Raw genomic sequence first — 57,671 nt, 5'->3', positions numbered from 1 at the left:
CGGCAATGGCGACATCCTCAAACAGCTCGCCACCCTGCACGCCAGCCATTACACGCCGGTCACCGCCAAACTGATCCCGACTGGCGAACTGGCACCCGTGGCCGGCACGCCGATGGACTTCAGCAAGCCGACCGCGATCGGCACGCACATCAAGGCTGATCATCCGCAGTTGAAATTCGCTGAGCCGAAACAGGGTGGGTTCGATTTCAACTGGGCGCTGGATACCAAGGGCGATATCGGCAAAGTTGCGACTGAGGTGAGTGACCCGCAGTCCGGTCGCGTGCTGCAGTTGTTCACCACGGAGCCGGGTGTGCAGTTCTATACCAGCAACTTCCTCGACGGCACCGTCAAGGGCAAGGGTGGCAAGGTGTATCCGCACTGGGGCGCGTTTACTCTGGAGACTCAGCATTATCCGGATTCACCGAATCAGCCGGACTTCCCGAGTACACGGCTTGATCCGGGGCAGACTTACAGCCACAGCGTGGTGTTGAAGTTCTCCGCGAAATAACCTCCAACGCTGATCGTTCCCACGCTCCGCGTCCCTTCGCGAACTGGAACGCGGAGCGTCCCTTGAGGCATTCCATTGTTGCGCGTGGGAACGATCAATCACCAAGGAGATTACAGACCCACACGCTCCAATCCCTGACGCATGCCTTGATCCGCCTGCTCGCACCATTGCTTCAGCGTCAGACTCGGCGGCAGATTGGCCTCCAGGGTTTTGTATTGACCATCGTCCAATACTTCACCCTTGCGACCATGGGCCTCGTTCTTATCGCCGTCGCTCTTGTCCATCTGCCCTGGAATACCAGCAACAAACGCCACCATTTTATTGGCGTTCGCAGTGCTTTCAGCTTTCAGGAAACCTTTGTCGACGCAATGGTTAATCAACCCGGACATGTTGCGCCCAGTGTCGTACATCCCTTTCAACGTAGCGGCGTCCGGTCCTTCTGCGTGAGCAACATTGACGGTGCCGAGAGCGGCGGTCAGTGCGAGGATCAAAGCGGTGTTCTTCATGTTTATTCCTTTAATGGATGAAGCCAGGTTGTTTACTTGCAGTATTCCTGAGGGCGAACGAAGAGCTCACCCTCGCGGATTCAACTGACCACCGCTCCTTTCGGGCCACTGGCAATCAGCGCGGCCCCGCAGGCGGTTTTCATGCCGTCCAGCGCGATGGGCGTTCCATCGACGGTGTAAGTGCTGCTGCCTTCGGCAATTGGAAAAATGCCTTTGCACAGAGGACAACTGACTTTGTGGCCAACCCCTGCGATGGGCTTGCCGTTGAGGTCAGTCTGGGAAAAGGCTTCGAGGACTTTGCCACCGTGAGTGGTGGAGTCGCCCAAGCGAATGGCGTCTTTCATGTTGTCATTCCTTCGACTACGAGGGTTGACTGCAGCCTCGATCAATTTCGCGTCTTTCGACCACCAATGGCAGAGAGTTTTATCAGAGGCAGGTTGCGTTTAATCAACCTTCAAAAACGTGGCCTGCCCCTGATATATTTCATAAATTTTTAGAGATTAAAAAGTGGCTATTCGGCTGCAATTTGACCGAGAGTCAACCTACACGCGGAAGGCCTCATTTAAGCCAACCTCTTCATCCTCGTCCCCATCTTCAAGACACCTGAAATTTCTTCCATTGAGTGCTTTTTTAAGTAGGGCGTACAGTTCTGCTGATTGGAAATTCACTTGGAGCCACAGGGATTCATCATCCCCATAAATGAGACGAGTATCGTAAGCCCCACTGCTATTCAACGAGTGATCCTTCAAATAAAGATCACCGTCGCCCGAGCGAACACAAGCACTACTAGCTTTAACAATGTCGATGACATGCTGAGCTGTAGAGTTGTCGTCAAACACCAATTTGTATTCATAACTCATGATCCGTGTGGTCTCCCTCGGACAGCTGGTAAATCGGCAGGATTACGAATGCCAATGTGAGTTTTATTAGGATCGGTGGAAACTTTACCCTCATCATCCAGTTGATGATTGGACGGATCCTGTTTATGGATGTGTGCATTGTTGCCAGATTTGTGAGGGCAGGCATTCAAGTTTCCGTACTTGTGAACCCTGACCTCTGAACCGTCTGCATGCTTCCAGGTTTCGTTAACCCCATTGTCTTTGGTTTTCGAAAATCCGGCGCTGTTCAACGTTCTACCGGCGCGAGGAATACTCGTACCTTTCATCCGAGGTAGATCAGAAGAGGCGGAAAGGCCAAGTGGATCAATCCACTCCAGCGGGTTAGGTACGTAATGATAAAGGTTCAGTCCACCAGCCAGCCCAATCGGGTCCTGTGAAATGAAACGCCCTACCTCAGAATCGTAGTATCGGTAGCGATTGTAATGCAGCCCCGTCTCATGATCGTGATACTGCCCCTGGAACCGTATCGGGTTCATCACGCCATGCTGCTGCGCCCACTCCGAACGCTGCTCCGTCACCTGTCCCCACGCCTTGTACTGCGCGGTCCAGGCCATGTTGCCGTGCGAGTCCGTCAATTCCTGCGGTGTGCCGAGGTGATCATATTGGTACCAGGCCAACGCATCAAACGGTAAAGCCGTTGACTTGTGATTCCACACTGGATCTTCATCAAGGCTGTATTCACCGCTGTAATCCGGCAGCCCAATCAGATCAATTGGCGCATGCCGTACAGCCTGGGCCACAGGGACAAAAGTGCCCGGTTCGAAGACGTAGTGCACCGTGCGGCCGGGTTCGCCATCGCTCTGTGCCGGACTGCTTTCCCAGGCGAGGTTGTCACCATCCCAACCGTAAAGCGTGAGCCCGCAGCCAAGTTCGCGTTGTTTGCGGGCGTGTTCGTTTCTGTTCCAGAGGGAACCTGCTTCCGGGCGCTGTTTGTAATGCGCGCGGGAATTTTTGTGCAGGCGGCGTCCCAGTGCGTCGTAGGCGAAATCAACGCTGAGGCGCGGGTCTTCGAAATGCACCAGTCGATCAAACAGATCCCAACGCAGGTCGCTGCGTTGGCCGTTGTGCCAGCGCTGGATCTGGTTGCCGCGTTCGTCGTAGTCGAAGTGGGTGCCGGCGTATTCGCGCAGCAGGTTGTCGACCAGTTTGCTGCGCGGTGGGGTCAGGTCCAGTGGGCGGCGAATCTCTGTCGCCTTGTCGTCGAGCAGGTTGCCAGCCGGGTCGAAGGCGAAGGTTTCCACGCCTTGACGCGTTGCGGCGCTGAGCAGTCGGCCGACCGGATCGTAGCGATAGGCGAGCGGGCCGCGGCGGCTGTCATTGATGTCGGTCAGTTGGCCGGCGGCGTCGTAGCTGTACTCGCGTTTGAGCAGGGTGGATTTGTCGTCGCTGCGTCCCAGCAACTGTTCCTGCAAACGACCGGCCGGGTCCCAGCTCTGGGTTTGCAGCAGGTGGTTGCCTTGATGGCGGGCGACTTCGCGGTGCAGGTCGTCGCGTTCGTAGCCGATCAGTTCGTGTTCATCGAGGCGCAGGCCGAGCAAATGGCCGCTGCCGTAAGTCAACCAGCTGACGCGGTGGCCGTCGGGGCGCACGCTGGCGACTCGTTGGTTGAGCACGTCGTACTCGTGCTGCCAGATCGCGACGGTGGGCTTTTCCAGGCCGAGATAATGCTGGTGCTCGCGCAGCAGATTGCCGGCCGGGTCATGGAACCATTGCAGGCGGCTGTCGGCGTTGTCGGCCAGCACCAGATTGCCGTTGCCATCGTAGGCAAAGGTTTCGCTTTGCGACTGCTCGCCCAGGGTGGCGCGACGCTCGGTCAAACGGCCCATCGGGTCGAAGCTCAAAGAGATGACGCGTTGGCCATTGATCGATTGCGCGAGGCGGCCGGTGAGTGGGTCGTACTGATAGCGCGTGCTGCGGCCGTCGAAACCGCGTTCCTCGAGCAGACGACCGACCGGGTCGTAGTGGAAGTGCGCTCGTTGTTCGTTTTCGTTTTCCAAAGCCGTTAACCGTCCGAGACGGTCCCAGCGATAGCGCAGGGTTTGCTCGGCGGCATCGACACGCTCGGCGATCAAACCGGCGGCGCTGTAGCTCCACGTGGTGCAACGATCAAGTCCATCAACGTGCGCCAACAACCGACTTTCGGCGTCGCGCTCAAAGCGCTCTTCGGTCTTGTCCGGGTGCTTGATCAGCACCGGTTGGCCGGCCTTGTATTGGTATTCGGTGGCGTTGCCGGCAGCGTCGGTGAAGCAGATCATCTGCCCCAGTTCGTTGTACTCCCACGCGCTGGTTTTGCCCGAGCAATCGACGTACTCGACCAGTTGTCCGGCGTCGTTGTAGTCGAGGGTTTTTTCGTTGCCGTTGGCGTCCTTGATCGCGGTGGGCTGGCCGGATTTGTTGTAGGCGTATTCGGTTTTGTTGCCCAGCGGATCGAGCGCTTCGACCAAGTTGCCTTGGTCGTCATAGGCGCGCTGCCACTGACCGCCCTCGGCGTCGCTGATCTTGATCAGCAGATCCTGATCATCGTAGGCGTAATGCATCACCGTGTGATCGGCGCGGATGTGTTCGAGCAGGTTGCTGCGTTCATCGTAGCTGTAGCGATCGGTGCTGCCGTCGGCATTGACGCGGCGCACGATATTTTTCGCCTCGTCGCGGAAGAACCATTCCGAACGCTCGTCGGCGTAACGGATGCGGTAGGTGTAGCCAAGGATGTCGTAGTAGTGCCAGGTCTCGTTGCCGAGGGCATCGGTGACGTAGGTCAGACGAATGTTCTCGTCCCACTCCAGGCGCGTGTCGAAGCTACCGTCATCGGCCCATTCGCGCACGGCTTTGGCCTTGGCGCTTGAACCGTTCCACTGCAGGTTCAAGCCGCGCCCGGTGCGGTCGGTGTAGCGGGTGATCAGGTGGTGCTGGAACTGATACGCCCAGACGGCGCCGTTCTCGTCCTGCGCCTGAATCAGGTCGCCACAGGTGTCGTACTGATAGGCGCAGAGCTGGCGCAGTGGTTCGCCGTCAACGATCTGCCAAAGGCCGATAAACCGGCCGTGATCGTCGATCATCGTGCCGAGGTGCAAATGGACTTTGGTGAAGTCGTTTTCCTGATAGGTGATCAGATCCGAGAGCAGCGAGTGTTCGCCGTGACGATGTTCGTAATGCAGCATCATCCCGGCGCCGTTGCGCAGTGAGATATTGCTCAGCACATAGCGCTGGCCACGGCGGACGTAGGTTTCCTTGCGTTCGAAACCACGGCACAGCAGCAACTGATCTTCGCTGTTGCGGACCAGGGTGATGTTTTCGATGGCGTCGTAGTGGAACAGGCCGACTTTTGGCAACGGATAACTGTGGTCGCGGCCGTCAGCGCCGTAGAACGTCAGGCCATCGTCCATGCAGTCGAAACGCGTGGTGAATTCGCTGATCCAGCGAGCGCCGAGTTCGCTATGATCGTAGGCATCGAGGCGCGAGTTGTAGGTGCGCGTCCATTCGATCGGGAAGGGGCCGGGCAGGCTGAAATCGGTATGGCTGAGGCTTTCAGAGCCTATGGCGAAATTGATACTGCGCCCCGTGCTGGCGCAGGCGCAGTTTTTTTTCGGCTCGGGTGCGTGAGTCGCCGAAGCCTGTTGGCCGTTAGAGGCCAACTGCCCCTCGGATGCCGTACGCTTCGCCTGACCGGTCTTGTCCGGGTGGACCGCGGCGTTCTGCCCATGGGCATTGCGCTTGCGCCACAAGGTCACGGCACTGGAGAGGATCAGCAGCAACCAGCCGATCGAGTTCTGCACCGACTCATCGTCGAGCTTGCTCAACTGCGTACGCAGCTCCGGGCCCATGGCGCGCAGTTTTTTGGTTTCGTCAGAAACGGTTTTTTTGAAGTCATCGGGGACAAGGTTTTGCGCCACGCTGTTGGCCAGGCCTTTGCCTGCCGACTTCAGGGCGCTGTTGGCAGCCCCAAAAACATTGCTGAATGACGCCAGCGGATCATTCTTGAATTGATCGGCTGCGGCGCTCGCCTGGGCGCTGGCTGCATTCAGATCACCTTTGGCATCCAGATTGCCGAACGCCACCGCTTCGATGCCTATTGCAATCTGATCAATGATTTCTTCGCCGAGCTTGCCAGCGTCCGCCAAAATGCCCGGTAACTTGCCTTTGGCTTGCTCAACAAAATCATCAAGCGTGCCGATAATCGAGGCGTTCAGGTGGCCGACCAGCACCTCGATCACGGAAGTGCTGAGCAACACCTTGCTGCTGGCCCTCATTTCCTGACGCACCAGAAACAGCGTCGGGCGCAGGGTCATCCGCGCCGCGGCCATCGACGGCGGCAACGGCAAGACGCCGATCAGGTTGATGCCAAGACTGGCCCAAGCGAGCAAGTCGCGTTGCTTGGCGTTCGACAGGGTGACGATGTCACCCAGCGCATCGACTAGCGCCATGATGTTGCCCACCACCGGCAGGAAGCCGGCGTAGTTCTTGATTCGATCAAGCGTGACCACGCCATCCGTAGCCGATTGCAGCCACGCATCAAAGGTTGCCGCACTGCTGGCGACGTCCTGAATGTCGATGGCATTGAGTGGAACGATGGCAACTTGAGGTTCACGTTTTACAGCAGCTACTTCAGTGGTCATGACAGCATCTCACCCGCCAACAGGCCTGGGGTTTTCAAGGAAGGTTTTGGAAGCGTTGGCGCGGGAAGAGTCGGTAGCTGTCCGCCCTTGCTCGCGGCGCCGAGGATGCTCGACGCACTCGGCAACGCCGCACTCGCCAGTTTCGGCAACCCGGCCACCCCGCCCTGCGCCAAGCCTTTCACCTGCTGCGCCGTTTGCATCGCACCTTGCGCGGTCTGCATCGCACTCATCCCTGTTTGCGCCATGTCCTTACCCTTCTCCAACATCTCCCAGCTCTTGCTCGGCAACACCTGCGCGACCATCGCCTGCACCTGACTCGGCACCTCTTCGGCCCCCGGCGGATTCAACGGCCACTCCGGTTTGCCGATGTAACTGCCATCGCTCCAGGTGTCCGCCGGATCCTTGCCGAACAGCACACGTGCCGGCCCCGGTGCAGCGCCGGCGACGCTGGCAAAACCCTTGCCGTCGAGCTTGCCCTTGATGCTTTTGCCCAGCGCATCGATGACTTCGTAATCGCCTTCCTTGATGCCCTGACGCCCGGCGTATTGGTTGAACAATTCAAGGTTGCCCTTGCCCGGTTTCGGTGGTTCCGGGAACACCCCGGCGAGACTTTTCGCGCCGGTGTAGGCGAAGTTCGCCGCGTGCGCGGTGTAAGGGCCGCTAGTGGCGTGGGTGATGCCGCCGGCGTTGTAGGTGGTGGCGCTGCCGCCGCCCTGGATCACCAGTTCGGTTTTCGCGGTGATGGTGATGCGGTCGGCGTTGGCGGTGATGTTGAGTTTGGCCAGCAGGTTGATGCTGTCCTTCAGTGCGCGCACGTCGATGTCGCCGGAGGCGGCGACCAGCCGCCAGCCCATGCTCTGCACGAACAGGCGCATGCCACGACTGGCGCTGGCCAGCAGGCGTTTGCCGATCGACAGACTGGTGTGGCCGGTGCTGCTCAGCGCCAGGTGTTCGCCGGTGGCGATGTGACTGGAGCGCGGTGTGGTCAGGGCGATGCCGGCGGGACTCGCCAATACCAGATGCGGTTCGGTGAATTCGGGGAATTCGTTGGCGGTAAGGTTCGCCGGACCACTGCCGAGCACGCCTTGATGCTGGGCGTGCAGTGCTTTGGCGACGTCGTCCTGATCGCCCGCCTCTTGGGCCTGAAGCTCTTTGGCTTGAACGGCGAATCCGTCCTGCTGATCGCTGGCCGTGGCGAGGCGTTCAGCGGTTTCCGGCAGGTCCTTGTGGTGTTTCGATTCGTTCGGCCGTGGCTCGGTGGTGATGAGCAGACCGGCCGCCGCACGCACCGCACCGTGGCGATCGGTTCTCAACTCAAACCCTTCGCCACGCGGCTGACCACCGCTTGGGCGTGGATGCGTCAGGTAACCGAGGTTGATCGCACTCGCGCCGTGATCACTGCGCAGCGCGATGCTGATCTCGCTGGTGGTGTCGTCGATGCGCAGTTCGTTGGCGCGGCTGCCCTTGTATTCCTTGCTCTTGACCGTGGCCAGGGTCTTGAAATCCGGGAGTTTGTACGGCGGCAGATTGGCGCCGTGGTACAGGCAACCAGTGATCAGCGGCTGATCGGGATCGCCTTCCAGGAAGGTGATCAACACCTCCATGCCGACCCGTGGAATGTTGATCGAACCAAAAGTCTCGGCTGCCCAGCTCGACGCGACGCGCATCCAGCAACTGGTCATGTCGTCGTGCTTGCCTTCGCGATCCCAGAAGAACTGCACCTTCACCCGGCCGTACTGGTCGCAGTAGATCTCTTCGCCCTCGGGGCCGCAGACCACCGCACTTTGCGTGCCGAGAACTTTCGGTTTCGGGTGATCGAGCGGCGGACGGTACGGCACGTCCCACGGGATCGCGCTGAAGCGGTTGCGATAGCCCTGGTGAAAATCGTCCTTGAGGTCGGTGGTGTCGCTGGTCACCGACTCTTCCAGCACCTGCGGTTGCTTGCCTTCGTGGAAGATTTCGGTGAGCAGCCAGAGATCGTTCCACGTCGGGTTGGCGTGCTCGGTCAGGGCGAGGAAATGCCCGCTGACGAGGATCGGCTGATCGCTGTTGCCCTCGGCCAGACGGTAGTCGCTGCGATGGCGTTCCAAGGCGCGATTGGCCAGGTGTTTACCACGCTCGCGATCAACGAAACGGCCCGGGTAATCGTAGTCCTCAAGGTCCGGCTGGGCGCTGCTTTTGGCGTCGCTTTCCAGCTCGATCTTCGGTTTGACGAAGTCGTAATCGCGACGCGTGGTGCGACTGGTGCGCGTGGCCAGACGCAGGCCGAAACGCTTGACCACCGGTTTGTCGGCGACCAGTCCGGAATCTTGCTGATAGGCCACGGGCGCGAGTTTCGGGAACACCGTCTGGTCATCGCCGAAGGTCAGTTTGTGGCCACTCGACGTGTGCTGGAAGTGGTAGTGAATGCCCTCCTCCTCGCACAGGCGCTGGATGAAATCCAGGTCCGACTCGTCGTACTGCACGCAGTAAATGCGCTCGGGATAAATCGCGCTGAGCTGGAAGTGGTAATCGCTGGCGAGGATGCCGTGTTCTTCCAGGACCTGGCTGATGATCTGCTGCACGGTCATCTGCTGGAAAATGCGCTGATTGACCCGGTGCGCGAGGTACGCCAGTTGCGGGCGCAGGGAGATCTTGTAACGAGTCAGGCGTTTGCCCGCCTCGCCCTGAGCGATGCTGTAGACCAGCCCGTGAATGCCGCTGCCGCTCGGCGACAACTGCAGAAACGCCAGTTTGTGCAGCACGCTTTCGAGGTTGATCGAAGCCTTTTCGCTGACCAGTTCCAGCTCGAATTCGAACGGCGTGTTGAGGGCCTCGCGACCGGTGAACGACAGCACTTGAAAGTCGCTGTCGATGCCATCGACGGTCAGATTGAAATGAGGCTGGTTGGCCGGTGAGAACATCCCTTGTTCCTCGCGCAGTGCTGCGACGCGCAACAGCCCTCAAGGGGCTATTGGCAAAAAATTCTTTAGAAGTGAATCCGCCCCGACCAGTTATGCCGATCAGGGCGGTACAACCATCAGCCGTAATTAAACGACTGGAGCACGCCAGTCATCGGAACCCGAAGTACCGGAAACTTCGTGGGTCCAGGTGATTTTGCGGTAGGTGAACTGCACTTCTTCCAGGTGGGTGAAGTGCGCGTTGCCTGGGTCCTGGCAGTTGTGCATTTTGTTGTTGATGGCGACGATGATCGCGTCTTCCAGTTTGGTGGTGTAGTAGTGCTCTTGGGTGCCTTGAGCCGAAGTACGGTACCACTGGATAACGATTTCGCTCATGCGTTCGCCGGAGGTCAGCGCCGCTTGCAGCAGCGGCGAAGCCTTGTCGTAGACCTTGGTGATGACCACTGGCTTGTGCACGCGCTGACCGGTTGGCTGACCGGATTGCGGGTCACGCGGGATGATCACGTCGTGGGTGAAAGCCTGCACCATGACCTGGTCTTCGTGGCCTTCCTGAAAGGTGTTGCCAACGGAGTCAGCGGTGAATGCGCCTGCAGTGATCAGGCCTTGTTTTTCGCCGGTAACCGACATGTACGCTGGTGTTGCCATGGGGTGCTCTCCTTGCTTGAAAGACATACCTCTCAGGCACCATTGCCTGAAAAGGATGGCTATGCGCCATCAAACTTCATGCCAGCTTTTATGCAACCCATACAGATCAAGGCCCCGAGCTCATCGACTGATCTTTTCCTGTGATCAAGCCAATGAAAAACAAGGGAAAGTGCGCAACTTCTTGCGCAGTGGTGTGCAAGAAGTTGCGCACTTAGCTGGAGGCCATGAGCTACGCGGTCTGCAGAGCCTTGCCCGGGTGGAAACAGGCAAGGCACTGCGCAACTTCTTGCGCACTTGTACGTGGATGGATAAAGAAGAGCGCCAGATCAAAAGATCGCAGCCTTCGGCAGCTCCTACATGGGAAACCGCTACCCATAAGGAAAGCGCTGCCGAAGGCCGCGATCTCTTTGCTTATTGAACCCCTGAGCTATCCTGCTGCCCACTAAAAGGTATCGACACATTCAGCAAGGAGGTTTGCATGCGTACCCTCGAATTGGCCGGCGTCCAGGTTCCGGTGATTGGCCAAGGCACCTGGCGCATGGGTGAAGATCGCTCGGCGCACAAGCGTGAAGTGGCGGCGCTGCGCACGGGGATCGAGCTGGGCATGACCCTGATCGACACGGCGGAAATGTACGCCGAGGGCGGTGCCGAAAGCTTGGTTGGCGAGGCCATCGCCGGCCTGCGCGATCAGGTGTTTCTGGTGAGCAAGGTCTACCCGCACAACGCCAGCCGCAAGGGCATCCCGCAAGCTTGCGAGCGCAGTTTGCGCCGGCTCGACACCGACTACATCGACCTCTATCTGTTGCACTGGCGCGGCCAGTATCCGCTGGAGGAAACCGTCGAGGCCTTCGAACGCCTGCGCGAGGATGGCAAGATCGGCCGTTGGGGTGTGTCGAACTTCGATGTTGACGATCTCGAAGAACTCTCAAGCTCGGCCTGCGCGACCAATCAGGTGCTTTACAACCTCGAGGAGCGCGGCATCGAGTTCGATCTGCTGCCGTGGTGCCAACACCAGCGCATGCCGCTGATGGCCTACTGTCCGATTGGCCAGGGCGGTGCCCTGCTCGCCGAGCCGGTGTTGAAAGACATTGCCGCTCGTCACGGCGTAACGCCCGCACAGGTTTCGCTGGCGTGGATTCTGCGTCAGGATGGTGTGATTGCGATTCCCAAGGCTGTGCGACCGGAGCACGTGCAACTCAATGCACAAGCCGCGCAACTGCAACTGGAGGCCGGGGATCTGGCGGCGCTGGACCAGGTTTTTAAAGCGCCACAACGCAAGCAGCGGCTGGCCATGGTCTGAGCCAGCGGCTGGCGAGGGCTTCGCGATGAGAAGCACTGATCAGTACGACCCGTTCAACCTGCAACGCTTTGTCCAGGCCCAGGACCCGGTGTTCGAGCGCGTGCAACGCGAACTCGATGAGGGCCGCAAACGCAGCCACTGGATGTGGTTTGTCTTTCCGCAGTTCGCCGGCCTGGGCGGCAGTGAAATGTCCCGGCGCTACGCCATCGGTTCGGCCGAGGAAGCCCGGGCTTATCTGGCTCACGAACTGCTCGGCGCACGCCTGCGGACTTGCACGCAGTTAGTGCTGAAGGTGCAACAGCGTTCGATTGCGGAGATTTTCGGCCATCCCGATGACCTGAAATTCCATTCCTCAATGACTCTGTTCGCCCAGTTTGCCGCTGAAGACAGCGTGTTCAATCAGGCGCTGGAACGCTACTTCCACGGCATTCTCGACGAATGGACGCTGCAACTGCTCGACTCAAAACAGGCCCAGTTGCCCCCCGATCAGGGTTGAGAAATCGTCGTCGACAAACGGCAGAATCGCGTCCGCCACCGGTTGCAGTTGCCGGGTGATGTAGTGGTCGTAGTCGATCGCGGCGCGGCGCACTTCCAGCGGTTCGGGACCTGCCAGGGTGATGACATAGCTGATCCAGCCGCCATTCTGGTACTGCCGCGGGCGCCCGTGCTGGGCGTTGTAGTCGTCGGCCAGCCGCGCCGCACGCACGTGGGGCGGGACGTTGCGCTCGTAATCGTCGAGAGTGCGGCGCAGGCGCTTGCGGTAGACCAGGCGATCATCGAATTCACCGGCGAGGGTTTTGCGCACGTAGTCACGCACGTAATCCTGATACGGCTTGCGCTGGAAGATCCGCTCGTAGAGTTCCTGCTGGAATTGCCGGGCCAGCAGCGACCAGTCGGTGCGCACGGTTTCCAGGCCTTTGTAAACCATTTCATCGCTGCCATCAGCGCGGGTGACGAGGCCGGCATAACGTTTTTTGCTGCCCTCCTCGGCACCGCGAATGGTCGGCATCAGAAAGCGTTTGTAGTGAATTTCGAATTGCAGTTCGAGCGCGCTTTCCAGACCATATTCATCGCGCACATGCGCGCGCCACCAGTCGTTGACGTGTTTGACCAGCGCATGACCGATGTTCGCCGCTTCTTCCTGTCCGTGCGGGCGACGCAGCCAGACAAACGTTGAATCGGTGTCGCCATAGATCACCGCGTGGCCCTGCTCTTCGATCAGCTTGCGCGTGCGCAGCATGATCTCGTGACCGCGCAGGGTGATCGATGAGGCCAGCCGCGTATCGAAGAAGCGGCAGCCGCTGGAGCCGAGCACGCCGTAGAAGGCGTTCATGATGATTTTCAGCGCTTGCGACAACGGTGCGTTGTGCTCGCGCTTGGCGGTCTCACGACCTTCGGCCACCCGCGAAACGATTGACGGCAGACAATGCCGGGTACGCGAGAACCGCGCACCTCGGAAGCCCGGCACGGAGTCGCTATCGTCCGGGTGTTGCAAGCCTTCGATCAGGCCGACCGGGTCGATCAGAAAGGTGCGAATGATCGATGGATAAAGGCTCTTGTAATCGAGCACCAGCACCGACTCATACAGGCCCGGTTGCGAGTCCATGACAAACCCGCCGGGGCTGGCCTGCGGCGGATTGGTGCCGAGATTCGGCGCGACAAAACCCTGTCGGTGCATCAACGGCATATACAAATGCGTGAACGCTGCTACCGAGCCACCGCTTCTGTCCGCCGGCAGTCCGGTGACACTGGCGCGCTCGAGCAGAAAGGTCAGCAACTCGGTCTTGGCGAAGATCCGCGTGACCAGTTCGCAGTCCTTGAGGTTGTACTTGGCCAGCGCCGGTTTGTCCTCGGCGAACATGCGGTTGATCTCGTCCATGCGCTGGTACGGGTTGTCGATCGACTTGCCTTCGCCGAGCAGAGTCTGGGCAACGTTTTCCAGACTGAACGACGGGAAGCTCCAGGTCGCTGAACGCAGGGACTCGATACCGTCGATGATCAGCCGCCCCGCTGCGGAGGCGAAGTAGTGATTGCGGCTGCCGTGTTCGCGCCATTGCATCTCTTCGCCGCCACGGCCGATCTTCAGCGGCACGCCGAGGCGCCGCGCGTGCTCGTGGAGGATGCGCAAATCGAACTGTACGACGTTCCAGCCGATGATCGCGTCGGGGTCGTGACGGGCGAACCAGTCGTTGAGTTTCTTCAGAATGACCGTGCGCGAGTCGCAGTATTCAAGATCAAAGTCGACGATGCTGGCGTCGCCGTTCGGCGCACCGAGCATGTACACCTGACGTTCGCCGCACCCTTCGAGGGCAATCGAATACAACTCGCCGGTTTCGGTGGTTTCGATGTCGAGCGAGACAAGGCGCAGCTTCGGTCGGTAATCGGGGTCAGGTTTGAGCTTTGCGTTGAGCAATAAGCCGTCGGCATCGGGCGTGCCGCTGAACCGCACCGGTGCGGTGATGAAGCGCTCCATCAGATAGCGCTCCGGCGGGCGCACGTCGGCTTCGTAGACGTCGACCCCGTTGCGGTTGAGCGCGGTTTCCAGGCGCATCAACTGGCCGTGTTGCTGACAATACAGACCGAGTACCGGGCGATGTTCGAAATCCTGCAGGGCCAGCGGGCGCAGTTCGACGTTCTTTTCGTCGTGCAGCAGACGTTCGGCAGCCTCGCGCTGCTCGGCAGGAACAAAGGCCACCGACGGCTGATGCGGCAGGCGCACACGGCGCGGCCCGGCGTCGGTCGCCAGCCAGAACTCGACTTCGGTTCCGGCCGGCGTATCGCGCCAATGCCGGGTCAGGACGAAGCCCTGCGGTAAATCCACCACTGCAACCTCAGGAATTGAATCAGAAGGGCATTCTACGCGGCATTGCCTGGGATGACCCTGGCGATAAATCGCCGTCAGCCACGGAAAAAACCGGCAAATGACGTTTTTTGCGTGTTATCTGCCGCTTTGCCACCTTGCCCTGCGCGCTTGCGTCTACGATGCTTGGAGAACAACGACAACACCTGAGTAACCGCCATGAAGACCGTCGCCCAACTGCTCAAGCTCAAAGATCAGAAAAATCAGGAAGTGCACCAGATCAAACCTGATCACATGGTGCTCGAAGCGCTGATGAAGATGGCCGAGAAAAACGTCGGCGCCTTGCTGGTGGTCGAAGACGAAAAAGTGGTCGGCATCATCAGCGAACGCGACTACGCGCGCAAACTGGTACTGCATGGCCGCTCATCCGTGGGCACGCCGGTGCGCGACATCATGGTGGCGAACGTGATCACCGTCGACACCCACCAAACCGTCGACACTTGCCTGGGCATCATGTCGGACAAACGCCTGCGCCACTTGCCGGTGGTAGAGAACGGCAAGTTGATCGGCCTGCTGTCGATCGGTGACCTGGTCAAGGAAGCGATTGCCGAACAGGCGGAGTTGATCAAGCAGTTGGAGCAGTACATTCGCGGGGAATAAATCCCGAAGACACCACCGCCCCCTGTAGGAGTGAGCCTGCTCGCGATAGCGTTCTGTCTGCCACCTTATTTGTAGGTGACAGACCGCTATCGCGAGCAGGCTCACTCCTACATTTGAATCTGCGGTGTGTTCAGGACGGCCAATGCCGGGCAAACACCGGTGCCAGCACCGGATGCCGGTCAATTCGCTGCAACCACGCATAAAACCCCGGCCGCGTCTGGCGCAAATGCTCGCGGCTGCCCGCCCAGCGCGTCACCACCGCCGCCAGCACATCCAGCGCCCCCGGGGTTTCGTCATCCAGATACAGCTCGGCAGAAAACTGGTCGGCAAATACCTCCCAACTCCAGTGCAAACGCTCACGCGCGCCGGCCACCAGATTCTGTCGCGAGGCTTCGTCGGGCATCAGCAGCCAGCGCTCTGGATAATCGATGACGCCGATCGCTGCGTAGCAATTGCTGACGATGTAGACCAGACCGCGAATGGCCTGATCGCGATCATCCGCCTTGGCTGGCAGCAGGCCGGACTTGGGAAACGTCAGGCCCAGATGAATCAGGATCGCCGCACTCTCGGTGAGAGCGCTGCCGTCGGGCAGTTGCAAGGTCGGTATCTGCTTGAGTGGATTGAGCTGGGCCAGTGCCTCGGCGGCTTCGGTGCTGGCTTCGATATCAATGAAACGGTAAGCGATCTGGCACAGTTCCAGCGCCGCTTCGATGGCGGCTGCGCCTGAATTTCTGTGCCCGTAGAGCTGGTACATATCCAATCCCCCCGAAAAGACCATTGCCACAGGGTAGATGGCTGTAGCGTGGGTGTAGAAAAAATCTGCCTGTGTATCGGTTTTGGCACGGTTTTCCCATGCACTCGCGACTTGCGAATTCAAACCTCGCAAAACAGCGCTGGCGGTGCCCATCCCGCACCAAGAGCAATCATCGAACGCTATCCGCGTTCTTGTAAGGTGCGATACCGAACCAAAAGTTCGCGTATCCGAGCTGGCAACAAGGAGTTCACCGCGTGAATCTTCAAACGCTCTGCCGCATCACAGCCTCTTTGCATTTATCCGTTCGCCGCCGAGTTCATCCGAACAGTCCCGGCTGCCTTCTCACTTACTTTATTACCTGACACCTCGACAGCGCACTGCGTTCGGCAATGAGTTATTGGCCGACGGCAGCGTGCTATTTATTTTTTAAATAAGACTCGGGCAGTTATTGCACAACCGCAGTGTGCATTGAACGACAGCAGGATTGTCGAACAATAACTTTCAGTGCCATTGCAAGTGCACCAAAACTGCTCCACGGACTTGCACTATTCAATACTTCAAACAGTGATTTCATTTAAACAACAACAAGGAACATACCCCGTGAGCCGCTAAAACATTGACCCGCACCAATTCAGTCCGCCGCGCACCAGCAAGTGCCCTGGCCGCCAGCTGCGTAGCCGCTCTATCCCGCTAACCCGCGTGATATGGCGCACAGCCTGACTCGCCTGTGAAAAAGCTCCCTCAACCGGAGTAACGGCATTCTGCGCGCCATGGAAAAACCACGACAAGGGTAAAACTTATATAAATGCGACATGGGTAACACTCATGAAATACGCACTCTACATTTCAGCAACATGTGGCACAGCGGTTGCTATGTGTAACAAGCATGAGACACCGACAGTGCGCTCACGTAATAGAAGAACAACCAGGGAATGGCTAATGAACACTCGAAGTCGATGACGCCAAGCCAGTAAGTTTGCACAAGCCTTGTTAACCGGATAGTTCAACTATCGGCTTCTGCACACCTTGAAAGTTACACCCACCCACTCGAATATCCCCTGGATGTTCGGACGGCACCTTATTGCCCTTCATCAACCCGAGGGAGCTTTAATGAACGATGCGGTAAAGCACAGAACCCTGCCGGGGCCGTTGCGGGAAGCGCCAATTCCGCCGCCACCGGGCAGGCCGGCGTTTAAAGCCAATACCTCGCAACCCGGTGGTCTGAATAAACAGCAGATGGTGTTGCTGGTGGCGGTGTCAGCGCTGATACATGGCGGCGCCTGGTGGTTTCTCCAGCAATCGAAAACACAGCCATTGCCAACGCCGCCGCAGATTCCGGAAATGACCGTCGAGCTGACCAGCCCGACCCCACCGGCACCGCCCACTCCGGAACCGCCACCGCCGCCCCCTCCGCCACCACCGCCGGAACCTGAACAACCGGTAGAAGACGAGGACGCGGTCAAGCCACCGCCGAAACCGGTGGAGAAGCCCAAGCCGATCGAAAAACCAAAACCGGTCGAGAAGCCGAAACCGGTGAAAAAGGTCGAGCCGCCGAAAGCTCCACCGGCCCCGGCACAACCGGCTGCACCCGCTGCCCCGGCCACCCCGAGCGCACCGCCGGCCCCTGCCGCCGCGCCGGGTCCGGTCAAGGAATCGGCAGCGATTTCCGGTCTCGCCAGCCTCGGCAACCCGCCGCCGGAATACCCGTCGCTGGCCCTGCGGCGCAACTGGGAAGGCAGCGTGGTGCTGCGCATTCAGGTGCTGGCCAATGGTCGCGCCGGCTCGGTGACGGTGACCAAATCCAGCGGCAAACCGCAACTGGATGACGCGGCTGTTGCCGCCGTGAAGAACTGGAAATTTATTCCGGCCAAACGCGGTGACACGCCGATCGACGGCTTCGCCACCCAGACCATCGATTTCAAATTGCCGCAATAACCGAACGCTCAATCAACGCACAACCGAATAACGCAAGCGAGGTATCACCATGAACGATTTGTCTTCGATGATTGTCCCCGGCGTGCTCTGGGGTCTGGTGCTGTTTTCCGTGGTCAGCTGGGCGATCCTGCTGGTCAAGTCGGCGCAGTACCTGCGGCAGAAAGCGCAGAACAAACAGTTCACCAAAGCCTTCTGGGGCGCGCCGGATCTGCTCACTGCCGCCGAACACGCCAGCCAGTATCCGGGCTCGCTGGCGCGCATTGCCAGCAGCGGTTTCGAAGCGCTGCTGGTGGAAGACTCGCCGCGCACCACGCAACAACTGGCACACACCATCAACCGCTCGGATCGCCTGGAACGCAACCTGCGCCAGCAGATCCAGAAGGAACGCCGCTCGCTGGAAAACGGCCAGGCGATCCTCGCCAGTATCGGCAGCACCGCGCCGTTCATTGGCCTGTTCGGCACCGTGTGGGGAATCATGGAAGCGCTGAAAAGTATCGGCGAAACCGGCTCGGCCAGCCTTGAAGCGGTGGCTGGGCCGATCGGTCACGCGCTGATCGCCACCGGCGTGGGTATCGCCGTCGCGGTGCCGGCGGTGCTGATTTACAACTTCTTCCTGCGTCGTCTGAAACTCGCTTCGGCGGACATGGATGACTTCGCCCACGACTTCGACGCCCTCGCCTCGCGCAGTGCGTTTTCCATCAGCCGTCAGGCCATCGCCAGCAAAACCACAGCCGCCGTGCGGGAGGCCAGCTGATGTCGTTCTCCACTCAAGACAGCGATGAAGTACTCAGCGAAATGAACGTCACGCCGCTGGTCGACGTGATGCTGGTGCTGCTGGTGGTGTTCATCGTCACCGCGCCGCTGATGACCAACGCGATCAAAGTGAATCTGCCGAAAACCGACGCCGTCGCCCCCGCCGAAAAGAAAGACCCGGTGGTGGTCAGCGTCGATCAGGACGGCAAGTTCTATCTGGCCAAGACCGAGCTGGCACCGGAATCGCTGGAAGCCAGCCTCAAGGAGGTCAAGGCCAAGGACGCCGAAGTACGCGTGCAGTTGCAGGCCGACTCCGCCGTCAATTACGGCCAGGTGGCGAAAGCCATGGCGTCGATCGAACGCTCGGGCATCACCAAGATTTCGGTGATGACCACCCACTGAGTGCGGTGGCGGCCGGGTCTTGAGAGACGCGCCCGCCACCGCCCGCTGAATCCTGTCGCAATCAGCCGACCGAAAAACGCCACGCGTTTTCGGAGGGGATCGGCTTGCTTGAAGAAAGTGGTTTTCCGCACGCGGTATCACCGATAGCGGAGCAATGAGGGGCTCACAAGGCCAATTCGATAACGTCTAAAAAGTCGGAAATAACCATGCTGATGAACACTCCACGCTTCACGCTCAAACCCTTGGTGGCAACGATTTCTCGCCACCGTTTTGTTCCGTTGTATCTGGTGGCCATGGGGATGGGCGCCGGGACTGTGCAGGCGGCCGAGGACGACAACGCTTCGGTCCCGGCAGCTGCGGCGGTGGTTGCGCCGACCACGCAACTGCAACGGGTCGAAGTGACGGGCTCGGCGATTCGCCGGGTCGATGCGGAAACGGCGGTGCCGATCACCATTCTCAAGGCCGATGAACTGCGCAAACAGGGCGTGACCACCACCGCCGAACTGGTGCAGCGCATCACCGGCAGCCAGTCGATCAACAACAGCGCAGGCTCAGTCGGCGCAGCCACTGGCGGCGCCTCGTTCGCCGACATGCGCGGCATCGGCGCGAACAAGACGCTGGTGCTGCTCAACGGTCGACGTCTGGCCAACAACGCCTTGTCCGGCACCAACTCGGCCGGCGGCGCGGTGGATCTGAACATGATCCCGTTTGCCGCCATCGAACGCGTGGAAGTGTTGCGTGACGGCGCGTCGGCGCTGTACGGCACTGACGCCATCGGCGGTGTGATCAACTTCATCACCAAGAAATCCCTGACCGACGGCCAGTTGACCCTCGGCGGCGAAACCCCGACCCACAGCGGCGGCGGCCAAACCAAAGACATGAGCGCCAGTTGGGGCTACGGCGACCTGGAAGAGGACCGCTTCAACGTGCTCGGCGTGTTCAACTACAACAAGCAGCAGAACCTCGACGCCAACGATCGCTCGTTCGCCACCGACTACGCCCCCGGTCGCGGCCTCGATCAGACCTCCGGCACCGCGTTTCCCGGCAACTACAGCCAGAACGGCAACGCCACTAACCCGTTGGCCAACAGCAATTGCAACGGGCCGAACCTGATCGCCCGCGACGGCTTGTGCCGCTTCAGCACCCGCGAATACATCGATCTGGTGCCGCAGACCGAAAAAACCTCGTTCTTCGGCAAGACCACCGGCAAGCTCGGCGACGATCACAACGTCAATCTCGAATACTTCTGGTCGCGCAACAACAACGCCACGGCGATCGGCCCTGCGCCACTGACCGGCCTGAGCCTCGATTCTTCGTCGCCCTACTATCCAGGCAACGGCATCACCCCGGCGCCAACCGATTTCGCCCTCGACCCGACCCAACCGGTGGACGTCAACTGGCGTGAAACCGCTGCCGGCCCGCGGGAATCGAAAGACCAGAACACCAGCCAGCGCTTCCTGCTCAGTTTCGATGGTCTGGTCGCCGGCTGGGATTACAACGTCGGCGCCTCGTACAACCAGAACAAAATCGTCTCCAGCGTCACCAGCGGTTTTGTCAGCGATCAGGCGATGATCAATGGTCTGGCCAGCGGTCTGCTCAACCCGTTCGGCCCGCAATCCGCTGCCGGTCAGCAGTACATCGACGATGCGGCGTACCACGGCGCCTATTCCACTGCTGTGGGTCGTGTAGCCGGTTTCGATGGTCGTATCAGTCGTGAAATCGGCGACTGGTTCGGCGCCGGCCCGTCCGGTCTGGCGCTGGGCGGCGAGTACCGCAAGGAGAAATTCCATCAGGACTTCGAGTCGTTCGCCGGCGACATTCAGAGCCTCGGTATCGACCCGGCCGGCAGCGTTGAAGGCGACCGCAGCGTCAAAGCCGCCTACGCGGAAATCAACGTGCCGGTGCTCGACAGCCTCGAACTGTCCGCCGCCGTGCGTCACGACAAATACAGCGACTTCGGCAGCACCACCAACCCGAAATACTCGTTCCGTTATCAGCCGTTGAAAGAGCTGGTGGTGCGTGGCGCCTACAGTGAAGGTTTCCGTGCGCCGTCGCTGTACGAGCTGTATTCGCCGCGCAGCATCACCTTCACTCAGGGCTACTACAACGACCCGGTGCTGTGTACCGGCGGCGTGGTGCAACCGGGCGGCAACGGCGGCCGCGATTGCGGTCAGCAGTTCCTCAACCAGATTGGCGGCAACGAAGATCTGGCCCCGGAGAAGGCACGTAACGTGACCCTCGGCTTCGTCTATCAGCCGATCAACAACCTCTCGGTAGGTCTGGATTTCTGGTGGATTCACATTTCCAACCAGATCCAGCCGTTCCCGGAATCCACCGTGTTTGATCAGGCCGGTTCCTACCCGGATCGCTTCGTGCGCAACGCCGACGGCACGCTCAATTACATCGTTACCGGCAACGCCAACCTCGGCATCGTCGAAACCAACGGTGTCGACGTCTCGCTGGACTACCGCTTCCCGAACACGCCGTACGGTCAGTTCGGTCTGGGCCTGCAAGGCACCTATGTTGACGAGTACGACTTCCAGAGCACCATCAAAGGCCCGTTCACCGACAAGGTCGGCGACTTCCAGGGTGACGGCGTGATCGCGCGCTGGAAACACAACCTCACCGGTAGCTGGACCTTCGGCGCGGCGCGCGCAGCACTGACCAACCGCTTCACCACGGGTTACAACGACTACGACCGCGACACCCACGCGCGCGTGGCGTCGTATTCGGTGTGGGACCTGTCGGCCGGCTACACCTTCAACAAGGTGCTGGATGTCGATGCCGGAATGAAGAACGTGTTCGACCGCAACCCGCCGTTCTCCAACCAGGCTTACAACTTCCAGAGCGGCTATGACCCGCGCTACACCGATCCGCTGGGCCGCACCTTGTTTGCGCGCATGACGTACCACTTCTAAAGAACGAGCACCGCAAAACCCTGTGGGAGCTGGCTTGCCAGCGATGGCGTCGTATCAGTCGACATTTACTTCACTGACATACCGCTATCGCTGGCAAGCCAGCTCCCACATGGGGACCGGGTTTCTTCAAGGATTTTCAGGAGTGATTGCATGAGTTTTTTGCGCAACATGGCGGGCCTGCTTTTGGGCAGTGCGCTGCTGTGCACCGGCACCTCGGCGCTGGCCGGCGGCAGTTATGCGCTGACGGTTTACGGCGAAGCGCCGAAGTATCCGGCGAACTTCCAGCACTTTGATTTCGTCGATCCCAACGCGCCCAAGGGCGGTTCGCTCAGTCGCGCGTCGATGGAGATCGGCCAGTACAACTACATCAGCCCGTATGCCGATCAGGGCATTTCCGTGGTGCAGGTCAACGACTGGGTCTACTCGCCATTGGCGTTCCGTTCGCTCGACGAGCCGTACACCGTTTACGCACTGGTCGCGCAACAGATCGAGCGCGATCCCGATGGACTCTGGGTGCGTTTCACCCTCAATCCAAAAGCACGTTTCGCTGACGGTACGCCGATCACTGCCGAAGACGTGCGCTACACCTTCAACCTGCTGATGACCAAGGGCAGCCTGAGTTATCGGCAGCAATACGCCGACGTGCAGGACGTGCTGATCGAAGGCCCACGGCAGGTGCGCTTCACCTTCAAGAACAATCTCAACCGCACCCTCGCACTGGACTTGGCGACGATGCGCGTGGTCCCCGAGCACTGGTGGAAAACCCGCGACTTCGCCAATGGCGGCGGCTTCGAGCCACCGCTGGGCAGCGGCCCGTACCGGGTCAGCAAGGTCGACGCCGGGCGCAGCATCAGCTTCCAACGCGATCCGGACTGGTGGGGCAAGGACTTGCCGGTCAGTCGCGGCATGTACAACTTCGATACGCTCACGGTGAATTTCTACGGCGACACCGACGTCGCCCGGCAACTGTTGCAGGCCGGCGCGTTCGACTACAACCGCGAGTTCTCCTCGTCCGGTTACGTGGTCGGCTACGACAGCCCGGCGTTGCGCGACGGCCGCTTGCAGCAGTCGATTCTCGCCCCGGACAAACCCACCGCCGCCCAGGGCTTTGTGTTCAACCTGCAAAACCCGATCTTCCAGGATCGCCGCGTGCGTCAGGCGATCAGCCTGCTGTGGGATTTCGAGTGGACCAACAAGCAGATGATGCGCGGCTTCTACGTGCGCCAGAACAGCTTCTGGCCGAAGAGCGAAATGGCCGCCACCGCCCTGCCCGACGCCGAAGAATTGAAGATCCTCGAACCGCTGCGCGGGCAAGTCCCCGACGAGGTTTTCACCACAGTGTATGAAGCGCCGAAAACCGATGGCAGCGGCTACATCCGCGACAAGCAACTGCAAGCGCTGAAGCTGCTCGCCGAGGCTGGCTGGACGCCGCAACACAATCGCTTGGTCAATGCTGCGGGCGAGCCGTTGGAGTTCACTTTTCTCGACGGTCAGGGCGGCTTCGACCGCATGCTGCTGCCGTTCAAGCGCACCCTCGCGCAGATCGGCATCACCCTCAATCTGCGGCGGATCGATTCGGCGCAATACGTCAACCGCCTCAACGCCCGCGACTACGACATGATCGTCGTCGCTTTCCCGCGCAGCGGCGATCCGATCGTATCCCCCGGCCGTGAGTTGTACAGCCTCTACGCCTCGCAAAGCGCCACGCAAGTCGGCAGTTCCAACTCGATGGTGCTGGCCAACCCGGCGGTCGATCAACTGATCGACGGACTGGTTCAGGCCAACACCCGCGAGGCCATGGTGCATTACGCCCGCGCCCTCGACCGGGTGCTGCAATGGGGTTACTACATGATTCCCAACTACTACTCCAAAGGCACGCCGACGGTGTATCAGAACCGCTTCGGCATGCCGCCCGTGCAACCGGCGTACGACGAAGGCCTCAACACCTGGTGGGAGGTCTCGGCCAAGGCGCTGACCACGCAACAGATGCACACTCAGCTTGCGGGGGGCCAGTGACATGCTGCGTTATCTGAGTCGACGTTTGCTGCTGATCATCCCGACGCTGCTGTGCATTCTGGTGGTCAACTTCCTTATCGTGCAGGCCGCGCCGGGTGGGCCGGTAGAGCAAGCCATCGCCCGCTTGCAAGGCTTCGGCGGCCACAGCATGGGCGGCGGTGGCGAGGTCGCGGCGGTTGGCGGTGCAGGCCGCAGCAGCCGTGGCCTCGACCCGGCGCTGATCGAGGAGATCAAACACCATTACGGTTTCGACAAACCGCTGCACGAACGCCTGTGGCTGATGCTGAAAAACTACGCGCAACTGGATCTGGGCAGCAGTTTCTTTCGCGGCGCCAAGGTCACCGATCTGATTGTGCAGAAGTTGCCGGTGTCGCTGTCGCTGGGCTTGTGGGCGACGTTGATCACCTACCTGATTTCGATCCCGCTGGGCATTCGCAAAGCGATCAAGAACGGCAGCGCCTTCGATGTCTGGAGCAGCACGGCGATCATCATCGGCTATGCGATGCCGGCGTTCCTCTTTGCGATTCTGTTGATCGTGGTGTTCGCCGGCGGCAGCTACGTCAACTGGTTTCCGGTGCAGGGGCTGGTCTCGGATAACTTCGACAGCCTCAGCACCTTGGGCAAGGTCGGCGACTACCTCTGGCACCTGGTGTTGCCAGTGACGGCGCTGGTGATTGGCGGTTTCGCCACGCTGACCATTCTGACCAAGAACAGCTTCCTCAACGAGATCAGCCGCCAGTACGTGATCACCGCGCGGGCCAAAGGCCTGACCGAGCGCCGCGTGCTCTACGGCCATGTGTTCCGCAACGCCATGTTGTTGGTGGTGGCCGGTGTGCCGTCGGCGCTGATCGAAGTGTTTTTCGCCGGCTCCCTGCTGATCGAAACCATCTTCAACCTCGACGGCCTCGGGCGCATGAGCTACGAAGCGGCGGTGTCGCGGGATTACCCGGTGGTGTTCGGTGCGTTGTTTCTGTTCACCCTGTTCGGCCTGTTGATCAAGCTGATCGGCGATCTCTGCTACACCCTGCTCGACCCGCGCATCGACTTCTCGGCGAGGACTGCCTGATGTTCACACTTTCTCCTCTCGGCCAGCGTCGTGTTGCGCAGTTCAAGGCCAACCGGCGCGGACGCTGGTCGCTGTGGCTGTTTGTCGGCCTGTGCCTGATTTGTCTCGGCGGTGAGCTGATCGCCAACGACAAACCGTTGGTGATTCGCTATCACAACGCTTTTTACTTCCCGATCCTCAGCGATTATCTGGAAACCGATTTCGGCGGCGAGCTGCCGTTTCAGCCGGATTACGCCAGCAGCTATGTTCACAAACTGATCGAGGATCAGGGCGGCTGGATGTTGTTTCCGCCGATCCCGTTCAGCTATGACACGGTCAATTACGACCTCAGCGAACCGGCGCCGAGTCCACCGTCAGCAAGCAATTGGCTGGGCACCGATGATCAGGCGCGCGATGTATTGGCGCGGGTGATTTTCGGCACGCGGATTTCGATTCTGTTTGCGCTGATCCTTACCGGCATCAGTGCGTTTATCGGCATCGTTGCCGGGGCATTGCAGGGTTATTACGGCGGCTGGGTCGACTTGCTCGGGCAACGGGTGCTGGAGATCTGGTCGGGGCTGCCGGTGCTGTACCTGCTGATTATTTTGTCCGGGTTTGTCTCGCCGAGTTTCTGGTGGTTGCTGGGGATCATGGCGCTGTTTTCCTGGCTGGCGCTGGTTGATGTGGTGCGCGCCGAGTTCCTCCGTGGGCGCAATCTGGAATACGTCAAAGCCGCGCGAGCACTGGGTCTGACCGACAACGAACTGATGTGCCGGCATATTCTGCCCAACGCGATGACCTCCACCCTCACCTATCTGCCATTCATTCTGACTGGTGCGATTGCGACGCTGACTGCGCTGGATTTTCTCGGCTTCGGCATGCCCGCCGGCACCGCGTCGCTGGGCGAATTGATCGGTCAGGCCAAGCGCAACCTGCAAGCGCCGTGGCTAGGGCTGACGGCGTTTTTTGCCTTGGCACTGATTCTGTCCTTGTTGGTTTTTATTGGTGAGGCTTGCCGTGATGCATTCGATCCCCGGAGCTGAGATGAACGACAATTTGATCGAGATCCGCGATCTGCGCGTGGCCTTCGCCGGGCAAGAAGTGGTGCACGGTTTGAACCTGGATATTCGCCGTGGCGAATGTCTGGCACTGGTCGGTGAATCCGGCTCGGGCAAGTCGGTGACGGCGCATTCGATTCTGCGTTTATTGCCGGGCAAGAACGTCAGCAGCAGCGGCGCGATCCGCTACAACGGCGTGGATTTACTGCACGCCAGCGAGCAGCAGATGCGCGGTTTGCGCGGCAACCGCATTGCGATGATTTTTCAGGAGCCGATGACCTCGCTCAATCCGTTGCACACGGTGGAAAAGCAAGTCAGCGAAGTACTGGAGATTCACAAAGGCCTCAAGGGCCGCGCTGCCCGCGAACGGACTCTGGAGCTGCTGGAACTGGTCGGCATTCGCCAGCCGTTGCAGCGTTTGAAAGCCTATCCACATCAACTCTCCGGTGGTCAGCGGCAACGGGTGATGATCGCCATGGCGCTGGCCAATGAGCCGGAACTGTTGATCGCCGATGAGCCGACCACGGCGCTCGACGTCACGGTGCAGCAGAAGATTCTCGAGTTGCTGATCGAGTTGCAGCAACGCCTTGGCATGTCGCTGTTGCTGATCAGCCATGACCTCAATCTAGTGCGGCGCATCGCGCAACGGGTGTGCGTGATGCGCCATGGTGAAATCGTCGAGCAGGCGGATTGCGAAGCGTTGTTTCGCGCGCCGCAGCATCCTTACAGCCGCTTGTTGATCGAGGCTGAGCCGAACGGCGGGCCGGTGCCGAGTGAGTATGATCACAACCTGCTCGAAGTTGATGATTTGAAGGTGTGGTTTCCGTTGCCCAAGGCGTTGTTCAGCCGCCAGCAGGATTACATCAAAGCGGTGGACGGCGTGAGTTTCACCCTGCAACGGGGCAAGACTTTGGGGATTGTCGGTGAGTCAGGTTCGGGTAAATCGACGCTGGGTCAGGCGATCCTGCGGTTGGTCGAGTCCGAGGGCAATATCCGTTTTGGTAACAAGCAACTGAGCTTGCTCAATCAACGTTTGATGCGGCCGTTGCGGCGGCAGATTCAAGTGGTGTTCCAGGACCCGTTCGGCAGCCTCAGCCCACGGATGTCAGTGCAGCAGATTATTGCCGAAGGCTTGCTGACTCACGGCATCGGCACCGAGGCCGAGCGTGAGGCGGCGGTGATTCGGGTGCTGGAGGAAGTCGGCCTCGATCCACAGAGCCGCCATCGTTATCCCCATGAGTTTTCCGGTGGCCAGCGCCAGCGTATTTCCATCGCCCGGGCGCTGGTGCTGGAACCGGCGCTGATTCTGCTCGATGAACCGACTTCGGCGCTGGATCGTACGGTGCAGAAACAGGTGGTGGAGTTGTTGCGGCAATTGCAGATCAGGCATGGGCTGACCTATTTGTTTATCAGCCATGACCTGGCGGTGGTGCATGCGTTGGCGCATGACTTGATGGTGATCAAGGATGGCAAGGTGGTTGAGCAGGGTTCGTCGCGCGAGATTTTCGCCGCGCCCAAACACCCCTACACCCAAGAGCTCTTGAACGCCTCCGGCCTGAAGCCCGACACAAAACCCTGTGGGAGCTGGCTTGCCAGCGATGGCGCCGGGTCAGTCGACATCCCCTTCGCTGACCCACCGCTATCGCTGGCAAGCCAGCTCCCACAGGTATAGAAGTGGTCCAAAAAATATTTTTCAGGCACTGCATCCAAACACCTCCGCCACGGGTAGTCCTTGTAACAGCCCTCTTCGGCTGTCAGCGGTTTACCCTTTTCGGAGATAACACTGATGAACATCACCCAGCTGATTGGCCTCACCGGTTTGCTCGCCCTGTCCTCGACGACCTTCGCCCAAAGCAGCTATCCCGACGCGATCAAAGTCCCTGACGGCCACAAGATCGCGATGGAAACCACCGGCGTCGGTGAGATCACCTACGAATGCCGGGACAAAGCCAATGCGCCCGGGCAGACCGAGTGGACCTTCGTCGGCCCGAAAGCGGTGCTCAATGATCGCAGCGGCAAGCAGGTCGGCACCTACTTTGGCCCGCCGGCTACCTGGCAGGCCAAGGACGGTTCGAAAGTCACCGGCACGCAATTGGCCGTGGCGCCGTCCAGCCCGGGCAACCTGCCCTATCAACTGGTCAAGGCCAATCCGGCCGAAGGCAAAGGCGCGATGAACGGCGTGAGTTACATCCAGCGGGTCGCGCTCAAGGGCGGCGTAGCGCCGGGCAGTGAATGCACGGCGGCGAACAAGGGCAAGCAGGAAGTGGTGAAGTATCAGGCCGATTACATTTTCTGGGCGGCGAACTGATTCCCGGATTTACCGCCCCCCCTGTAGGAGTGGGCCTGCTCGCGATAGCGGAGTGTCAGCCAACATATGCATCACTGACACACCGCTATCGCGAGCAGGCGAAGGCCTACAAGGGGAATCATGTGTTCTGGATGTTTGCGGAATGTGAGCTAGATTGCACGACATGCCTTTAGCCGAATCCGCGTTCGATTACGAAGCCCGCCTCGCTGCCTGTGCCCGTGGCGAGCGTGCGGCCCTGCGCGATTTGTATGTGCAGGAAGGCCCGCGTCTGCTCGGTGTGGCCAAGCGTCTGGTGCGCGATACGGCGCTGGCGGAGGACATCGTTCATGAGGCGTTCATCAAGATCTGGAACGGCGCGGCGGGGTTTGACCCGGCACGCGGTTCGGCGCGGGGCTGGATGTTCACGGTGACGCGGCATCTGGCGCTGAATCTGCTACGCGATCAGGGCCGGGAAACACCATTCGACGAAGCCCACGAAGTGGCTGCAGACGATGACGGCTTCGACGCCCAAGTTCATTCGGCGCGTATCCACCGTTGCCTTGAGCAACTGGAGCCGCAACGCCGCCACTGCATCCTGCATGCCTATGTCGACGGCTACAGCCACGCGCAGATTGCCGCGCGCCTCGACACGCCGCTGGGCACGGTCAAAGCGTGGATCAAACGCAGCCTCAACGCCTTGCGGGAGTGCATGGGATGACCAGCGAATCAGCGCAAGACCGCGATGAACTGGCCGGCGAATATGTGCTCGGCACGCTTTCTTTTGAACAGCGGATCGAGATGCAACGACGCTTGCCCAACGAACCCGAATTGCGTGCAGCGGTGGATGCCTGGGAGCGGCGCCTGCTGGAGTTGACTGATCTTGCCCCCTCGCAGCAACCGTCTGCGCTGTTGTGGCCGCGCATCGAACGCAGCCTCGACCGACTCACGGCAAAAGCGCCGTCGACTTCATGGTGGAACCTGCTGCCACTCTGGCGCGGGTTGAGTGCTATCGGATTGGCCGCCACGTTGATTTTGGGTTCGATCCTGTTGACCCAGACCACGCCGAAACCAAGCTTTCTGGTGGTGCTGGTCGCGCCGCAGGACAAGGCCCCGGGCTGGGTGATCCAGGCGAGCAATTCGCATGAGATTCAGCTGATTCCGCTCGGCGTGGTTGAGGTGCCGGCGGACAAAGCCCTGGAGTTCTGGACCAAGGCTGACGGCTGGCAAGGGCCGGTTTCGCTGGGACTGGTCAAACCCGGGCAGGCCTTGTCGGTGCGGCTGGACAAGTTGCCGCCGCTGCAACCCAATCAGTTGTTCGAGCTGACACTTGAGGGCGCCAATGGCTCGCCGATCGGTAAACCGACCGGGCCGATTCAGGCGATCGGGCGTGCGGTGAAGGTGCTGTAAGGCTCTGATCTGCGGCTTCTGGCGACCATCATCGACATCGATGTTCACCATCACGGCAATGAAGTTCTCATAAAAAATCTCCAGCGTAACATCGGCTCCATACCAACCAACAACACCCCGGAGCACACCATCATGAAACGCCAAACCCTTCTCGGCATCGCTTTCTCGATCTTCGCTATCAACGCTTTCGCCGCCACCCCGGCCCACACCATGATCGCCGAAGGCGGCTCGGACAAACTGATCGAAAGCCGTTTGGCTGAAGGTGGTTCGGATCGTCTGATTGAACGTCGCGTTGCTGAAGGTGGTTCTGATCGTCTGCTCGAACGCCGCGTTGCTGAAGGTGGTTCGGATCGTCTGCTGGAACGCCGCGTTGCTGAAGGTGGCTCGGATCGTCTGCTGGAACGTCGCGTTGCCGAAGGTGGCGCTGATCGTCTGCTGGAACGCCGCGTCGCCGAAGGTGGCTCGGATCGTCTGCTCGAACGCCGCGTTGCCGAAGGTGGTTCGGATCGTCTGCTCGAACGCCGCGTTGCCTGAATGCATGGCTGCAAGCGCAACACCCCAGAGAAACCCGGCTCCCTCAGCCGGGTTTTTTATGCCCGGTTGTTTTATCCGGCCTTGGCCATGCAGCGCTTGTAGCGCTCATCCACGCGTTTGGCGAACCAGGCCGTCGTGAGTTTGCGTGTGATCTTCGGACTCTGCAGCACGATCCCCGGCAACACCGCACGCGGCAGCTTTTTCCCCTCCGCTTGCTCCGCCAGTTCGAACACCCGCTGATAGAGTCTGGTCTCTTCGAATTCCAGGGTTTTGCCCTTCTCCAGTTGATCGCGAATGGTCGGGTTGCGCATGCCCAGCGACTTGCCGAGAGTGCGTACCGCCAGTTCCGTGCCGCCGGGCATGATCGAGTCGTAGCGGATCAGGTCGCCATCCAGCGCCAGTGGAATGCCCGAGGCGCGACTGACCGCATTCTGAAACGCAGCATTGCGACTGGCGTACCAACCGGCGTTGAAGTCGGCAAACCGATACAGCGGCTCGCGATAACTCACCGGATAACCGAGCAAATGCGCGATACCGAAATACATGCCACCACGGCGGCTGAACACTTCGCGGCGGATCGTGCCGTCCACCGGGTACGGATAATCCTTGGCGTGCTGCTCGGCAAATTCGATGCTGACCTGCATCGGCCCGCCGGTGTGCACCGGGTTGAAGCCGCCGAACAGCGTGCGGCCCATCGGCACCCGACCGATGAAGTCGTCGAAAATGCCACTGAGTTCTTTCTCACTGCGTGCCGCATTCAGGCGTTCGCTGTAGGTCTTGCCGTTGGTTGAACGCACTTGCAGAGCGCCGCTGACCAACAGGCTGGGAATATGCACTTTGGCGGCGCGGCGATCGATTTCGTCGCGGGCGATTTTGCCCAGGCCGGGCACGGAGGGGTCGGCCTGGAAGGTGGATTCCTGCTCGGCGACGGCCAGTACCGAACACAGATTCTGCGTGGTCGGGCTGATGTTTTGCGCGGCAAATGCGGCGTAGATATCGGTGGCCCAGCCTTGCCGATCGGCCGTCTTGGCCGGCATCAGCCGCACAATCTCGGCCTTCACTTCGGCAGGCGCACGCGGCACCGGCTCCTGGCTGCGCTGCCCCGCGCAACCGGCGAGCACCAGCAGTGCGGCGAGCGTGATCGGTAATCGAAAGTTGTGCATGTAACTTCATCCAGTCCGTTGTGCCGGGTTCACCATACGTTCAATGGTATGGCGCAGGCTAGGACTGCGCTGATCTGGCCCTGTTCCCTTGATGTTCATTTCCCTGCGCCGCCAAGTGCCCCGAAATAGAGCTTCCAACGGCTGATGACAAACTGATTGCAAAACGTTACTGAGAAAATCTATCATTTGCACCTGGAGTCGCATTTGCGCAAGGAGTTCCCGCGCCGCCCTTATTTTTCTCACCGGCCGTGCGCCTCCAGGTATCTACATGCCCGCTTCAGCTCGACTCGCCGTCCCGTTTCGCCCGACGCTTCTCGCCCTGCTGTGCTCCCTGACTGTCACCGCTTACGCCGCCGAAGGCGATAACAAGGCGCTGGTGCTGGACGACGTCAACGTCAATGCCCAGGCCCCGACACCCGGTGCCCTGCCTCCGGTCTACTCCGGCGGACAAGTTGCCCGTGGTGGTCAACTCGGCGTGCTCGGCAATCAGGACATGATGGACGTGCCGTTCAGCGCCGCGTCCTACACCGAACAATTGATTCAGGATCAGCAGGCCGAAAACGTCGCCGACGTGCTGCTCAACGATTCGTCGGTACGTCAGGCCTCGGGTTTCTCCAACCAGGCGCAGGTCTTCATGATTCGCGGCCTGCCGCTGAACGGCGACGACATTTCCTATAACGGCCTGTACGGCGTGTTGCCACGGCAGATCATTTCCACCGACGCGCTGGAGCGCGTGGAAGTGTTCAAAGGCCCGAACGCCTTTATCAACGGCGTGACCCCGACCGGTTCCGGCATCGGCGGTGGCGTCAACCTGCAACCGAAACGCGCCGGCGACGTGCCGTTGCGCCGTTACACCACCGACATCAACAGCGAAGGCCGTATCGGTCATCACTTCGACATCGGCCAGCGTTTCGGTGAAGACAACCGCTTCGGCGCCCGGATCAACCTGTCCCAGCGCGAAGGCGACACCGGTATCGATCACGAGAACCAGCGCTCGAAACTGTTCGCCATCGGCCTCGACTATCGCGGCGATGCCCTGCGCATTTCCGGCGACTTCGCCTACCAGAAAGAACGCGTCAACGGTGGCCGCAACTCGGTCAACCTCGGCACCGCCACACACATTCCGGACGCGCCGTCGGCCGATACCAACTATGCGCCGAAGTGGGGCTACACCGACATCGAAGACACCTTCGGCATGCTCCGCGCCGAGTACGACCTGAACGACAACTGGACCGCCTACGCGGCCGGCGGCGCCAAGCACACCCGCGAAGTCGGGCGCTACAACTCGACCACGCTGGTCGGCAACAGCGGCGCTTCCTTCACCACCGGCTCGTTCATTCCCCATGACGAAGACAACACCAGTGTGATGGCTGGCCTCAACGGTAAATTCAACACCGGCCCGGTCAGCCACAAACTCAATTTCGGCCTGACCGGCATCTGGGCCGAACAGCGCAGCGCCTATGATTTCGACCTGACCCAATACGCCAACAACATCTATCACCCGGTGCAAACCCCGTCGCCAGTGGGCAATTTTGCCGGCGGCGACTTGAATGATCCGGGCATCGTCGGCAAGACCTTCAACCGCAGCATTGCGATTTCCGACACCCTCGGTTTCTTCGACGATCGCCTGCTGGTCACCGCCGGCCTGCGTCGCCAACAACTGGTGGTGCAAGGTTACAACTACGCCAGTTGGGGCAGCGGCGATCGCAAGTCGAGCTACGACGAATCGATCACCACGCCGGTGTACGGCGTGGTGTTCAAACCGTGGGAACACGTGTCGTTCTACGCCAACCACATCGAAGGCTTGGCCCAGGGCCCGACCTCGCCGACCAGTTCTGGCGGATTCCGTGTGACCAACGGCAACGAAGTCTATGCACCGGCACGCTCCAAGCAGACCGAAGTCGGGGTGAAAGTCGACATGGGCACTTACGGCGCCAGCCTGGGTGTTTATCGCATCGAACAGCCGAGCGATGGTTACTGCGAAATCGACAGCGCCACTACCTGCACCTACGTGCGTGAAGGCGAGCAGGTCAACAAAGGTGTGGAAATGAACGTCTTCGGCGAGCCGATCCAGGGCCTGCGCCTGATCAGCGGCCTGACCCTGATGGACACAGAGCTGAAGAACACCCTCAACGGTGCCAACGACGGCAACCGTGCGATCGGCGTGCCGACCTTCCAGTTCAACGCTGGCGCTGACTGGGATGTACCCGGTCTGCAGGGCGTAGCGCTGAATGCGCGGATGCTGCGTACTGGCGGCCAGTACGCCGATGCGGCGAACAATCTGAGCCTGCCGACCTGGAACCGTTTCGATGCGGGTGCGCGTTATGCGTTCAAGGTGTCGGAGAAAGACGTGACCGTGCGTCTGGGTGTGGAGAACCTGGCGAACAAGAAGTACTGGGAATCGGCTCAGGGTGGGTATCTGACTCAGGGTGAGCCGCGGGTGGCGAAGCTGTCCGGCACCATTGATTTCTAAGCTTGAAAAGCCCCTCACCCTAACCCTCTCCCGGAGGGAGAGGGGACTGATTGCGGTGTTCTTTCGAGTTACGCCGACGTGTGCCATCGCGGCTAACTCAGGTTTTGAAAGGCCCCCGATCTGCTCCCTCTCCCTCGGGAGAGGGCTGGGGTGAGGGGCTACTATTTACGTCACACAACAGCACCCCAGCCGAACACCATCAAGACATCCCCGTCTGGCCGATCAACTGGCCACCCTCTCCTGCTGATCCATACTTGCTGCACAGCAAACGGAGGACAGGCCCATGAACCGCAGCGACGTTCTTATCATCGGCGCCGGCCCCACCGGCCTGGTGCTGGCCCTGTGGCTGTGCAAACTCGGCGTGCGCGTGCGCATCATCGATAAAACGTCCGCGCCCGGCACCACTTCGCGAGCGTTGGCGGTGCAGGCGCGCACCCTTGAGTTGTACCGGCAACTGGACCTCGCCGACACTATTGTGCGCAACGGCCATCGGGTGGCGGCGGCGAATTTCTGGGTCAATGGCAAACCGGTCGCGCAATTGCCGCTGAACCGCATCGGCGAAGGCCTGACGCCCTACGCGTTCGTTGAAATCTTCCCGCAGGATGAACATGAACGGCTGCTGATCGAGCGTCTCGAAGACTACGGCGTCACGGTCGAACGCAACACCACGCTGGACAGTTTCGAGGAAACCGGCGATGGCCTCACCGCGCATCTGCGCCTGCCCGATGGCGAGCAGGAAATCTGCCAGGCCTGTTATCTGGCCGGCTGTGACGGCGCCCGCTCAGTCGTGCGCAAAACCCTCGACACTGGTTTCCCCGGCGGCACCTATCAGCAGATTTTCTACGTGGCAGATGTCAAGGCCAGCGGCCCGGCGATGAACGGCGAGTTGCATCTGGATCTGGATGAAGCGGACTTTCTCGCCGTGTTTCCTCTCGCCGGCGAAGGCCGCGCAAGGCTGATCGGCACCGTGCGTGACGAACGTGCGGATCGCGCCGAAACCCTGGAATTTTCTGATGTCAGCAGCCGTGCCATCGAACACCTGAAAGTGCATATCGAAGATGTCCATTGGTTCTCGACCTACCGCGTGCATCACCGCGTGGCTGAGCACTTTCGCAGTGGCCGCGCGTTTCTGCTCGGCGATGCCGCGCATGTGCACAGCCCGGCGGGCGGTCAGGGCATGAACACCGGCATCGGCGACGCGATCAATCTGGCGTGGAAACTTGCCGCAGTGCTCAGCGGCGCTGCCGAACCACGCCTGCTCGACAGCTACGAAACCGAACGCAAGGCCTTCGCCCGTCGACTGGTGTCGACCACCGACAAAGTCTTCAGTTTCGTCACCGCCGAGGGGCGCGTGACCGATCTGCTGCGCATGCGCGTGGCACCGTTTCTGATCCCGAAAATGGCCTCGTTCGAGGCCAGTCGCGAGTTCCTTTTTCGCACCGTGTCGCAGGTTACCCTCAACTATCGCGGCATGCCGCTGAGCCAGGGCGCGGCCGGCCATGTGCACGGTGGTGACCGCTTGCCGTGGGCGCATGATGGTGAGGGAGATAATTACGAACCGCTGAGACAGCCGTGCTGGCAGGTGCATGTGTACGGCGACACCAGCGACGAAATGATCTCCTGGTGCCACGAACATCATTTGCCGCTGCATGTGTTCGACTGGCGCCCGGCGTTTGAAACGGCGGGGTTGGGGCGTAACGGTTTTTATCTGCTGCGCCCGGATACCTATGTGGCGATTGCCGAGAACAGCGCGGATCCGAAGGTGATTGAACGCTACTTCCGCGATCACGGCATCCGGCCGTTCTTTGCCTGCCTCTGACCCAAGGAAACCACAAGAACCTGTGGGAGCTGGCTTGCCAGCGATGGCGTCAGCACAGTCAAAATCAATGTTGACTGATGCACCGCTATCGCTGGCAAGCCAGCTCCCACAGGGTTGTGCGTTGGTCTTTAGATCCCGGCGAGTGCCAGATCCATCGCAAAGTAAGTGAAGATCAAATCAGCGCCTGCACGCTTGATCGCGCCCAGGCTTTCACGCACCACGCGATCCTCATCGATCGCCCCGGCCTGCGCGCCGAACTTGATCATCGCGTATTCGCCACTGACCTGATACGCCGCCAGCGGCAGGTTCGAGGCCTCACGAATGTCGCGGATGATGTCGAGGTAAGCGCCGGCTGGTTTGACCATCAGCGCATCGGCGCCTTCCTGCTCGTCGAGCAGCGATTCGCGCAGGGCTTCGCGGCGGTTCATCGGGTTCATCTGATAGCTTTTGCGATCGCCCTTCAGCGCGCTGCCACCCGCCTCGCGGAACGGGCCGTAGAGTGCCGAAGCGAATTTGGTCGAGTAGGCCATGATCGGAATCTGGGTGAACCCGGCCGCGTCGAGTGCCTGACGAATCGCCCGCACCTGACCATCCATCGCTGCCGACGGCGCGATCACGTCCGCACCGGCGCGGGCCGCTGCCACGGCTTGTTTGCCGAGGTTGATCAGGGTCTGGTCGTTGTCGACTTCATGGTTGTGCATCACGCCGCAGTGGCCGTGATCGGTGTATTCGCAGAAGCAGGTGTCGGACATCACGATCATTTCCGGCACGGCATCTTTGGCAATGCGCGACATGCGCGAGACCAGACCTTCTTCGCGCCAGGTGTCGCTGCCGTTGCTGTCCAGATGGTGGGACACGCCGAAGGTCATCACCGACTTGACGCCGGCACGGGCATAGCGCTCGATTTCACTGGCCAGTTTGCGCTCGGGAATGCGCATCACCCCGGGCATGCTGTTGATCGGCACGAAGTCGTCGATTTCTTCTTCAACGAAAATCGGCAGGACCAGATCGTTCAGGCTGAATTCGGTTTCCTGGAACAGGCTGCGCAGGCTCGCATTGCGGCGCAGACGGCGGGGACGTGCTTCGGGGAACTGACTGGACATGAGGGCCTTTCCTGAAAACGGCAGATGAGACGAAAGTCGTAGGGGGCGAAGCTTATGCCTTGCGGGGGTTGGGGTACAAACCTGGATCAATCAAGAGTGCATTACTGGGGGTGTAACAATCTTTCAGAACACTGTAAATCCCTGTGGGAGCTGGCTTGCCAGCTCCCACAGGGTTATGTGTGTAGTCCGAAAATTACGAGGGAATGGTCAGGCCGCGAATGACTGCCGGACGCGCGAGGAAACGCTCAAGCACACGGGTGACATTCGGGAAGTTGCTGATGCCAACCAGATCACCGGCTTCATAAAATCCGATCAAATTTCGCACCCACGGAAACGTGGCGATATCAGCGATGGTATAGCGCTCGCCCATGATCCAGTCACGGCCCTCGAGCCGGCCGTCGAGCACCTTGAGCAGGCGTTTGCTTTCGTCGACATAACGATCACGCGGACGCTTGTCTTCGTAATCCTTGCCGGCGAATTTGTTGAAGAAACCCAACTGGCCGAACATCGGACCGATACCACCCATCTGGAACATCAACCACTGGATGGTCTCGTAACGCAGCGCGCCTTCCTGCGCCAGCAACTGACCGCTTTTGTCGGCCAGATAAATCAGGATCGCACCGGATTCGAACAGCGGCAGCGGCTGATCATCAGGGCCGTGCGGATCGAGGATCGCCGGAATCTTGTTGTTCGGATTCAGCGACAGGAACTCGGCGGACAGTTGATCATTGCTGTCGAAAGCGACCTTGTGCGGTTCGTACGGCAGGCCGATTTCCTCAAGCATGATCGAGACTTTGACGCCGTTAGGCGTCGGCAAGGAATAGAGCTGAATCCAGTCAGGGTACTGCGCCGGCCATTTCTGGGTGATCGGGAACGCGGACAGATCGGTCATGGGAAGCATCCAGTCACAAATTAAAGCCTGATCATAATGTAGGCGCTGCGCAGGCTGCGATCTTTTGATCTTGAGGCTTTGCAGTCTGCAAAACGATCGCAGCCTTAGCGCCTACATGAACCCGTAACATCCTGTCGCTAACCTGCGGCCAGACCGTTGAAGGTTGCCGTTAGAGTGCTGCGCACTCTGACGATCGAACCAAACGGCCCTCAGGGGACTCTGAGCTATGCGTTTGTTGCAGAGGAAGCCGTTCACGACAGGGAAAACACCCGGTGCTGGGAGCCCGCGGTGTAAAGGTTTGTCAGCCTTAACCGAATTTGCTGAAGAACCCTTTATTTCATGACGATCCTTATGCGATTCGCCAAACGTTTCAAACACCGCGCGTATGTGGCCCTGCCTTCCCTGCTGGCCGTCAGTGCACTGCTCCTGTCGCTTGAGTCCAGCGAAAGCCGCGCGCAACCGGTGGACGGCACCCAGACACTGGTGTTCCTGCGCCACGCAGAAAAACCCGAGGGCGGGCTCGGCCAGCTCAACTGTCAGGGCCTGAACCGCGCCATCGACCTGTCGACGCTGCTGCCGGAAAAATTCGGCAAGGCCGATTACGTGTTCGCCGCCAACCCGACGCGCAATGTCGAGGAAGGTGAGCTGGACAACTCCTACAGCTACATCCGTCCATTGATGACCATCAGCCCCGCCGCGATCAAGCTCGGCCTGCCGGTGAACATCGAGTTCTCGGCCAACGACACCAGCGATCTGGCCCGCGAACTGCTGGAAGACAAGTATCACAACTCGACGATCTACACCGCCTGGTCCCACGGCTATCTGCCGGAGCTGATCAACAAGGTGGCGGGCAAAGCGGTCGGCGAGAAACAGAACATCACCGAGGACTGGGCGGGCAACGACTTTGACTCGCTGTATGTACTGACGCTGACCTGGCACAACGGCAAGGCCAGTTTGCAAAGCCACAGCTACAAGCAGGGGCTGGATCATGGCAAGGAAACGTGTCCGACCTGAGTCATCTTCTGTCTGAACCGGCCCCATCGCTGGCAAGCCAGCTCCCACAGGGTTCCAGGGTGTACACAAATTCCATATACATCCGCAATACCTGTGGGAGCTGGCTTGCCAGCGATGAGGCCAGCAAAAGCACTATCAAACCTTCTGATTCCCCCGCTCACGCAGATACTCAAGCACCGCTCCACGCTCCCCGGCAAACTCGATCCGCCCGCCCTTCTTCTCGCGCTGAAACACATACATCGGGTCGTAATAATCGCGTAGCAGTACGCCGATCCACTCACGGAACAGCTCGACCGACCCGCTGCGCGCCTGTTCGGACAGCGCCGCTTCCATCTGCAAATACATGCGTTGATAGCGCTCGCCACCCAACCGACGTTGAATATTGTTCAGGCTGGAAATCAATCGCTCGGCATACAAAGCAAAACCCTGCTCGCCGTGAACCGCGACGAACTCGGCGTACAGGTCGATGACATAATCCTGCAGAATTCGCTCGACCCGACTCTCGAGGCTATCTTCCAGCCAGACCAGTGGTGCCGCCTGCATGCCCCGGTAGAGCGGTAATGGCAAGGCACAGCTGCCGACCACCCGACTCTCGTCTTCCAGAACAAACTGGTTGATCCCGCCTGCGCGTTTTTTCAGCACATCGACAGCCAGGCGGTTTTCGAAATCGATATTGGTCGGCTGTCCGGTGGCACGCTTGCCAAAACTCGAGCCGCGATGATTGGCGTGACCTTCCAGATCCAGACTATTGCTCAACTGCACCAGCACTTCAGTCTTGCCAGTACCGGTCATGCCGCCGAGCAGGACCAGATCGCATTCGGCCACAGCCTGATCGACTGTCTCCAGGAGGAATGTGCGCATGGCCTTGTAGCCGCCGCCGACACGCGGATAATCGATGCCGCCCTCGTCCTTGATCCATTGCTGGACGATCTGTGAACGCAGGCCGCCGCGGAAACAATACAGATAGCCATCGGGGTGGTTACGGGCAAACTCGACCCAGCCTTGAATGCGCCGCTCTCTGACCTCGGCGGACACCAGCCGCTCGCCCAAGGCAATCGCGGCTTGCTGTCCGTGTTGTTTGTAACAGGTGCCCACCTGTTCGCGCTCACGATCGTTCATCAGCGGCAGGTTGACCACCCCGGGAAAAGCACCGTGGGAGAATTCGACCGGCGCACGGGCGTCCATCATTGGCCGGTCATTGAGGAAAATATCACGGTAATCAGTGCAGTCGCGGAGCATCAAATCACCTCGACTGCGTTCGTCTGTCGCTCAACCAGTTCGCCGATTGGCGCCAGGTTCAGGCCCAGTTCGGCGGCTACGGCGAGAAACTCTTCATTGCCTTCAGGCGTCACCGCGATCAACAGACCACCGCTGGTTTGCGGGTCGCAGAGCACGCGTTTGTGCAGTTCCTGCACGCGGCCAACCTTGCTCGCGTAGCTGTCGAAGTTGCGCAGCGTACCGCCGGGAACGCAGCCCTGATCGAGGTAGTACTCGACGCTGTCCAGACGCGGCACACGGTCATAAGCGATGCGCGCGGTGAGCTGGCTGCCATCGGCCATTTCCACCAGATGCCCGAGCAGACCAAAACCGGTGACATCGGTCATGGCGGTAACGCCGGCGAGTTTGCCGAAACGGCTGCCGGGTTTGTTCAGGGTGCACATCCAGTCGCGGGCCACGCCAACGTCGGCGGCGCGCAATTTGCCTTTTTTCTCGGCGGTGGTGAGGATGCCGATGCCCAGCGGTTTGGTCAGGTACAGCAGGCAGCCGGCGGTGGCGGTGTCGTTGCGCTTCATGTGACGCTTTTCCACCAGACCGGTGACGGCGAGACCGAAGATCGGTTCCGGCGCATCAATCGAATGCCCGCCCGCCAGTGGAATGCCCGCCGCGTCGCACACCGCGCGGCCGCCGCGAATCACTTCACGCGCCACTTCCGGCGCCAGCACATTGACCGGCCAGCCGAGAATGGCGATGGCCATCAACGGATCGCCGCCCATCGCATAGATGTCACTGATCGCATTGGTCGCGGCAATGCGGCCGAAGTCGAACGGGTCATCGACGATCGGCATGAAAAAATCCGTGGTCGAGACCACACCGCGCTCGGCATCGATCTCATAGACCGCCGCATCATCGCGCGAGGCATTGCCGACCCACAGTTTCGGGTCAAGGTTCTGCGCACCGCTGCCGGCCAGAATCACTTCCAGCACCTGCGGGGAAATCTTGCAGCCGCAGCCGGCGCCGTGGCTGTATTGGGTCAGACGAATCGGCTCGCTCATGGGGGAGTCTCAGGCTGTTGATGGGGGCGATTCTAGCAGAGCGCGACGCAGCAGTTTTTTGATCGTTCCCACGCTCCGCGTGGGAATGCAGACCGGGACGCTCCGCGTCCCTTCCGGAGCCGGAACGCGGAGCGTCCCTAGAGGCATTCCCACGCAGAGCGTGGGAACGAGCAGCTTGAGGCAAGGCAAAAAAAACCGCCCTTACGGGCGGCTAAAAGTGCTTCGACCCTAAATCAGAAGCCCAGGCTGAAGCTGATGGTCATCGCATGGTCGTTGCTGTCGTTCGACAGTTGCCCCGAGTAGCCGACGCCGAGTTTGCCGGTCGGGCTGATCTGGAAGTCGACACCGGCTTCAACGATGGCGCTGTCCTTGGCAATCGGCACGCCTTGGGTGCTGAACGAGGCGCCGCCGTCGATGAAGGTCAGGTCGGCGTCAGGCTTGGTATCACCAAACGCATGGCGCCAGCCGATGGCCGCGCGCGGGGTGAATTGCCCGCCGTTGGCCAGGGTGATGACTTTGCCGGCGCGCACGCCGAGGGTCGAGAAGGTGATGTCCTGATCGGCATCGGCCTCCAGGCGCCCTACTCCACCCTTCTCCTTGGCTTTGTCAGTGTCGTAGTTGACGTAGGCCAGACCGGCAAACGGTTCGAGGGCAATGCCGCCAGCGTCGATGGCGTAGCCGACTTCACCGAATACCTGGGCGCTGCGCGCATCGTAATTGGCCTTCAGGCGATCGTTGTAGCTGCCGACGCTGACGTTGCGTTTGGTCTCGATGTCGTGCCAGCTGTAAGCCGCGCCGAGGCGCACCGCCAAGGCGTCAAACTGCGAATTGAGATACGCCGCCAGGTGGTAGCTTTCGACGGTGGCATCCGAGCGACGATCATGCGCATCGAGGTCGCTGCGGGTGTAACCGGCGGCCATGCCCACGCGCCACTGGTCATCGAGTTGCTTGTCGGTACCGAGCATGAAGCCGCTGAGGTTACGGTCGAGTTTCGCCGCGTTGCTGTCGCCATCCGACTCGCCCCAGGCGCCGAGTGCCCGCGCCCAGCCAACCATTTCGCCGTGGCAACCGTTGCTGCTCAATTGGTTGTCACTTGGCGCCAGGGCACGGCGTGGATCATCCGCCGCGCTGCATGACGGTTGGCGCATGCGATCGTTGACCGCGTCACGCACGTAGCGCGAATCCTCGAGGATGGCGCTGGCGGTGCTGGCGTGGATCTCACCGGACAGACTGTCGAAGGCATTACGCGCACCGGCGACACTGAGGTTGACGATCTCGTTCTGCAACGCCGCACCGGCCGGGCCGTTGTTCGACAGCGCGGTGGCGGTTCTGAACTGGTTGCCAGTGGCGGCGACATCGGCGAAGGAATTGCCGTTGCGGCTGACCACCAGGTTCACCGCATTAGCGTCATACACCAGTGCGCTGTTGAGGAACGCATATTGCGGCAGGTCCGCAGCGCTGAAGGTGCCGTTTACGCCACCGCCCGCCGTAATCAGAGAATACGTGGTGTTGCCGGTGAACGGTGCCAGCGAGTTGACTTGCAAAGCGCCGCCCAGGTTTGCAGTACCACCGACGGCCAGTGGCGTCGCGGTTGGCGAACTGACGGTCAGCGCCAGCACGCCATCCGAGGCGTTGGTCAGGTTACCGGCCACGCTCAGGGTTCCGGCCTCAGCGCCGGAAGCCACCACACCATGGTTGATCACCGAACCGACACTGCCGTTACCGCTCAGCCCTGCACCGTTGGCCACGGTCACTTGCCCGCCCAACGAAGCCCGCGCCGAACGGCTGCCGACTTGCAGCACGCCTTGATCAACCGCGACGGTACCGCTGAACGGATTATCTCCGCTCAACAGCAAGGTGCCGGTGCCGCGTTTGGCCATCGCCCCGAGACCGCTGAGGACCCCGTTGAACTGACCATTGGCATTCTGCTGGAACACCAGCGTGGCGTTGTCGAGGATATTGCCTTGCAGGCTGGTGGTGTTACCGACCAGCGTACCGCCGCTGACGGTGGTGCCACCGCTGTAGGTGTTGGCACCGCTCAATACCAACGTGCCGGAATCAAGCTTTTCGATACCACCCGTGCCCACCAGTGGCGTGGAAATTTCTGCACTCGCGCCGGCATTGACCCGCACCGGTGCAAGGCTCCCGTCCGCGCCATTGACCGGCGTCAACGTCCCGCCAGCCCCCGGAACCAGGCTGTAGCCGCCGGAGAGGAATTGCAGACCGGTGAAGTTCTGATTGCCCTGCACGGTAACCGTACCTGCCTGACCGCCGAACACCGCGAACTGACCATTTGAAGCCAGGGCCTGAGTACCGCTCGGATCGGTCCAGTTAGTACCCGGCCCCCACACGCCGCTGCCGCCACCGATGCTGCCGTCCGGGTTGGTGGTGCCACCGTTCCAGAACTGCACCTCACCCGGCGTGCCTTGCACCAGCAGGTTGATCTGATTGGCGATAGCCGTTTGCAGGGTCAGATTGGCCGCCGACACCGGCAGGCTGCCATACACCAGACCGTTGTCGGTCAGGCTGCCGCCATAGCTGAACAGTTGATAAACGCCGGTGCCGAAGCCGCCGGCATTGCTGATGTTCAGCGTACCGTCGAGGGTCAGGTTGCCGGCAACATTGACCACGGTGGTCGAACTGGCCGCCGAGCCGAGGCTGAAGTCCAGATTGGTTCCCGACGACAGTGCCAGCGAACCGACTGACAAAGGCGTTGCTGTACCGCCACCGGCCAGCGTCGCACCGTTGGCCAGTTGCACGGCGCCGCCGAGTTGGCCGCCACCGCCGATGCTCGCGCCGCTGGCGACGTTGACGTTGGCGCTGTTGAGCACCCCGTTGACGATCAGGTTGCCGGCCTGCACCGAGGTGTTGCCGGTGAAGGTGTTGTTGCCGGCCAGCAGAAGTTCACCAGTGCCGGTTTTGTTCAGCGTGCCGGCGCCGGTGAGGTTGCCGGTGTAGCTGCCGTCGGCGTTTTGCTCGAAGGTCAGCGTCGCGTTGTTGACGATTGCACCTTGCAGGCTGCTGGTATCGCCGCGCGTCGTGCCGCCGTTCAGGGTGGTGCCGCCGCTGTAGGTGTTGGCGCCACTGAGGACGAGATCACCGCTACCGTTTTTCACCAGACTGCCGGTGCCAGTCACAGCACCGATCAACGTGGTGTTCTGGTTGCCGGCGAGGATCAGTTGCGCGCCAAGGTTGACGGTGTTGGCCAGTTGCAATGCCGAGGTGCTGTCGAGGGTGCCGGTGCCGGTCACGTTGAGTGCACCGCTGCTGATTGCACTGTTGTTGCCGAGGATCAGCGTACCGCCGGCGAGTTGAGTGCCGCCGCTGTAAGTGTTGCTGCCGTTGAGGGTCAGGCTCGAAGCGCCGGCCTTGATCAGGCTGCCGCTGCCGCTGACCACGCCGCCGAGGGTCAGGGCGTTGGAACCGGCAACGGTCAAACCACCGTTGACGACCACGTCGTTACCGAGGCTGACGGCCGCATTGCTGTCCAGCGCCGTGCCATCGGCGGCGGTCAACACACCGCTGCCGAGCGCCGTGTTGTTGCCGACCACAATCTTGCCGCCATTGAGCGCCGTGCCACCGGTGTAGCCGTTGGCCGCGTTGAGCACCAGCGTACCCGTGTCGTATTTGCCCAGCGTGCCGCTGCCGTTCAGCGCGACACCAATGGTTGCCGTGGCGTTCGGGTCAACCCGCACCGTGGCATTGCCCAGCGAACCGTTGACCAGATTCAACGAGCCCGCCGCGCCGTTCACTAGGCTGTAGCCGTCGGTGACGAACTGCATGCCGGTGATGGTTTGCGCGCCGTTGACAGTCACTGTGCCGGCCGCGCCCTGGAATACCGCAAAATTGTTGGTCCAGGCCTGATTGGTGGTGCCGTTGACGTCGGTCCAGTTGGTGGTGCCGGTGCCCCAGGTGCCGCTGCCGCCCTCAACCGAACCGTTGGCCACCAGTTGATTGCCGTCCCAGAACTGCACGGTGACGCCCGGTGCGGTGACCAGCAGGTTGATCTGATTGGCCAGCGCGGTTTGCAGGGTCAGATCGCCAGAGCTGACGCTGCCCGGCAGTGTGCCGAAGAGCATGCCGTTGTCGGTCAGGCCGCCGGTGTAGTCGATCAGGCGATAGACACCGCTGCCAAAACCACCGATGTCGCTGACGTTCAGGGTGCCGTCGAGGGTCAGGTTGCCGCCGACATTGACCAGCGCATTGCCGCCGCCGGACACCGGTGTACCGAGGCCAACGTCGAAGTTTGAATTGCCGTTGAACAGCAGCGAACTGACGCTCAGCGTACTGCCGGTGACGCCAGCCAGATGACCGCCATCGGCCACCGTCACGGCACCGGTCAAGGTGCCGCTGCCACCGAGGGTGCCGCCGCTGTTGACCAGCACATTGCCGCTGGCCAGCGAACCGTTGACCTGCAAGGTACCGGCGTTGACGTTGGTGTCACCGGTCAGATCGCTGATGCCGCTGAGGGTCAGGGTGCCGCTGCCGAGTTTGCTCAGACCGCCGTCACCGCTGAGGATGCCGGCGAAGGTGCTGCTGACATTGTTGCCGCCGAGGCTCAGCGTGTTGCCAGTGCCGATCAGCGCCGTACCGCTGCCGGTGAGGCTGGCAAGGCTGCCCGAAGCACCGAGATTCAGCGCCGCGCCGCCCGCGAGATTGACCGTGGCGTTATTGCCCAATGCCGTGCCGTTCAGGGTGGTCAGGCTGCCGGACAGTACATCGAAAGTGCCGCTGAAGGTGTTGTTGCCGGACAGTGTCACGTCGGCCAGACCGTTCTTGGTCAGAGTGCCCGCACCGGCAATCACGCCGCCGAGGGTCAGGTTGTTGTTGCCGGCCAGACTCAGGTTGGCATTGACGTTGACGTTGTTCGCCAGCACCAGCGGCGCACTGGTGTCGAGGCTCGAGGCGCCGGCCACGGTCAGTGCGCCGCTGCCCAATGCCGAACCGGTGCCGAGGGTCAGCGTACCGGCGTTTAACGTGGTGCCGCCGGTGTAAGTGTTGACGCCGTTGAGCGTCAGGTTCGACGCGCCGTTCTTGATCAAGCCGCCCGCGCCGCTGACCACGCCCGCGAGGGTCAGGTTGTTGCTGCCGGTGTTGCTCAGATTGGCGTTGAGGACGACGTTGTTGCCCAGGCTCAGCGCACTGTTGCTGTCCAGCGCGGAGGCGCCGGCTACGGTGAGATTGCCCAGACCCAGCGCCGAGTTGCTGCCGGCGGTCAGGGTGCCCGCGTTGAGGGTCACGCCACCAAGAAAATTATTGTTGCCACTCAGGCTCAGGTTGGCCGCGCCGTTTTTGCTCAGGCTGCCGGCGCCGTTGACCGTGCCGGCCAGGGTCAGATCCGCCGTGCCACCAATGCCGAGGTTGCCCGCGAGGTTGACCGCGTTGTTCAGCGAAACCCCGGTGCTGGCATCCAGCGTGGTGCCGCCCGCTGCATTCAGCGTGCCCGAGCCGAGCGCCGAGTTCGACGCCAGAATCAGTCCGCCGGCATTCAGCGCGACCGGCCCGAGGAAGGCATTGTTGCCGCCGAGGGTCAGGTTGGCCGCGCCGGTTTTGATCAGGCCACCGGTGCCGCCAATCACGCCGTTGAGGGTCAGGGCATTGCTGCCGACGATGGTCAGGTTGCCGTTCAGCGTCGCCGCGTTGGCCAGTGTCACCGCCGCGTTGCTGTCCAGCTGCGTACCGGCATTCGCCGTCAGCGTACCGGTACCGAGCGCCGTATTGCTGCCGACGATAATCTTGCCGCCGTCCAGTTGCGTGCCGCCGGTGTAAGTGTTGGCACCGCCGAGCACCAGGGTGCCGGCGTCAAGTTTATTAAGGATGCCGCTGCCATCGATATTGGCATTGATGGTCGCCGTGACGCCCGGATCGACGCGCAACGAAGTGGTGCCGCCGGTGCCGTTGACCGCCGTGAGTTGCCCCGCCGCACCGTTGACCACGTTGTAGCCATCGGTGAGGAATTGCATGCCGGTAAACGCTTGCGTGCCGTTCACCGTCACCGTGCCGGCACTGCCCTGGAACACCGCGAAGTCGCCGGCCCACGGTTGGTTGACCAAACCGTTGGCGTCGGTCCAGTTGGTGCCGACCGCGTTCCACGTGCCGCTGCCGCCATCGACCACGCCGTTGGCGATGGTCTGGCTGCCGTCCCAGTAACGAATGTTGACGTTCGGCGCCGACACTTGAATGTTGATCTGATTGGCCACGCCGGTCTGCACCAGCAGGTCGCCGAGGCCGTAGCCGACCGGTACGCTGGCAACGTCCAGACCGAGATTGGTCAGTGCGCCGGTGTAGTTGAACAGGCGATACACGCCGACGCCGAAACCACCGGCATCGCTGACGTTGAGATTGCCATCAAGCGTGAGGTTGCCGCCGACGTTCATCAGCGACGCAGTCGACGGTGTGCCCAGTGCCACATCAACGTTGCTGCCGGCGCCGAGAGTCAGAGCACTCGCCGACAAGGTGTTGCCCGACGCCAACGCCAGATGCCCACCGTTGTTGATGTTGACCGCGCCGAGCGCCGAGCCGGTACCGGTCAGGGTGCCGCCGGTATTGACGTTGAGTTGAGCACTGCCCAGCGAACCGCTCAGGTTCACGATACCGCCATCGATCGCAGTATTGCCGGTAATGCCGTTGATGCCAGTGAGGTTCAAGGTGCCGGTACCGACTTTGACCAGGCCGCCGCTGCCGCTGAGATCGCCATCAAAGATGCTGGTGACGTTGCCGGTGCCGACCGTCAGGGTGTTGCTGCCGGTCAGTTGCACACTGCCGCTGCCGCTCAGCGCGCCGAGGCTGGCGTCACTGCCCAGATTCAGGCCGGCGCCGGCGCTGATGTTGACGCCGGAGGTGTTGCCCAATGCGTTGGTATTGAGCGTGGTGACGCTGCCCGAAATGATGTTCAGCGCGCCAGTGAAGGTGTTATTGCCGGCCAGGGTCAGGTCTGAAAGGCCGTTTTTGGTCAGGCTACCGGCGCCGTCAATGATGCCGTTCAAGCTCAAATCGTTGTTGCCGGCGACGGTCAGTCCGGCATTCAGGGTAATGGCGTTGCCGATGCCGAACGATGCGCTGTTATCCAGCGTTGCCGCGCCACCGACGAGCAATGCGCCACTGCCCAGACCGTTGGCATTGCCAAGGGTCAACGTGCCGGCGTTGAGTGTGGTGCCGCCGCTGAAGGTGTTGTTGCCATTGACGGTCAGGTTGGCTGCGCCGTCCTTGATCAACTGGCCGGTGCCACTGGTCACGCCGCCGAGGGTCAGGTTCTGCGTACCGCCCACGGTCAGCGCCGCATTCAGGGCGACATTGTTGTTGAGGCTGACCAGCGGCGAGTTGCTGTCCAGTGTCGCGGCGCCAGCGACGGTCAATGCACCGGAACCGAGCGCCGAACTGTTGCCGACGGTCAGAGTGCCGGCGTTCAGCGTGGTGCCGCCGAGGTAGTTGTTGGCGGCATTGAGAATCAGATTGGCCGCGCCGTCTTTCACCAGACTGCCAGCCCCGCTGACCAGACCGGTCAGGGTCATATCCGCTGTGCCGCCGATGTTCAAGGCACCGGCGAGTGCCACGGCATTGTTCAGGCTGACGGCGGTGTTGGCATCCAGCGTGGTGTTGGCCGCCGCGTTCAACGTGCCGGAACCCAGCGCGGTGTTGCTGCCGACGGTCAGTTTGCCGGTGTTCAACAGGGTGTTGCCAAAATAAGTGTTGGCGCCGTTGAGGGTCAGGTCGGCAGCACCGTTCTTGGTCAGTCCACCGATACCGGCGACCACGCCGCCGAGGGTCAGCGCATTGGAGCCACCCAGGGTCAGAGTGCCGGCGAGGTTGACGTTGTTGGCCAAGGTCGCGGCGGTACTGGTATCGAGGGTGGTGCCGTTCGAGGCGTTGAGTGTGCCGGTGCCCAGGGCGGTGCTGGAACCGACAATCAGTGAACCGGCGTTCAGCGCCGTGGTGCCCGTGTAGGTGTTGTTGCCGTTGAGGGTCAGACTCGAAGCGCCGGTTTTGATCAGACCGTTACCGCCACTGATCACCCCGCCAAGGGTCAGCGCATTGGCGCCGCCGGCGGTGAGGTTGGCGTTGAGAATGACGTTGTTGTTGAGGGTCACGGCCGAACTGCTGTTGAGGGTGCCCGCGCCTTCCACCGACAAGGCGCCAGTGCCCAGTGCCGCGCCGTTGCCGACCGTCAAGCTGCCGGCATTCAGCGTGGTGCCGCCGCTGTAGGTATTGGTGCCATTGAGCGTGAGATTGGCGGCGCCGTTTTTCACCAGTTGGCTGGTGCCGCTGATCACGCCGCCGAGGGTCAGCGCGTTGCTGCCGCCAATGCCCAGGCTGTTGTTGAGAATGATGGCATTGTTCAGGGTCACCGTCGCATTGCTGTCGAGGGCGGCCACGCCGCCGACGGTGATGTTGCCACTGCCCAGCGCCGCGTTGGCGCCCGCCGTAATCGTACCTGCGTTCAACGCGACGGCACCGAGGAAGGTGTTGGCGCCGTTGAGAATCAGGTTGGCCGCGCCGTTTTTGGTCAGCCCGCCGCTGCCGCTGACAATCCCGCCCAGGGTCAGGTTGGCACTGCCGCCGACAGTCAGGTTGCCGCCGAGTGAGACTGCGTTGGTTAGCGCAACGGCAGTGCTGGCATCGAGGGTGGTGCCCGCCGCCGTGGTCAAGGCACCCGTGCCCAGCGCGGTGTTGGAGCCGACAATCAGCGTGCCGGCATTCAGCGCGGTACCGCCGGAAAAGGTGTTGTTGCCGCTGAGGCTGAGGTTGGCGGTGCCGTTCTTGATCAGATTACCGGCACCGCTGATGACGCCGCTCAAACCCAGCGCCTGCGTGCCGCCGATGGTCAGATCGGCCGCCAGCGCGACGGCGTTGGCGAGAGTCACCGCCGTGGTCGCATCCAGTGTGGTACCGGCCGCCGCGTTCAACGCGCCCGTACCCAGCGCGGTGTTGCTGCCAACGAACAGGCTGCCGGCATTGAGCAGCGTGTTGCCGCTGTTGGTGTTGTTGCCGCTCAAGGTCAGGCTGGCGCTGCCGGATTTGGTAATCCCACCAGTGCCGGACAACACGCCGCCGAGTGTCAGGGCATTGCTGCCGAGCACGTTGAGCGCACCGGTCATGCCGATGTTGTTGGCCAGGGTGACGTTGGTGGTGCTGTCCAGACTGGTGCCGGCGGCGGTATTCAGCGCGCCACTACCCAGCGAGTTGTTGTTGGTCACCAGCAGGGTGCCGGCGCTCAGGGTGGTGGTGCCGGTGAATCCGCTGTTGGCGCCACTGACAGTCAGGCTGCCGCTGCCGGTTTTGGTCAGGCCGCTGCTGCCGCTGATCAAACCGCCGAGGGTCAGCGCGCCAGTGCCGCCGGCGGTCAAGGTGCCGCCGAGGCTGATGGCGTTGTTCAGGCTGATCGTGCCCGGGGCGCTCAACGTTGTCGCGCCAGTGACGTTGAGGGTGCCGGTGCTCAGCGCCAGGTTGTTGCCCAACTGCACGGTGCCGCCGTTGAGCGTGGTGTTGCCCAGGTAGGTGTTGGCGGCGCTGAGGCTCAGTTGCCCGGAACCGACTTTGGTCAGGCCGCCGCTGCCGGAAATGACGCCGCTCAGGGTGGTGGCGTTGGTACCTTGCACTGTCACGCCGCCCGCGCCGAGGGAAATCAGGTTACTGACGTTCAACCCGGCATTGCTGGCCTGGAGTATCCCGCCGTTGGAGGTGATCACGCCGCTGCCGAACGTGGCGTTGTTGTTGAACTGGGCGACACCACCGTTAAGCGTGGTCGCGCCGCTGACCAATGGCCCCTGCAAGGTCCAGGTGCCGCTGTTGAGGGTCAGGTTGTTGAAGTTGACGTAGGTCGCGCTCGATGCGGTGCCGACACCCGTGGTGCCGCCGCCGACGCCGATCGGGTTTTGCAGAATCAGGCTGTTGGTGCCGCCCGCGCCACCATCGACCGTGCCGGTCGGAGCGAAGGTCAGATTGATGCCGATCAACCCGCCGAGGCCGACGCTGATCTGTACACCGTCACCGACGTTGACGCTGGAACCGGTCACCGCGGTGAAGGTGTTGGTGCTGGCCGCGCCCATCGACACGCCGCCGGTAATCGCACCGGCGTTGGTGAAGGTATTGCCTGCCGCCGATGTTTCGAACGCGATCCGGCCGTTGATCACACCGGTGCTGCTGTTGGTCATGTTGACCTGCGAGCCGCCGTAGACGCCGACCACCGGGGTGTCGGCGAGGGTGATGCCGCCGATCGACAAACCGGTCGAGGTGATGGTGCCGTTGTTGGTGATGCTGGTGGTGCCGGCAGCAGCGTTGTTCACCGCAATGCCGAGGCCGTCGATGCTGGTCAGGTTGAGCCCGAGCAGCATGCCCGTACCACGGATGATCCCGCTGGCGTTGTTGAGCACGCTGACCGTACTCGTAGCGCCAGTGCCAATGAACGCGCCGCCGCTCAGCACCGAGACCAGGCCGAGCAGTGCCGGGTCGAGCGTGCCGGAGTTGTTCAGGGAAATGTTCACCCCGGTCAGGTCCATCACATGGCCGCCGAGGGTCGCGTTCATCTGCGCCCCACTGTTGACGTTGACCGTCAGGCCACTGGTGGCGCTGGAAAAATTATTGAGAAACAGCGGCAGACTCGGCACGCCGGTGCAGGTCACCGTTGAACCCGCCGTGGAGCACGTGGCCAACGCAGGAGCGCTGACGCCGCCGAACAACAGCCCGGCGACACTCAGATGCACAGCAAGGGAAAGAGGGGAAAAGCGCGAAACGAGGGCGACACCAAACCTTGCTTCCACGGGCTACTCCTTGTCGTGGCCAAATTCTTCCTTGAGCGCGCGAAGAGCCGTGCTTATTCCACACGCGAATCAAGACTGCGACGGTCATCACAAAACCGTTGATTGGGGACAAAGCTAGTAGACGCCCGGCAATGGGGCACGGATTAAATGGTGTTAATACTTTAATACTAGAGGGGTCTGGAATAAGCGTTTCAGCCCGTATTCGTGGGCCTTCAACCTGTCGCAGAACCTGTAGGCCTTCGCCTGCTCGCGATGGCCTACAGGGGTTTGCGGTGATCAGTTATACCTGATCAGTCCGTCAGTTAAATTTGCGAATTCTTCGATATTTCATGGCATTGAGAAAACTGGTACGCCTTGTGCAAACGTTTGCGTAACGTCAATCCCAACGTTTTCGTAACAAAACCGTACAAGCCCACGGAACACGGGCCTCGATCCGCAAAAAAGGACTTTGAATGGCCATTGCATGCCCTTTTCGCGCACCTTTCTCGTGCACGCTTGCTGTTTCCTTGCTACTGACCGGCGTTACCGGACTTCTCAGCCACAGCGCTCTGGCGCAACCGGCAGCCAAAGAAGAATCCGCCCAGGGCGAAGCCCTCAGCCCCGAAGCCAGCCCGCCGAAAAAAGGCGCCTACCTCTCGGACTGGTACAACCAGGACCTGATGCTGATCGGCAGCAAGGACATCAGCTTCGGCCCGCAACCGGCCGACGATATCTATCTGGAATACGAGTACTTCGGCCGCAAAGGTCCGTTCGAACTGTACGGCTACATCGACATTCCGAAGATCTTCAACATCGGCAACAGCCACGACAAAGGCGTGTGGGATCACGGCTCGCCGGTGTTCATGGAGCACGAACCGCGCATCTCCATCGACTACCTCGCTGGCCGCAGCCTGGCCATCGGTCCGTTCAAGGAATGGTATGTGGCGTTCGACTGGATCTACGACCACGGCAGCCGCAAAGAGAACCGCGCCAACACTCTGTACAGCGGTTTCGGCACCGACATCGACACGCACTCGCGGGTCAACCTGTCGGCCAATCTGTACGGTCGCTATCAGTGGGAAAATTACGGTGCCAGCAACGAATATTCCTGGGACGGCTACCGCGCACAGCTCAAGTACATCGTGCCGATCGATAAATTCAGCAACGGCGCCTCATTGACCTACATCGGCTTCACCAACTTCGATTTCGGCTCGGACATCCACAAGGACAACCCGGCGCGCACCGCCAATGCGACGGTGGCGACCAACGTCCTGCTCTACTCGTTCACGCACTTGCGCTTCACCCTGGTCGGCCGTTATTTCCACAACGGCGGCAACTGGGAAGACGGCAGCGAGCTGAATTTTGGCGATGGCAATTTCCGCGCGCGTTCCAACGGCTGGGGTTACTACGCCGGCGTCGGTTATCAGTTCTGAATCAAGGAGTTTTCCATGCAAGTAATGATGCGTTTGACCCTGGCCGGTGCGGCCCTGCTCTCCTCCACCGCGTGGGCGGCCGAGGCCCCGATGCAACCGAAAGTCATGTTGATCACCATGTTCGCCCCTGAGGCGCAGCACTGGATCGATCGCCTTGAACTGAAGCAGGAAATCCGCGTGCCGGGCCTGTCCGCCGAGTACCCGAGCATTCGCTGCAACACGCAGCAGGTGTGCCTGTTGACCACCGGCATGGGCCAGACCAATGCGGCCGCCTCGACATTGGCGTTGGCGCTGTCGCCGAAATTCGACCTGCGCAAAAGCTACTTCCTGATCGCCGGCATTGCCGGCATCAGCCCGAAACACGGGACCATCGGCACCGCTGCATGGGCGCACTATCTGGTGGAATTCGGCACGCAATGGGAGATCGATTCGCGTGATGCGCCGTCGACCTGGCCGACCGGCTATCTGGGCATCAACACCAAAGGGCCGAACGAAAAACCGCCGCTGGATTACAAGACCGAAGTTTTTGAACTCAACCCGAAGCTGCAGGCCAAGGCCTTCGCCCTGAGCCACAAGGTCGAGCTGAGCGAAAGCAAAGAGTCCGCCGCGTGGCGTCTGAAATATCCGTCGGCCCCGGCCAATCAGCCGCCGGTCGTGACGCGCTGCGACACACTGGCCGGCAACACCTGGTTTTCCGGAACGCGCCTGAGCGAGCGGGCCGAGGTCTGGACCAAGTTGCTCACCGACAACAAGGGCGAATACTGCACGACGCAGCAGGAAGACAACTCGACCTATGAGGCCTTGCTGCGTGCCGGTCGTGAAGGTCTGGTCGATGTCCAACGCCTCGCCGTGGTGCGTGCAGGCTCCGACTTTGACCGCCCGGAGCCGGGCGGCAGTGAAGTGGATAACCTGCTCAAATACGCCGATCAGGGCGGCTTCGTGCCGGCGCTGGAAAACCTCTATCGCGCGGGGAATCCGCTGGTGCAGGACATACTGAAAAACTGGTCGGCGTGGGAAAACGGCGTCCCGCAATCCTGAACCCAACAACGATCTACTGTAGGAGTGAGCCTGCTCGCGATAGCGGTGTGTCAGTTTAATCATGAGTAACTGATACACCGCTATCGCGAGCAGGCTCACTCCTACAGGGGTTTTGCGGTGTATCAGGGGATAAGGATGACCTTGTCGCCGCTGCCCTGATTGACGTCGGCGTAGCGCAACAGGCCTTCGGCCAACGGCGCCTCGACCAACCCTTGCGGCAACGGCAACAACCCTTCATCGAAGAACCGCCCGAACTGCTCGAGCATCGCCGCACACGCTTCAACGCCATACAACAGCGAATTGATTCCGACCACCGACCCGCCCTTGCGATACAAGGCCAGCGCCGGCAGTTGCACATGCCCGTCCACCGGCGCGGCGATGATCGCGATCCGTCCGAAAGTGGCCAGTGCTGCCACCGACGCCGGCAGCCAGAAACCGGTGGTGTCAAAGATCACATCGGCACCACCGCGATACACCGCGTTGACCTGCGCACCGAGGTCTTCGGGTTTATCCAGTTGAATCGTCTGATAACCCTGCGCCTGCAAATCCGCGACCTGCTCGGGGCGACGCGCCGCTGCCAGCAATTGCGCACCACGCACTTTCGCCAGCGCCAAAGCAGCAGTCGCCACAGCCCCGCCGCCGATCACCAGCAAACGAGTGTCAGCCGTGACGAGGCTACGCTCCAAAGCATCCCACGCCGTGGTGTAGGGCACGCCAAGGCTGGCGGCCTGGGCGAAACTCAGGTGCGAAGGTTTGTGTGCGACGCCATTGGCTGGCAGTTTGACGAACTCGGCATGGGAGCCGTCGGCGAAAAAGCCCAGCTCACGGCCAGTGCCCCAGACTTCCTGACCGATCAGCGCCTGTGGGCCTTCAATCACAACACCGGCGAAATCCCGACCGGGAATTCGCGGCAGCGTGGTGTAGGGGAAGCGGCCGAGGACGTTTTTCACATCGCTGGGGTTGAGGCCAGCAGCCTTGATCTGCACCAGCACTTCGTCAGCGCCGGGTACCGGAGTCGGCACCTCGACGTAACGCAGGGAAGACAGGTCGCCGGTTTTATCGAATTGCAGTGCTTTCATGGGGACATCCACCGAAGGAAAAGAGGGAATTCAGGACAGCCAGCCCGCGACCAGTTGCCGGCCCATCGGCCACAACTGCTCACCGGCCAACATGCCGAGTAAACCGACCAGCGCGATAGCCGGTGGCGCCGGAGAACGGAAATCCAGCGCGCCGTACAACAGACCGACGCCCAGACCGATGGCCAGCGAAATCAGGTAATTCATGGGGAGGAACTCCGCCCGTGGAAAGGAATGGGCAAAGTTTAGGGAGTCGGCGAGGTTGGCATCGGCCAAGGACTTCTGAATTTCGGACAAACCAACCACAGTCACCACAAAACCCGGTGGGAGCTAGCTTGCCAGCGATGAGGCCTGTACATCCGACATCCTCATCGGCTGACACACCGCTATCGCTGGCAAGCCAGCTCCCACAAGGTTCTGTGTAGGTTCAGGATATAGCGTCGTTACAGAGTGAATTGCGAAGGGGCGACGCCCAGTTCGCGACGAAACATGTCGCTGAAGCTACCGGGTGAATAGCCGAGCTCCCGGGCAATCACACTCACCGCCACGCCCTGAATCAACGCCGCCACCGCCGTCGCCAGTTGTACCTGCCGCCGCCACTCGGCGAAGCCCATGCCGAGGCTGTCCTTGAACAACCGCGCCAGGGTGCGCACGCTGGCTCCGGCATTTTCCGCATGCTGTTCGAAAGGAATCTCCAGCGACGGCGCCGCCATCACTGCCTGACACAGATTCATCAAGCGCCGGTCGGAGTCATCCGGCATCGGGATCTTCAACTGCGAGCGCCGTGCGCGTTTCAGCTCCAGCAACGCCAACCCGACCAACGCCTCGTAATACGCAGGATCACCGCTGTCGCCCTGCTCCACCAGCCCGACAATCAACTCGCGCAGCAACCCACCGACCTCGATCACCTGCACCGTCGTGTCCAGCGTCGCCGCCAGCGCCGGGCGCAGGTAGATATTGCGCATCTGCAAATCCGACACCACGCGAATCCCGTGCGGCACGCCCGGCGGCAACCACACCGCCCGCTGCGGCGGCACCACCAGCGCTTCGTGCGGCGTCTCGACCCACATCACCCCGCTCATCGCATACAGCAACTGTCCCCAGACATGCTCATGCGGCTCGATAAACAAGCCGCGCGGATACGTCCGCGCCACACGTTGCACGGGCACATCGGTATCGCTCAGATCTGGGGGTGCGGCAAGGGCCATGGCGAGCATTCATTGGGGTTGGCGAAAAACCCATGGTAACCAGTGCGCCACGGCGTCGCCAACGATAGATACCGTCGGACAATCCGAGTGAATTTTCCCGCAGCGCCGCGATCCCTCTATTACCACAGGGAGGAATACGGGCTTTATGAACAACGCAAAACTCTATGTCATCGAATACACCCTTCACGGCACGCCCAAGTCGTTCATTATCCGCTCGGACAAAATGGACAACACCGAGGCGTGGCACTGGGCGAGCTGCGACGCAGGCGTTGGTCGCATCCCGCGCTTTGGCCGTGAAAAAGTGCAGAAGACCAGCAAACCGATGGCGGAAAAATTCGGCGTGGAAAACGTTGTGTGGCGACCGACCAGCTAAGCTCTGCGCATCGATCGGCATCATTCGGGGGGAATGCACCATGAGCAACATCATCAGCCCGGCGCACCTGGACTACGGCCTCGATACGCTGTTTGGGCGGATCACCAAAAGCGTGGACTGTCGCGTTGGGCTGGAGGCGGTCGAGGGTGATCCGTTTCGCTTTGCCTTGCGAGTGCCGGCGCCGCTGCCTGAAGATCTGGACCAGGCGAAAACCATCGTGGTCAGGGTTGAAGGGCGACGGCTGCAAGGCACAGTGAGGCATACAGAGCGGCTGGATGATGAAAGTATGAAACTGGAAGTGGAGCCTGATTAGGCTCCACTTTTTTTATGCGTCGTTCGTCATCCGTGGGCGCATTTACAGCCCTTGGTTGAACATTGCGCACCGTTCTCATGATGATGGGCGCAAGCCTCGCAGCAAAAATGCTTGCCATGGCGCACGACCGGGTGCTCGCCGAGCTTGCAATTGCATTTAGGGCAGTCACAGGTTTTATCAGGCATGGGACAGACTCCTTGGGTAATGGTTGTCTGGGGCTTGAAGGGCAAGCCGTAATATCCAGTGTAGGAGCTGCTGCAGGCTGCGATCTTTTTGATTTTGTTTGCGATTGGGGAGTGGATTTGGGGAGTGGATTGGGGGCATATCCGTTGCTGCGGGTGCTGCCGCTGGCGGTTTCGCTCTTACAGCGACTCACTTTTCCAGACGCCGAAAAGTAAGCAAAAGGCTTTGCCCCTGGCGTACGGCACTTCGCTTAGGCTCAGTGTTCCCTCGCTACGGTGTCCATCCGGGGGCATCGCCTACGGTTTGCTTCGCTGCACCTCCTCTCGATGTATGCGGCTACGCCGCACGGCGCTGCGCGCCTAACCCCGGATGAACACCTCCGCTCGGCCTGCCGATGGGGCAAAAGATCAAAAGCCGAAGCAAGATCAAGAGCCAGAGCCAGATCAAGAGCCAGATCAAGAGCCCCTCACCCTAGCCCTCTCCCGGAGGGAGAGGGGACTGACGGTGGTGTTTGGGAGAGGTACGCCGACGTGCGATACCGCGTTGAACTCAGATTCTGAAAGGCCCACCACCGGCTCCCTCTCCCTCGGGAGAGGGCTGGGGTGAGGGGAAAATCCACCACAAATCCAAAGCC

The 57,671-nt window shown here is 60.8% G+C and carries 42 protein-coding genes (1 of these 42 running past the window's edge); 24 read left to right on the top strand and 18 right to left on the bottom strand.

Annotation, left to right across the window (positions count from 1 at the left end; genetic code table 11):
- Nucleotides 1-508 carry the final stretch of an aldose epimerase family protein gene (locus ACM6IN_RS13725; RefSeq protein ID WP_414916207.1) on the top strand. Its footprint begins 641 nt before the window's first position, so only the last 508 of its 1,149 coding nucleotides appear in the window; the start codon falls outside the window, past its left edge; its stop codon occupies nt 506-508.
- Nucleotides 509-618: 110 nt separating this feature from the next.
- Here the strand turns inward: ACM6IN_RS13725 and ACM6IN_RS13720 are convergent, their stop codons facing one another.
- From ACM6IN_RS13720 to ACM6IN_RS13695, 6 genes are all read right to left on the bottom strand, one after another.
- On the bottom strand, nt 619-1,014 hold the full coding sequence (locus ACM6IN_RS13720) for a hypothetical protein (RefSeq protein ID WP_414916206.1): 396 nt from the start codon (nt 1,012-1,014) through the stop codon (nt 619-621).
- A gap of 80 nt (nt 1,015-1,094) precedes the next feature.
- A complete protein-coding gene (locus tag ACM6IN_RS13715) occupies nt 1,095-1,358 on the bottom strand; it encodes a PAAR domain-containing protein (RefSeq protein WP_007918680.1) in 264 nt (87 codons plus the stop codon).
- 198 nt (nt 1,359-1,556) lie between these two features.
- Nucleotides 1,557-1,874 (bottom strand): hypothetical protein, encoded by a 318-nt coding sequence (locus ACM6IN_RS13710; RefSeq protein WP_007918682.1) that lies wholly within the window; start codon nt 1,872-1,874, stop codon nt 1,557-1,559.
- Complete coding sequence (locus tag ACM6IN_RS13705; protein ID WP_414916205.1) at nt 1,871-6,526, bottom strand: RHS repeat-associated core domain-containing protein; 4,656 nt, start codon at nt 6,524-6,526, stop codon at nt 1,871-1,873. The genes ACM6IN_RS13710 and ACM6IN_RS13705 overlap by 4 nt, the downstream gene beginning before the upstream one ends.
- Entirely contained in the window at nt 6,523-9,429 is a 2,907-nt protein-coding gene (locus ACM6IN_RS13700) for a type VI secretion system tip protein VgrG (RefSeq protein ID WP_414916204.1), read from the bottom strand. Before ACM6IN_RS13700 ends, ACM6IN_RS13705 begins: the two co-directional genes overlap by 4 nt.
- A gap of 126 nt (nt 9,430-9,555) precedes the next feature.
- Complete coding sequence (locus ACM6IN_RS13695) at nt 9,556-10,071, bottom strand: Hcp family type VI secretion system effector (protein ID WP_008084998.1); 516 nt, start codon at nt 10,069-10,071, stop codon at nt 9,556-9,558.
- A gap of 61 nt (nt 10,072-10,132) precedes the next feature.
- Between ACM6IN_RS13695 and ACM6IN_RS13690 the strand changes: the two genes are divergently transcribed.
- Genes ACM6IN_RS13690 through ACM6IN_RS13680 form a run of 3 tightly spaced genes read left to right on the top strand, consistent with a single transcriptional unit; the run spans nt 10,133 to nt 11,867 of the window.
- The gene (locus ACM6IN_RS13690; RefSeq protein ID WP_414916203.1) at nt 10,133-10,489 is read left to right on the top strand and encodes a hypothetical protein; all 357 of its coding nucleotides are present in this window, start codon (nt 10,133-10,135) and stop codon (nt 10,487-10,489) included.
- Nucleotides 10,490-10,549: 60 nt separating this feature from the next.
- Nucleotides 10,550-11,371, top strand: a complete 822-nt coding sequence (locus tag ACM6IN_RS13685; protein WP_414916202.1) for an aldo/keto reductase — start codon at nt 10,550-10,552, stop codon at nt 11,369-11,371.
- A 25-nt stretch (nt 11,372-11,396) separates the two neighbouring features.
- The gene (locus tag ACM6IN_RS13680) at nt 11,397-11,867 is read left to right on the top strand and encodes a DUF1810 domain-containing protein (RefSeq protein WP_405123267.1); all 471 of its coding nucleotides are present in this window, start codon (nt 11,397-11,399) and stop codon (nt 11,865-11,867) included.
- On the opposite strand, the gene ACM6IN_RS13675 is transcribed toward ACM6IN_RS13680, so the two are convergent.
- On the bottom strand, nt 11,832-14,192 hold the full coding sequence (locus ACM6IN_RS13675; protein ID WP_414916201.1) for a DNA polymerase II: 2,361 nt from the start codon (nt 14,190-14,192) through the stop codon (nt 11,832-11,834). The two genes, ACM6IN_RS13680 and ACM6IN_RS13675, sit on opposite strands and share 36 nt — an antisense overlap.
- A gap of 198 nt (nt 14,193-14,390) precedes the next feature.
- Between ACM6IN_RS13675 and ACM6IN_RS13670 the strand changes: the two genes are divergently transcribed.
- A complete protein-coding gene (locus tag ACM6IN_RS13670) occupies nt 14,391-14,831 on the top strand; it encodes a CBS domain-containing protein (protein WP_007918278.1) in 441 nt (146 codons plus the stop codon).
- 130 nt (nt 14,832-14,961) lie between these two features.
- Here the strand turns inward: ACM6IN_RS13670 and ACM6IN_RS13665 are convergent, their stop codons facing one another.
- Nucleotides 14,962-15,585 carry a glutathione S-transferase gene (locus tag ACM6IN_RS13665; RefSeq protein ID WP_007949951.1) on the bottom strand — a complete coding sequence of 208 codons (624 nt, stop codon included), beginning with the start codon at nt 15,583-15,585 and terminating at the stop codon, nt 14,962-14,964.
- Between the two features lie 1,110 nt (nt 15,586-16,695).
- On the opposite strand from ACM6IN_RS13665, the gene ACM6IN_RS13660 reads away from it, so the two are divergent.
- The 12 genes from ACM6IN_RS13660 (at nt 16,696) to ACM6IN_RS13605 (ending at nt 29,940) form a co-directional block, all read left to right on the top strand.
- A complete protein-coding gene (locus tag ACM6IN_RS13660; RefSeq protein WP_095114281.1) occupies nt 16,696-17,520 on the top strand; it encodes an energy transducer TonB in 825 nt (274 codons plus the stop codon).
- 67 nt (nt 17,521-17,587) lie between these two features.
- Complete coding sequence (locus tag ACM6IN_RS13655) at nt 17,588-18,274, top strand: MotA/TolQ/ExbB proton channel family protein (protein WP_371857975.1); 687 nt, start codon at nt 17,588-17,590, stop codon at nt 18,272-18,274.
- Nucleotides 18,274-18,675, top strand: coding sequence for an ExbD/TolR family protein (locus ACM6IN_RS13650; protein WP_007918272.1), 402 nt, complete (start codon nt 18,274-18,276; stop codon nt 18,673-18,675). Before ACM6IN_RS13655 ends, ACM6IN_RS13650 begins: the two co-directional genes overlap by 1 nt.
- Before the next feature lie 206 nt (nt 18,676-18,881).
- Nucleotides 18,882-21,593 carry a TonB-dependent receptor gene (locus ACM6IN_RS13645; RefSeq protein WP_185052024.1) on the top strand — a complete coding sequence of 904 codons (2,712 nt, stop codon included), beginning with the start codon at nt 18,882-18,884 and terminating at the stop codon, nt 21,591-21,593.
- A gap of 150 nt (nt 21,594-21,743) precedes the next feature.
- Nucleotides 21,744-23,609 (top strand): extracellular solute-binding protein, encoded by a 1,866-nt coding sequence (locus tag ACM6IN_RS13640; protein WP_414916200.1) that lies wholly within the window; start codon nt 21,744-21,746, stop codon nt 23,607-23,609.
- A gap of 1 nt (nt 23,610) precedes the next feature.
- The gene (locus tag ACM6IN_RS13635; protein ID WP_108227252.1) at nt 23,611-24,675 is read left to right on the top strand and encodes a microcin C ABC transporter permease YejB; all 1,065 of its coding nucleotides are present in this window, start codon (nt 23,611-23,613) and stop codon (nt 24,673-24,675) included.
- Nucleotides 24,675-25,697, top strand: a complete 1,023-nt coding sequence (locus ACM6IN_RS13630; protein ID WP_123376962.1) for an ABC transporter permease — start codon at nt 24,675-24,677, stop codon at nt 25,695-25,697. The genes ACM6IN_RS13635 and ACM6IN_RS13630 overlap by 1 nt, the downstream gene beginning before the upstream one ends.
- A gap of 1 nt (nt 25,698) precedes the next feature.
- Nucleotides 25,699-27,384 carry an ABC transporter ATP-binding protein gene (locus tag ACM6IN_RS13625; protein WP_414916199.1) on the top strand — a complete coding sequence of 562 codons (1,686 nt, stop codon included), beginning with the start codon at nt 25,699-25,701 and terminating at the stop codon, nt 27,382-27,384.
- Between the two features lie 114 nt (nt 27,385-27,498).
- Entirely contained in the window at nt 27,499-28,020 is a 522-nt protein-coding gene (locus tag ACM6IN_RS13620; RefSeq protein WP_414893319.1) for a DUF3455 domain-containing protein, read from the top strand.
- Nucleotides 28,021-28,183: 163 nt separating this feature from the next.
- On the top strand, nt 28,184-28,717 hold the full coding sequence (locus tag ACM6IN_RS13615; protein WP_007918254.1) for a sigma-70 family RNA polymerase sigma factor: 534 nt from the start codon (nt 28,184-28,186) through the stop codon (nt 28,715-28,717).
- Entirely contained in the window at nt 28,714-29,406 is a 693-nt protein-coding gene (locus ACM6IN_RS13610; RefSeq protein WP_414916198.1) for an anti-sigma factor domain-containing protein, read from the top strand. The genes ACM6IN_RS13615 and ACM6IN_RS13610 overlap by 4 nt, the downstream gene beginning before the upstream one ends.
- 132 nt (nt 29,407-29,538) lie before the next feature.
- Entirely contained in the window at nt 29,539-29,940 is a 402-nt protein-coding gene (locus ACM6IN_RS13605) for a hypothetical protein (RefSeq protein ID WP_414916197.1), read from the top strand.
- A 71-nt stretch (nt 29,941-30,011) separates the two neighbouring features.
- Here ACM6IN_RS13605 and ACM6IN_RS13600 read toward each other — a convergent pair whose 3' ends face one another.
- A complete protein-coding gene (locus ACM6IN_RS13600) occupies nt 30,012-31,103 on the bottom strand; it encodes a DUF1615 domain-containing protein (protein WP_414893315.1) in 1,092 nt (363 codons plus the stop codon).
- A 268-nt stretch (nt 31,104-31,371) separates the two neighbouring features.
- Between ACM6IN_RS13600 and ACM6IN_RS13595 the strand changes: the two genes are divergently transcribed.
- Nucleotides 31,372-33,576: a TonB-dependent receptor gene (locus ACM6IN_RS13595; protein ID WP_414916196.1), complete on the top strand. Its 2,205-nt coding sequence runs from the start codon at nt 31,372-31,374 to the stop codon at nt 33,574-33,576.
- A gap of 283 nt (nt 33,577-33,859) precedes the next feature.
- Nucleotides 33,860-35,395, top strand: a complete 1,536-nt coding sequence (locus ACM6IN_RS13590) for an FAD-dependent monooxygenase (protein WP_414916195.1) — start codon at nt 33,860-33,862, stop codon at nt 35,393-35,395.
- Between the two features lie 128 nt (nt 35,396-35,523).
- On the opposite strand, the gene hemB is transcribed toward ACM6IN_RS13590, so the two are convergent.
- Both hemB and ACM6IN_RS13580 read right to left on the bottom strand, forming a co-directional pair.
- A complete protein-coding gene (gene hemB, locus ACM6IN_RS13585) occupies nt 35,524-36,498 on the bottom strand; it encodes a porphobilinogen synthase (RefSeq protein WP_102902429.1) in 975 nt (324 codons plus the stop codon).
- Between the two features lie 193 nt (nt 36,499-36,691).
- Nucleotides 36,692-37,390 carry a glutathione binding-like protein gene (locus ACM6IN_RS13580; protein ID WP_095114269.1) on the bottom strand — a complete coding sequence of 233 codons (699 nt, stop codon included), beginning with the start codon at nt 37,388-37,390 and terminating at the stop codon, nt 36,692-36,694.
- 339 nt (nt 37,391-37,729) lie between these two features.
- Between ACM6IN_RS13580 and ACM6IN_RS13575 the strand changes: the two genes are divergently transcribed.
- Nucleotides 37,730-38,404 carry a histidine phosphatase family protein gene (locus tag ACM6IN_RS13575; RefSeq protein WP_414916194.1) on the top strand — a complete coding sequence of 225 codons (675 nt, stop codon included), beginning with the start codon at nt 37,730-37,732 and terminating at the stop codon, nt 38,402-38,404.
- Between the two features lie 135 nt (nt 38,405-38,539).
- Here the strand turns inward: ACM6IN_RS13575 and mnmH are convergent, their stop codons facing one another.
- From mnmH to ACM6IN_RS13560, 3 genes are all read right to left on the bottom strand, one after another.
- Nucleotides 38,540-39,643: a tRNA 2-selenouridine(34) synthase MnmH gene (mnmH, locus tag ACM6IN_RS13570; protein ID WP_414916193.1), complete on the bottom strand. Its 1,104-nt coding sequence runs from the start codon at nt 39,641-39,643 to the stop codon at nt 38,540-38,542.
- Nucleotides 39,643-40,677 carry a selenide, water dikinase SelD gene (selD, locus tag ACM6IN_RS13565; protein ID WP_007918229.1) on the bottom strand — a complete coding sequence of 345 codons (1,035 nt, stop codon included), beginning with the start codon at nt 40,675-40,677 and terminating at the stop codon, nt 39,643-39,645. The genes mnmH and selD overlap by 1 nt, the downstream gene beginning before the upstream one ends.
- Before the next feature lie 233 nt (nt 40,678-40,910).
- Nucleotides 40,911-51,434, bottom strand: a complete 10,524-nt coding sequence (locus ACM6IN_RS13560) for an autotransporter-associated beta strand repeat-containing protein (protein WP_414916192.1) — start codon at nt 51,432-51,434, stop codon at nt 40,911-40,913.
- A 452-nt stretch (nt 51,435-51,886) separates the two neighbouring features.
- Between ACM6IN_RS13560 and ACM6IN_RS13555 the strand changes: the two genes are divergently transcribed.
- Both ACM6IN_RS13555 and ACM6IN_RS13550 read left to right on the top strand, forming a co-directional pair.
- Nucleotides 51,887-52,846: a nucleoside-specific channel-forming protein Tsx gene (locus tag ACM6IN_RS13555; RefSeq protein WP_007919016.1), complete on the top strand. Its 960-nt coding sequence runs from the start codon at nt 51,887-51,889 to the stop codon at nt 52,844-52,846.
- Between the two features lie 15 nt (nt 52,847-52,861).
- Nucleotides 52,862-53,884 carry a purine-nucleoside phosphorylase gene (locus ACM6IN_RS13550; RefSeq protein ID WP_414916191.1) on the top strand — a complete coding sequence of 341 codons (1,023 nt, stop codon included), beginning with the start codon at nt 52,862-52,864 and terminating at the stop codon, nt 53,882-53,884.
- Between the two features lie 122 nt (nt 53,885-54,006).
- On the opposite strand, the gene ACM6IN_RS13545 is transcribed toward ACM6IN_RS13550, so the two are convergent.
- The 3 genes from ACM6IN_RS13545 to ACM6IN_RS13535 form a co-directional block, all read right to left on the bottom strand.
- Nucleotides 54,007-54,963: a quinone oxidoreductase family protein gene (locus tag ACM6IN_RS13545; protein ID WP_414916190.1), complete on the bottom strand. Its 957-nt coding sequence runs from the start codon at nt 54,961-54,963 to the stop codon at nt 54,007-54,009.
- 30 nt (nt 54,964-54,993) lie between these two features.
- On the bottom strand, nt 54,994-55,167 hold the full coding sequence (locus ACM6IN_RS13540; protein WP_007969534.1) for a DUF1427 family protein: 174 nt from the start codon (nt 55,165-55,167) through the stop codon (nt 54,994-54,996).
- Between the two features lie 236 nt (nt 55,168-55,403).
- Nucleotides 55,404-56,177, bottom strand: coding sequence for an AraC family transcriptional regulator (locus ACM6IN_RS13535; RefSeq protein WP_414916189.1), 774 nt, complete (start codon nt 56,175-56,177; stop codon nt 55,404-55,406).
- Nucleotides 56,178-56,313: 136 nt separating this feature from the next.
- Here ACM6IN_RS13535 and ACM6IN_RS13530 point away from each other — a divergent pair, with 136 nt between their 5' ends.
- Together ACM6IN_RS13530 and ACM6IN_RS13525 are read left to right on the top strand one after the other, a co-directional pair.
- On the top strand, nt 56,314-56,541 hold the full coding sequence (locus tag ACM6IN_RS13530; RefSeq protein WP_007919026.1) for a DUF6555 family protein: 228 nt from the start codon (nt 56,314-56,316) through the stop codon (nt 56,539-56,541).
- Between the two features lie 40 nt (nt 56,542-56,581).
- Nucleotides 56,582-56,854 (top strand): hypothetical protein, encoded by a 273-nt coding sequence (locus tag ACM6IN_RS13525; RefSeq protein WP_007919028.1) that lies wholly within the window; start codon nt 56,582-56,584, stop codon nt 56,852-56,854.
- Between the two features lie 26 nt (nt 56,855-56,880).
- On the opposite strand, the gene ACM6IN_RS13520 is transcribed toward ACM6IN_RS13525, so the two are convergent.
- On the bottom strand, nt 56,881-57,039 hold the full coding sequence (locus ACM6IN_RS13520; RefSeq protein ID WP_095114264.1) for a metallothionein: 159 nt from the start codon (nt 57,037-57,039) through the stop codon (nt 56,881-56,883).
- Nucleotides 57,040-57,671 lie beyond the last annotated feature (632 nt).

Origin of the sequence: Pseudomonas sp. IT-P395, assembly GCF_949767675.1 — a bacterium.
Taxonomy (GTDB): Bacteria; Pseudomonadota; Gammaproteobacteria; order Pseudomonadales; family Pseudomonadaceae; genus Aquipseudomonas.
The sequence above is the reverse complement of the archived record's forward strand: the minus strand, read 5'-3'. Positions and strand labels throughout refer to the sequence as shown.

Bases quoted from the DNA above. Each gene is read 5' to 3' on its own strand.
- hemB (WP_102902429.1), bottom strand. From the start codon at position 36,498: ATGTCCAGTCAGTTCCCCGAAGCACGTCCCCGCCGTCTGCGCCGCAAT.
- ACM6IN_RS13575 (WP_414916194.1), top strand. From the start codon at position 37,730: ATGACGATCCTTATGCGATTCGCCAAACGTTTCAAACACCGCGCGTAT.
- ACM6IN_RS13620 (WP_414893319.1), top strand. From the start codon at position 27,499: ATGAACATCACCCAGCTGATTGGCCTCACCGGTTTGCTCGCCCTGTCC.
- ACM6IN_RS13590 (WP_414916195.1), top strand. From the start codon at position 33,860: ATGAACCGCAGCGACGTTCTTATCATCGGCGCCGGCCCCACCGGCCTG.
- ACM6IN_RS13640 (WP_414916200.1), top strand. From the start codon at position 21,744: ATGAGTTTTTTGCGCAACATGGCGGGCCTGCTTTTGGGCAGTGCGCTG.
- ACM6IN_RS13710 (WP_007918682.1), bottom strand. From the start codon at position 1,874: ATGAGTTATGAATACAAATTGGTGTTTGACGACAACTCTACAGCTCAG.
- ACM6IN_RS13650 (WP_007918272.1), top strand. From the start codon at position 18,274: ATGTCGTTCTCCACTCAAGACAGCGATGAAGTACTCAGCGAAATGAAC.
- ACM6IN_RS13700 (WP_414916204.1), bottom strand. From the start codon at position 9,429: ATGTTCTCACCGGCCAACCAGCCTCATTTCAATCTGACCGTCGATGGC.
- ACM6IN_RS13535 (WP_414916189.1), bottom strand. From the start codon at position 56,177: ATGCTCGCCATGGCCCTTGCCGCACCCCCAGATCTGAGCGATACCGAT.
- ACM6IN_RS13545 (WP_414916190.1), bottom strand. From the start codon at position 54,963: ATGAAAGCACTGCAATTCGATAAAACCGGCGACCTGTCTTCCCTGCGT.
- ACM6IN_RS13525 (WP_007919028.1), top strand. From the start codon at position 56,582: ATGAGCAACATCATCAGCCCGGCGCACCTGGACTACGGCCTCGATACG.
- ACM6IN_RS13645 (WP_185052024.1), top strand. From the start codon at position 18,882: ATGCTGATGAACACTCCACGCTTCACGCTCAAACCCTTGGTGGCAACG.
- ACM6IN_RS13720 (WP_414916206.1), bottom strand. From the start codon at position 1,014: ATGAAGAACACCGCTTTGATCCTCGCACTGACCGCCGCTCTCGGCACC.
- ACM6IN_RS13610 (WP_414916198.1), top strand. From the start codon at position 28,714: ATGACCAGCGAATCAGCGCAAGACCGCGATGAACTGGCCGGCGAATAT.
- ACM6IN_RS13655 (WP_371857975.1), top strand. From the start codon at position 17,588: ATGATTGTCCCCGGCGTGCTCTGGGGTCTGGTGCTGTTTTCCGTGGTC.
- ACM6IN_RS13550 (WP_414916191.1), top strand. From the start codon at position 52,862: ATGCAAGTAATGATGCGTTTGACCCTGGCCGGTGCGGCCCTGCTCTCC.
- ACM6IN_RS13615 (WP_007918254.1), top strand. From the start codon at position 28,184: ATGCCTTTAGCCGAATCCGCGTTCGATTACGAAGCCCGCCTCGCTGCC.
- ACM6IN_RS13605 (WP_414916197.1), top strand. From the start codon at position 29,539: ATGAAACGCCAAACCCTTCTCGGCATCGCTTTCTCGATCTTCGCTATC.
- mnmH (WP_414916193.1), bottom strand. From the start codon at position 39,643: ATGCTCCGCGACTGCACTGATTACCGTGATATTTTCCTCAATGACCGG.
- ACM6IN_RS13520 (WP_095114264.1), bottom strand. From the start codon at position 57,039: ATGCCTGATAAAACCTGTGACTGCCCTAAATGCAATTGCAAGCTCGGC.
- ACM6IN_RS13695 (WP_008084998.1), bottom strand. From the start codon at position 10,071: ATGGCAACACCAGCGTACATGTCGGTTACCGGCGAAAAACAAGGCCTG.
- ACM6IN_RS13680 (WP_405123267.1), top strand. From the start codon at position 11,397: ATGAGAAGCACTGATCAGTACGACCCGTTCAACCTGCAACGCTTTGTC.
- ACM6IN_RS13595 (WP_414916196.1), top strand. From the start codon at position 31,372: ATGCCCGCTTCAGCTCGACTCGCCGTCCCGTTTCGCCCGACGCTTCTC.
- ACM6IN_RS13670 (WP_007918278.1), top strand. From the start codon at position 14,391: ATGAAGACCGTCGCCCAACTGCTCAAGCTCAAAGATCAGAAAAATCAG.
- ACM6IN_RS13660 (WP_095114281.1), top strand. From the start codon at position 16,696: ATGAACGATGCGGTAAAGCACAGAACCCTGCCGGGGCCGTTGCGGGAA.
- ACM6IN_RS13705 (WP_414916205.1), bottom strand. From the start codon at position 6,526: ATGACCACTGAAGTAGCTGCTGTAAAACGTGAACCTCAAGTTGCCATC.
- ACM6IN_RS13600 (WP_414893315.1), bottom strand. From the start codon at position 31,103: ATGCACAACTTTCGATTACCGATCACGCTCGCCGCACTGCTGGTGCTC.
- ACM6IN_RS13540 (WP_007969534.1), bottom strand. From the start codon at position 55,167: ATGAATTACCTGATTTCGCTGGCCATCGGTCTGGGCGTCGGTCTGTTG.
- ACM6IN_RS13530 (WP_007919026.1), top strand. From the start codon at position 56,314: ATGAACAACGCAAAACTCTATGTCATCGAATACACCCTTCACGGCACG.
- ACM6IN_RS13555 (WP_007919016.1), top strand. From the start codon at position 51,887: ATGGCCATTGCATGCCCTTTTCGCGCACCTTTCTCGTGCACGCTTGCT.
- selD (WP_007918229.1), bottom strand. From the start codon at position 40,677: ATGAGCGAGCCGATTCGTCTGACCCAATACAGCCACGGCGCCGGCTGC.
- ACM6IN_RS13580 (WP_095114269.1), bottom strand. From the start codon at position 37,390: ATGACCGATCTGTCCGCGTTCCCGATCACCCAGAAATGGCCGGCGCAG.
- ACM6IN_RS13690 (WP_414916203.1), top strand. From the start codon at position 10,133: ATGCGCCATCAAACTTCATGCCAGCTTTTATGCAACCCATACAGATCA.
- ACM6IN_RS13635 (WP_108227252.1), top strand. From the start codon at position 23,611: ATGCTGCGTTATCTGAGTCGACGTTTGCTGCTGATCATCCCGACGCTG.
- ACM6IN_RS13665 (WP_007949951.1), bottom strand. From the start codon at position 15,585: ATGTACCAGCTCTACGGGCACAGAAATTCAGGCGCAGCCGCCATCGAA.
- ACM6IN_RS13625 (WP_414916199.1), top strand. From the start codon at position 25,699: ATGAACGACAATTTGATCGAGATCCGCGATCTGCGCGTGGCCTTCGCC.
- ACM6IN_RS13630 (WP_123376962.1), top strand. From the start codon at position 24,675: ATGTTCACACTTTCTCCTCTCGGCCAGCGTCGTGTTGCGCAGTTCAAG.
- ACM6IN_RS13685 (WP_414916202.1), top strand. From the start codon at position 10,550: ATGCGTACCCTCGAATTGGCCGGCGTCCAGGTTCCGGTGATTGGCCAA.
- ACM6IN_RS13715 (WP_007918680.1), bottom strand. From the start codon at position 1,358: ATGAAAGACGCCATTCGCTTGGGCGACTCCACCACTCACGGTGGCAAA.